The sequence below is a fragment of the Pannonibacter sp. genome (assembly GCF_051860505.1).
Taxonomy (GTDB): domain Bacteria; phylum Pseudomonadota; class Alphaproteobacteria; order Rhizobiales; family Stappiaceae; genus Pannonibacter.
Map to the genome: position 1 here is coordinate 53,358 of NZ_JBHYDX010000017.1, position 57,671 is coordinate 111,028.

The 57,671-nt window shown below is 63.9% G+C and carries 48 protein-coding genes (2 of these 48 cut by a window edge); 34 read left to right on the forward strand and 14 right to left on the reverse strand.

All coding sequences use genetic code 11. The features are described from left to right. Positions 1–159: the 3' portion of a phage tail assembly chaperone gene (locus tag ACTIFE_RS13255; protein WP_439529632.1), read on the forward strand. 57 nt of this gene lie to the left of the window's left edge; only the last 159 of its 216 coding nucleotides appear in the window; its start codon lies beyond the left edge, outside the window; the stop codon is at positions 157–159. Beyond that, positions 159–734: a phage tail tape measure protein gene (locus tag ACTIFE_RS13260; RefSeq protein ID WP_439529633.1), complete on the forward strand. Its 576-nt coding sequence runs from the start codon at positions 159–161 to the stop codon at positions 732–734. Before ACTIFE_RS13255 ends, ACTIFE_RS13260 begins: the two co-directional genes overlap by 1 nt. A gap of 22 nt (positions 735–756) precedes the next feature. On the opposite strand, the gene ACTIFE_RS13265 is transcribed toward ACTIFE_RS13260, so the two are convergent. Then, on the reverse strand, positions 757–1,011 hold the full coding sequence (locus ACTIFE_RS13265) for a YdcH family protein (RefSeq protein WP_439529634.1): 255 nt from the start codon (positions 1,009–1,011) through the stop codon (positions 757–759). Between the two features lie 96 nt (positions 1,012–1,107). On the opposite strand from ACTIFE_RS13265, the gene ACTIFE_RS13270 reads away from it, so the two are divergent. The 18 genes from ACTIFE_RS13270 (at position 1,108) to ACTIFE_RS13355 (ending at position 19,468) form a co-directional block, all read left to right on the forward strand. Next, a complete protein-coding gene (locus ACTIFE_RS13270) occupies positions 1,108–1,746 on the forward strand; it encodes a phage distal tail protein, Rcc01695 family (RefSeq protein WP_439529635.1) in 639 nt (212 codons plus the stop codon). A gap of 232 nt (positions 1,747–1,978) precedes the next feature. Then, positions 1,979–2,890, forward strand: coding sequence for a DUF2163 domain-containing protein (locus tag ACTIFE_RS13275; RefSeq protein ID WP_439529636.1), 912 nt, complete (start codon positions 1,979–1,981; stop codon positions 2,888–2,890). After that, positions 2,880–3,344, forward strand: coding sequence for an NlpC/P60 family protein (locus tag ACTIFE_RS13280; RefSeq protein WP_439529637.1), 465 nt, complete (start codon positions 2,880–2,882; stop codon positions 3,342–3,344). Before ACTIFE_RS13275 ends, ACTIFE_RS13280 begins: the two co-directional genes overlap by 11 nt. Beyond that, complete coding sequence (locus ACTIFE_RS13285; RefSeq protein WP_439529638.1) at positions 3,332–7,183, forward strand: baseplate multidomain protein megatron; 3,852 nt, start codon at positions 3,332–3,334, stop codon at positions 7,181–7,183. The genes ACTIFE_RS13280 and ACTIFE_RS13285 overlap by 13 nt, the downstream gene beginning before the upstream one ends. Then, the gene (locus tag ACTIFE_RS13290; protein WP_439529639.1) at positions 7,176–7,901 is read left to right on the forward strand and encodes a DUF2793 domain-containing protein; all 726 of its coding nucleotides are present in this window, start codon (positions 7,176–7,178) and stop codon (positions 7,899–7,901) included. The genes ACTIFE_RS13285 and ACTIFE_RS13290 overlap by 8 nt, the downstream gene beginning before the upstream one ends. A gap of 30 nt (positions 7,902–7,931) precedes the next feature. Beyond that, entirely contained in the window at positions 7,932–8,846 is a 915-nt protein-coding gene (locus ACTIFE_RS13295) for a glycoside hydrolase family protein (protein ID WP_439529640.1), read from the forward strand. Further along, a complete protein-coding gene (locus ACTIFE_RS13300; protein WP_439529641.1) occupies positions 8,843–9,055 on the forward strand; it encodes a hypothetical protein in 213 nt (70 codons plus the stop codon). Before ACTIFE_RS13295 ends, ACTIFE_RS13300 begins: the two co-directional genes overlap by 4 nt. A 97-nt stretch (positions 9,056–9,152) precedes the next feature. Continuing rightward, positions 9,153–9,551, forward strand: a complete 399-nt coding sequence (locus ACTIFE_RS13305; protein ID WP_439529642.1) for a VOC family protein — start codon at positions 9,153–9,155, stop codon at positions 9,549–9,551. Between the two features lie 6 nt (positions 9,552–9,557). Then, the gene (locus ACTIFE_RS13310) at positions 9,558–10,253 is read left to right on the forward strand and encodes a helix-turn-helix transcriptional regulator (RefSeq protein ID WP_439529643.1); all 696 of its coding nucleotides are present in this window, start codon (positions 9,558–9,560) and stop codon (positions 10,251–10,253) included. A gap of 89 nt (positions 10,254–10,342) precedes the next feature. Continuing rightward, positions 10,343–10,594: a PepSY domain-containing protein gene (locus ACTIFE_RS13315; protein WP_439529644.1), complete on the forward strand. Its 252-nt coding sequence runs from the start codon at positions 10,343–10,345 to the stop codon at positions 10,592–10,594. Positions 10,595–10,699: 105 nt separating this feature from the next. Further along, on the forward strand, positions 10,700–11,362 hold the full coding sequence (locus tag ACTIFE_RS13320) for a response regulator transcription factor (protein ID WP_439529645.1): 663 nt from the start codon (positions 10,700–10,702) through the stop codon (positions 11,360–11,362). Next, positions 11,359–12,741: an ATP-binding protein gene (locus ACTIFE_RS13325; protein ID WP_439529646.1), complete on the forward strand. Its 1,383-nt coding sequence runs from the start codon at positions 11,359–11,361 to the stop codon at positions 12,739–12,741. Before ACTIFE_RS13320 ends, ACTIFE_RS13325 begins: the two co-directional genes overlap by 4 nt. A 291-nt stretch (positions 12,742–13,032) precedes the next feature. After that, positions 13,033–13,485 carry a lipoprotein LipA gene (locus ACTIFE_RS13330; protein ID WP_439529647.1) on the forward strand — a complete coding sequence of 151 codons (453 nt, stop codon included), beginning with the start codon at positions 13,033–13,035 and terminating at the stop codon, positions 13,483–13,485. A 169-nt stretch (positions 13,486–13,654) separates the two neighbouring features. Beyond that, a complete protein-coding gene (locus ACTIFE_RS13335; protein WP_439529648.1) occupies positions 13,655–15,091 on the forward strand; it encodes a hypothetical protein in 1,437 nt (478 codons plus the stop codon). A gap of 87 nt (positions 15,092–15,178) precedes the next feature. Beyond that, a complete protein-coding gene (gene ccmI, locus ACTIFE_RS13340; RefSeq protein ID WP_439529649.1) occupies positions 15,179–16,315 on the forward strand; it encodes a c-type cytochrome biogenesis protein CcmI in 1,137 nt (378 codons plus the stop codon). A 75-nt stretch (positions 16,316–16,390) separates the two neighbouring features. Next, the gene (gene ccmE, locus ACTIFE_RS13345; RefSeq protein ID WP_439529650.1) at positions 16,391–16,840 is read left to right on the forward strand and encodes a cytochrome c maturation protein CcmE; all 450 of its coding nucleotides are present in this window, start codon (positions 16,391–16,393) and stop codon (positions 16,838–16,840) included. 124 nt (positions 16,841–16,964) lie between these two features. Then, positions 16,965–18,950, forward strand: a complete 1,986-nt coding sequence (locus ACTIFE_RS13350) for a heme lyase CcmF/NrfE family subunit (protein WP_439529651.1) — start codon at positions 16,965–16,967, stop codon at positions 18,948–18,950. 20 nt (positions 18,951–18,970) lie between these two features. Next, positions 18,971–19,468: a cytochrome c-type biogenesis protein gene (locus ACTIFE_RS13355; RefSeq protein ID WP_439529683.1), complete on the forward strand. Its 498-nt coding sequence runs from the start codon at positions 18,971–18,973 to the stop codon at positions 19,466–19,468. On the opposite strand, the gene ACTIFE_RS13360 is transcribed toward ACTIFE_RS13355, so the two are convergent. Continuing rightward, the gene (locus tag ACTIFE_RS13360) at positions 19,465–20,541 is read right to left on the reverse strand and encodes a DUF2336 domain-containing protein (protein WP_439529652.1); all 1,077 of its coding nucleotides are present in this window, start codon (positions 20,539–20,541) and stop codon (positions 19,465–19,467) included. The two genes, ACTIFE_RS13355 and ACTIFE_RS13360, sit on opposite strands and share 4 nt — an antisense overlap. A 289-nt stretch (positions 20,542–20,830) precedes the next feature. Between ACTIFE_RS13360 and ACTIFE_RS13365 the strand changes: the two genes are divergently transcribed. The 4 genes from ACTIFE_RS13365 (at position 20,831) to ACTIFE_RS13380 (ending at position 27,670) form a co-directional block, all read left to right on the forward strand. After that, positions 20,831–22,357, forward strand: a complete 1,527-nt coding sequence (locus ACTIFE_RS13365; RefSeq protein ID WP_439529653.1) for a Do family serine endopeptidase — start codon at positions 20,831–20,833, stop codon at positions 22,355–22,357. A gap of 196 nt (positions 22,358–22,553) precedes the next feature. Further along, a complete protein-coding gene (locus ACTIFE_RS13370; RefSeq protein WP_439529654.1) occupies positions 22,554–23,255 on the forward strand; it encodes a winged helix-turn-helix domain-containing protein in 702 nt (233 codons plus the stop codon). Next, entirely contained in the window at positions 23,239–24,669 is a 1,431-nt protein-coding gene (locus tag ACTIFE_RS13375) for a sensor histidine kinase (RefSeq protein WP_439529655.1), read from the forward strand. The genes ACTIFE_RS13370 and ACTIFE_RS13375 overlap by 17 nt, the downstream gene beginning before the upstream one ends. Further along, complete coding sequence (locus ACTIFE_RS13380; RefSeq protein ID WP_439529656.1) at positions 24,650–27,670, forward strand: bifunctional [glutamine synthetase] adenylyltransferase/[glutamine synthetase]-adenylyl-L-tyrosine phosphorylase; 3,021 nt, start codon at positions 24,650–24,652, stop codon at positions 27,668–27,670. Before ACTIFE_RS13375 ends, ACTIFE_RS13380 begins: the two co-directional genes overlap by 20 nt. A gap of 3 nt (positions 27,671–27,673) precedes the next feature. Here ACTIFE_RS13380 and ACTIFE_RS13385 read toward each other — a convergent pair whose 3' ends face one another. The 3 genes from ACTIFE_RS13385 to ACTIFE_RS13395 form a co-directional block, all read right to left on the reverse strand. Continuing rightward, positions 27,674–29,983: a PAS domain-containing sensor histidine kinase gene (locus ACTIFE_RS13385; RefSeq protein WP_439529657.1), complete on the reverse strand. Its 2,310-nt coding sequence runs from the start codon at positions 29,981–29,983 to the stop codon at positions 27,674–27,676. A 211-nt stretch (positions 29,984–30,194) separates the two neighbouring features. Next, complete coding sequence (pepN, locus tag ACTIFE_RS13390; protein ID WP_439529658.1) at positions 30,195–32,837, reverse strand: aminopeptidase N; 2,643 nt, start codon at positions 32,835–32,837, stop codon at positions 30,195–30,197. Positions 32,838–32,896: 59 nt separating this feature from the next. After that, complete coding sequence (locus ACTIFE_RS13395) at positions 32,897–33,964, reverse strand: hypothetical protein (RefSeq protein WP_439529659.1); 1,068 nt, start codon at positions 33,962–33,964, stop codon at positions 32,897–32,899. A 190-nt stretch (positions 33,965–34,154) separates the two neighbouring features. Here ACTIFE_RS13395 and ACTIFE_RS13400 point away from each other — a divergent pair, with 190 nt between their 5' ends. From ACTIFE_RS13400 to ACTIFE_RS13430, 7 genes are all read left to right on the forward strand, one after another. After that, a complete protein-coding gene (locus tag ACTIFE_RS13400) occupies positions 34,155–35,321 on the forward strand; it encodes a CaiB/BaiF CoA transferase family protein (protein ID WP_439529660.1) in 1,167 nt (388 codons plus the stop codon). A 125-nt stretch (positions 35,322–35,446) separates the two neighbouring features. Further along, positions 35,447–37,318: an adenylate/guanylate cyclase domain-containing protein gene (locus tag ACTIFE_RS13405; RefSeq protein ID WP_439529661.1), complete on the forward strand. Its 1,872-nt coding sequence runs from the start codon at positions 35,447–35,449 to the stop codon at positions 37,316–37,318. Positions 37,319–37,472: 154 nt separating this feature from the next. After that, complete coding sequence (locus tag ACTIFE_RS13410; RefSeq protein WP_439529662.1) at positions 37,473–39,356, forward strand: ABC transporter ATP-binding protein; 1,884 nt, start codon at positions 37,473–37,475, stop codon at positions 39,354–39,356. Continuing rightward, complete coding sequence (locus ACTIFE_RS13415; RefSeq protein WP_439529663.1) at positions 39,353–41,260, forward strand: ABC transporter substrate-binding protein; 1,908 nt, start codon at positions 39,353–39,355, stop codon at positions 41,258–41,260. The genes ACTIFE_RS13410 and ACTIFE_RS13415 overlap by 4 nt, the downstream gene beginning before the upstream one ends. Positions 41,261–41,311: 51 nt before the next feature. Continuing rightward, complete coding sequence (locus tag ACTIFE_RS13420) at positions 41,312–42,337, forward strand: ABC transporter permease (protein ID WP_439529664.1); 1,026 nt, start codon at positions 41,312–41,314, stop codon at positions 42,335–42,337. After that, complete coding sequence (locus ACTIFE_RS13425) at positions 42,334–43,506, forward strand: ABC transporter permease (RefSeq protein ID WP_439529665.1); 1,173 nt, start codon at positions 42,334–42,336, stop codon at positions 43,504–43,506. Before ACTIFE_RS13420 ends, ACTIFE_RS13425 begins: the two co-directional genes overlap by 4 nt. Positions 43,507–43,553: 47 nt before the next feature. Continuing rightward, the gene (locus ACTIFE_RS13430) at positions 43,554–44,147 is read left to right on the forward strand and encodes a class I SAM-dependent methyltransferase (RefSeq protein ID WP_439529666.1); all 594 of its coding nucleotides are present in this window, start codon (positions 43,554–43,556) and stop codon (positions 44,145–44,147) included. A gap of 67 nt (positions 44,148–44,214) precedes the next feature. Here ACTIFE_RS13430 and ACTIFE_RS13435 read toward each other — a convergent pair whose 3' ends face one another. The 5 genes from ACTIFE_RS13435 to ACTIFE_RS13455 all read right to left on the reverse strand — a co-directional run bounded on the left by ACTIFE_RS13435 (position 44,215) and on the right by ACTIFE_RS13455 (position 50,594). After that, positions 44,215–45,861 (reverse strand): ABC transporter ATP-binding protein, encoded by a 1,647-nt coding sequence (locus tag ACTIFE_RS13435; RefSeq protein ID WP_439529667.1) that lies wholly within the window; start codon positions 45,859–45,861, stop codon positions 44,215–44,217. Next, on the reverse strand, positions 45,858–46,679 hold the full coding sequence (locus ACTIFE_RS13440) for an ABC transporter permease (protein WP_439529668.1): 822 nt from the start codon (positions 46,677–46,679) through the stop codon (positions 45,858–45,860). Before ACTIFE_RS13440 ends, ACTIFE_RS13435 begins: the two co-directional genes overlap by 4 nt. Next, positions 46,676–47,623: an ABC transporter permease gene (locus ACTIFE_RS13445; protein ID WP_439529669.1), complete on the reverse strand. Its 948-nt coding sequence runs from the start codon at positions 47,621–47,623 to the stop codon at positions 46,676–46,678. The genes ACTIFE_RS13440 and ACTIFE_RS13445 overlap by 4 nt, the downstream gene beginning before the upstream one ends. Positions 47,624–47,788: 165 nt before the next feature. After that, a complete protein-coding gene (locus ACTIFE_RS13450) occupies positions 47,789–49,291 on the reverse strand; it encodes an ABC transporter substrate-binding protein (protein ID WP_439529670.1) in 1,503 nt (500 codons plus the stop codon). A 31-nt stretch (positions 49,292–49,322) separates the two neighbouring features. Next, entirely contained in the window at positions 49,323–50,594 is a 1,272-nt protein-coding gene (locus ACTIFE_RS13455) for an acetylornithine deacetylase/succinyl-diaminopimelate desuccinylase family protein (protein ID WP_439529671.1), read from the reverse strand. A 184-nt stretch (positions 50,595–50,778) separates the two neighbouring features. On the opposite strand from ACTIFE_RS13455, the gene ACTIFE_RS13460 reads away from it, so the two are divergent. Beyond that, positions 50,779–51,894 (forward strand): DUF6030 family protein, encoded by a 1,116-nt coding sequence (locus ACTIFE_RS13460; RefSeq protein WP_439529672.1) that lies wholly within the window; start codon positions 50,779–50,781, stop codon positions 51,892–51,894. Here the strand turns inward: ACTIFE_RS13460 and ACTIFE_RS13465 are convergent. Next, entirely contained in the window at positions 51,872–52,798 is a 927-nt protein-coding gene (locus ACTIFE_RS13465) for a pirin family protein (protein WP_439529673.1), read from the reverse strand. The genes ACTIFE_RS13460 and ACTIFE_RS13465 overlap by 23 nt on opposite strands. 128 nt (positions 52,799–52,926) lie before the next feature. Here ACTIFE_RS13465 and ACTIFE_RS13470 point away from each other — a divergent pair, with 128 nt between their 5' ends. Further along, on the forward strand, positions 52,927–53,436 hold the full coding sequence (locus ACTIFE_RS13470; protein ID WP_439529684.1) for an AAA family ATPase: 510 nt from the start codon (positions 52,927–52,929) through the stop codon (positions 53,434–53,436). A gap of 13 nt (positions 53,437–53,449) precedes the next feature. Here the strand turns inward: ACTIFE_RS13470 and ACTIFE_RS13475 are convergent, their stop codons facing one another. After that, positions 53,450–54,331: a LysR family transcriptional regulator gene (locus ACTIFE_RS13475; protein WP_439529674.1), complete on the reverse strand. Its 882-nt coding sequence runs from the start codon at positions 54,329–54,331 to the stop codon at positions 53,450–53,452. 193 nt (positions 54,332–54,524) lie between these two features. Here ACTIFE_RS13475 and ACTIFE_RS13480 point away from each other — a divergent pair, with 193 nt between their 5' ends. After that, a complete protein-coding gene (locus tag ACTIFE_RS13480; RefSeq protein ID WP_439529675.1) occupies positions 54,525–56,024 on the forward strand; it encodes a CoA-acylating methylmalonate-semialdehyde dehydrogenase in 1,500 nt (499 codons plus the stop codon). 143 nt (positions 56,025–56,167) lie between these two features. Here the strand turns inward: ACTIFE_RS13480 and ACTIFE_RS13485 are convergent, their stop codons facing one another. Together ACTIFE_RS13485 and ACTIFE_RS13490 are read right to left on the reverse strand one after the other, a co-directional pair. Then, positions 56,168–56,629, reverse strand: a complete 462-nt coding sequence (locus ACTIFE_RS13485) for a glyoxalase superfamily protein (RefSeq protein WP_439529685.1) — start codon at positions 56,627–56,629, stop codon at positions 56,168–56,170. Positions 56,630–56,960: 331 nt separating this feature from the next. Further along, a protein-coding gene (locus tag ACTIFE_RS13490) for a DUF4214 domain-containing protein (RefSeq protein ID WP_439529676.1) crosses the window boundary here: on the reverse strand, positions 56,961–57,671 show its 3' portion. 576 nt of this gene lie beyond the right edge of the window; only the last 711 of its 1,287 coding nucleotides appear in the window; the start codon falls outside the window, past its right edge; the stop codon is at positions 56,961–56,963.

Below are 57,671 nucleotides of genomic sequence, written 5' to 3' on the forward strand. Positions count from 1 at the left end.
CTCGCGATGAACCGGCTGGGCTGGAGCCCGGCCATGACCTGGGCCGCGACGCCGCGCGAACTGGCGCTGGCGCTGGGGCTGACCCGGCGGGCGGTGGCCTTGAGCCGCAGGGATCTGGCCCGGCTGATGACCGATTTTCCGGATGAGGGAGCGCCTTGATGGACGACGACAGCGAAACCGGTCTGACCGCAGACATGGGCCGGATGAGCGCGCAGATGCAGGACATGACCCGCTCGGCCGGCGAATTCTCGCGCCTGATGAGCACGGGCCTGAAGGCGGCGCTGGTCGACGGCAAGGCGCTGGACAGCGTGATGAAGCAGATGGTGCTGAGCCTGTCTTCCCGCGTTCTGGGACAGGCGCTGAAGCCGCTGGATACGCTCATCGGCTCGATGGCGGGGGGGCTGTTCGGGACAGACGGGCTTTCGAGCCTGATCAGCGGCGGCGTGACCGCCTTTGCCGACGGAGGCGTGGTGGCTCAGCCGACCTTCTTTGGACATTCGGGCGGCCTGGGCCTCATGGGCGAGGCCGGAGCCGAGGCAATCCTGCCGCTGGCGCGCGGAGCCGACGGGCGGCTGGGCGTGGCCATGTCAGGGGGCAGTGCAGGTTCGGGCGGTGGAAGCGGGCCGGTGGTGGTGAACGTGACAACCCGGGACGCGGAGAGTTTCCGCAGGTCAGAGGCCCAGGTGTCGGCATTGGTGGCCCGCGCCGTCGGACGGGGACGGCGCGGGCTCTAACACCGGCTTGAAGAGGAGGGGCTCAGGAGCCGGTGTTTTCCTCGGCGGCGAGCATGGCCGCGATCTGGTCTTTCAGGTGAAGGCGCTGCTTCTTGAGGGTCTCAAGAGCCTCGTCGGAAGCGGGCGCAATGTTGGTCTCGATGCGATGAATTTCGCGGTTTACCTCGTGATACTCGTCGGACAGCTTGACGAAATGCGCGCTTGACAGCTTCAGCGCATGCAGCGCGCTGGCCGCTTCCGGGAACTCTTCGTGCAATTCGTGGGGAACGTGACTCATGCGTCTTTACTCCTTGTTCGGACCGACCATGGCGGCAGCCGCGAGCCCGGTCCTTGAGACAGATCAAACCGCATGCGAGATCGATGGGGGGACGCGATGATTGCTTTTCTGGACGAGAGCTTTCCCTTGCCGATTGCCTTCGGGTCCAGGGGTGGCCCGGAACGGCGCACCGAGGTGGTGACGCTGGCCAGCGGCCGGGAGACGCGCAACGCCCGCTGGGCCGACAGCCGCCGGCGCTATGATGCGGGCTCGGGCATCCGCTCGCTCGCCGATCTGCGCGCCGTCGTCGCCCTGTTCGAGCGGGCGCGGGGGCGGATGTCCGGCTTCCGCTTTCGCGATCCCTTCGACCACAGCTCGGCCCTGACCGGTGGCGCGCCGGGAGCGCTGAACGTCACGCTGGGCACAGGCACTGGCAGCCGAACGCGGTTCGAACTGGTCAAGGTCTATGGCAGCGGACCGGCCGCATACGCACGGGTGATCGACCTGCCGGTGGCGGGCAGCCTGAAGCTGGCGGTGAATGGCACGGAACTGCCGCCGGGCGGCTTTTTCTTTGATGCGGCGACGCGCGAGGTGGTGCTGGCGACAGCGCCGGCGACCGGGGCGGTGGTGACGGCCGGGTTCCTGTTCGACGTGCCGGTGCGCTTCGACACGGACAGCCTGGACCTAAGCCTGACCCACTTCGAGGCCGGCGAGGCGCTGCAGATCCCGCTGGTGGAGATCCGGCTGGGAGGCTGAGCGGGGGCTGGGCCGTATGACGGGCGGACCAAGACGCCGTGAGCGCAACCTCGCATCCCGTTGAAATATCGAACTTTCATATCGGCGGCTCCGTTCCTCGGGTGAGGTGACGGCATGGATGCCATGATCAAGTCATGGCATGACGACCGGGGGAAAGTGGGCGCAACCCCAAGCTACGGGCATCGGCAGGCCGCAAAGCGGCAAAGCCATTGCGAAGGCAGGACCCAATCTCATGAAGACACTTGATCCGGGTCTGGCCGCCCATCTGGCGGGCCGGATAACGAGCCTTTGCGCGGTGTGGATCCTGACCCGCAGCGACGGGCAGCGGCTGGGTTTTACCGACCATGACCGCAGCCTGACGGTGGACGGGGTGGTCTGTCACCCGGCGCGCGGCATGGAGGCGAGCGCGGACACGCGCGGGCCGGGACTGGCGGCGGGCGGCGGCGAGGTGTCGGGCGCGCTCGACACGGACGGGCCGGTGCCGCTGGACGGCTTTGCGGAGGCGGACCTGGAGGCCGGACGCTGGGACGGGGCGGAGGTGGCGGTCCATCTCGTCAACTGGGCCAATCCGGCCGAGGCGGTGCTCCTGCGCCGGGCCATCATCGGCGAGGTAACACGGGCCGGCCGCAGTTTCCGCGCCGAGCTGCGCGGGCTCGGCCATCTGCTGGAGGCAAGGCGCGGCCGGGTGTTCGCCAGCCGCTGCGATGCCGATCTTGGCGATACGCGCTGCGGCGTTATGCTCACCGATCCGCGCTACCGGGCTGTGGCCACGGTGAGCGGGGCGGCGGATGCGCGCGAGCTGACGGTGACGGGCCTCACCGGCTTTGACGCTGGATGGTTTGACGGCGGACGCTTTGTCGTCCTGAGCGGGCCGCTCGCGGGCTTTGCCGGCGAGATCGCCCGGCATGCGAGGAGCGGATCTGCGGCGACGCTGTCGCTGTGGCTGACCGCGCCGCAGCCGATCGGGGTGGGCACTCAGATCGAGGTGACGGCCGGCTGCGACAAGCGCTTTGCCACCTGCCGGGCGAAATTCGCCAATGCGGTCAATTTTCGCGGCTTTCCGCACATGCCGGGGACCGACTTCGTGCTGGCCTATCCGGGGCGCAATACGGGCGAGAACGATGGAGGCGCGCTTGTCGGCTGATCCCCTCGATCGGCGCGCGGTGCTGGCGGCAGCGCGGGGCTGGATCGGAACGCCCTACCGGCATCAGGCGAGCTTGAAGGGCGCCGGTTGCGACTGCCTCGGCCTGATACGCGGGCTGTGGCGGGAATACTTTGGCGATGAGCCTGAGCCGCTGCCGCCCTATGCGCCCGACTGGGCCGAGGCGGCGGACGGACCGGATGCCGAAACGCTGCTGGCGGCGGCGCAGCGCTGGCTGGTGCCGGTGTCTCTCGACAAGCGTCAGCCCGGCGACGTGCTCCTGTTCCGCTGGCGGGACGGGGCGCCGGTCAAGCATGCCGGGATTCTGTCGACCGATGAGCAGTTGATCCACGCCTATGAGCGTGTCGGCGTCATCGAATGCCCGCTCGGTACTGCCTGGGCGCGGCGCATCACCCATGTGTTTTCCTTTCCCGGAGCCCTGCCATGGCAACCTTGATCCTTGCGGCCGCCGGACAGGCGCTGGGCGGCCTGGTCGGCGCGGGCGGTATTGGCGCAATCTTCGTCAAGGCAGCCGGGGCGGTGGCTGGAAGTCTCCTCGACCAGTCGCTGTTCGGCGGCGGGCGCACGGTCGACCGGGGTCGGCTGGCCGACCTGTCGGTGCAGGCCTCGACCGAGGGTGCGCCGATCCCCTTCGTCTATGGCCGGGCGCGGCTGGCGGGGCAGGTGATCTGGGCGACGCGCTTTGAGGAAGTGGTGAGCGAGGAAAGTGCCGGCGGCAAGGGCGGCGGGCCGAAGCTCCGCAATTACAGCTATTTCGCCAATTTTGCAGTTGCCCTGTGCGAGGGCCCGATTGCCCGGGTTGGCCGCATCTGGGCCGATGGCAAGCTGATTGACCGCAGCACGATCACACACCGGGTCTATCCGGGCAGCCGGGATCAGGGCGTTGATCCCCTCATCGCAGCGGTGCAGGGCGCGGCACCTGCCTACCGCGACACGGCGCATGTGGTGTTCGAGCGGCTGCCGCTCGAGCCCTTCGGCAACCGTCTGCCGCAGCTGACCTTCGAGGTGGTGCGGGTGGTGGATCAGCTGGAACGGCAGATCCGCGCCGTGACGCTGATCCCCGGTGCGGGCGAGTTCGTCTACGCGCCGGTGCCGGTGACGGACACGCCGCGCCCGGGCGAGACGCGCAGCGTCAACCGCCACACCAAGCTGGCCACGACGGACTGGACGGCGGCGCTGGACGAACTGCAGGACCTGTGCCCGGCGCTGGAAAGCGTGGCGCTGGTGGTGGCCTGGTTCGGCGATGATCTCAGGGCCGGCCAATGCCAGATCCGTCCCAAGGTGGAGGGACTGGGCCGGGAAACCAGCGGCATGACCTGGACCGTGGGGCCGGTGACGCGCGAGGACGCGGAGGTCGTGTCGCAGTTGGAGGACCGTCCGGCCTATGGCGGCACCCCCTGTGATGCCTCGGTGCTGGCTGCGATCCGTGACCTGAAGGCGCGCGGGCTGCGGGTGGTGCTCTATCCCTTCATCCTGATGGACATTCCGCCGGACAACAGCCTGCCCGATCCCTATGGCGGGGCGCGGCAGGCGGCCTTTCCCTGGCGCGGGCGCATCCGTCCGGGGGCGGCTCTTGCAAGCGATGTGGCCGCCTTCACCGGCACGGCTGCGCCGGGGGATTTCTCGCGGGCGGGCGATGTTATTGGCTATGCCGGCCCGGACGAATGGTCCTACCGGCGCTTTGTCCTGCATCACGCGCATCTGGCGGAGGCCGCAGGCGGAGTGGATGCCTTCCTGATCGGCTCAGAAATGCGCGGGTTGACACTCGCCCATGCGGGCGGCGGCGGCTATCCCTTCGTCGCGGCGCTGAAAAACCTTGCGACAGCGGTGCGGACCGTGCTGCGGCCGCAGACGCGGGTGTCCTATGCGGCGGACTGGTCGGAATATGGCGCGCATCAGCCGGCGGCCGGGGAGCTGCGCTTTCCGCTTGATCCGCTCTGGGCCGATCCGGCGATCAGCATGGTCGCCATCGACAATTACATGCCGCTGAGCGATGCGCGCGGCCGGGAGACGGGCGACCCGCTGGATGTGGCGGCCCTGCGCGGGGCCATTCGGGGCGGGGAGTATTTCGACTGGTACTACGCCAGCGATGCGGACCGGGCGGCCGGTGTGCGGTCGCCGATCACCGACGGGGCCTATGGCAAGCCTTTCGTCTTTCGCGCCAAGGACTTGAGGGGCTGGTGGGAGAGCCCGCATGTGGAGCGGATCAGTGGGGTGGAAACCGGGCCGGCAACGGCCTGGGTGCCACGGTCCAAGCCGATCTGGTTCACGGAACTGGGCGTGCCGGCCATCGACAAGGGCGCGAACCAGCCGAATGTCTTCGTCGATCCGAAGTCCTCGGAATCCGCGCCGCCCTACTTCTCCGGCGGCGGGCGGGACGATGCCGTGCAGCGGCGGGCGCTGGAAGCCTCGCTGAGCTTCTGGGACGACTGGCATCCGGACTGGCCGATGGGCGACAATCCGCTGTCGCCGGTCTATGGCGGGCGCATGGTGGACGGCGCCAACCTGCATGTTTGGACCTGGGACGCGCGGCCGTTTCCGGCCTTTCCGCTCTATGGCGAGGTCTGGTCGGACGGGGGCAACTGGGAGGTCGGCCACTGGCTGAACGGTCGCCTCGGCGGGGCGAGCCTCAACGCGGTGATCCGTACGATCCTGGCCGACTTCGGCGTGCCGGCCGGGCGGGTGCGGGTCGAGGGACTGGCGGAGGTCATCGACGGGCTGACGCTGGCCGGGCCGCTGACGGCGCGCGAGGCCATCGAGCCGCTGCTGGAAGCTTTCGGCGGACGGGCGCTGGACCGGGGCAGCGACCTGGTTCTGACCGGGGCGCAGACGGGGGCGGCATTTGCCCTGTCCGGCGAGGATCTGGTGGAGAGCGAGCCGGAGGCGGCCCTGCTCACCCGGGTGCGCGGGCAGGCGGGCGAGTTGCCCGCCGAGGTGCGTATTGCGGGGGAAGACATCCAGCGCGATCATCGCCGGCAGATCGTTGCCAGCCGGCGTCTGGAAGGCGGCAGCCGGCATGTCCTGACGCTGGACCCGGGCGTGGCGGCGCCGGTGGCGCTGCTGGAACGGGCAGCGGAAGCACGGCTGCACCGCAGTTGGGCGGAGCGCGAACGGGTGGAATTCCTGCTGCCGATGCACCATGTGGCGCTCGAGGTTGGCGATGTGCTGGAGCTGGCGGCAACGCCCGACCAGAGTTTCTCGCCGCCGCTGAAGATGACCATTGCGGCGATCGAGGACAGTCTTGTTCGCCGGATCGAGGCCGTGCGCAGCGAGCCGGCGACAGTCCTAGCAAGGGTGCCCACGCCTCGCGCGGACCCCTGGCGCAGCACCGATCCGGGACCGGCGCAGGCCGTGTTCCTCGACCTGCCACTGCTGGAGGAGAATGGCGCGGCCTTTGCGCCGCATTTGGCGGCGCAGGCGCGGCCCTGGCCGGGCAGTCTGGCTGTCTTGCGCCAGCGGCCGGGCGGGGCGGGCTTTGCCGAGATCGCCCGCATCGAGCGGCCGGCCACCATCGGACGGCTGGTGACGCCGCTGGAGGCCGGGCCGCTGTGGCGCTGGGACCGGCAGAACCGGCCGGAGCTGGAGCTGTTCTCCGGTCACCTGCAGAGCCTTTCGGAAACGGCTGTGCTGGCCGGGGGCAACGCACTGGCCCTGCGCAGCCGGACGGGCGGTTTCGAGTTGCTGCAGTTCCGGCAGGCGGATCTGGTCGGCGAGCGGCGCTACCGGTTGACGGACCTGTTGCGCGGACAGAAAGGCACGGAAGCCGAGGCGCTGGCGGGTGCCGATGCCGGAGCCGACGTGGTGCTCGTGGATTCTGGCCTGGTGGCGCTGCCGCTGGAGGCGGACCAGCGTGGGCAGGCGCTGTCCTACCGGCTGTTGCCACCCGGCGTGGCGCTGGACTCGGCCGCGCGCACCGACTTCACTGCCGCCGGCTTGGGCCGCGCGGCGCTGCCATTCGCCCCGGTCCATCTCACGGCACGGCGCGAGGCCGGCGGGGTGCGGTTTGGCTGGATCCGGCGCAGCCGCATCGGCGGCGACAGCTGGGACGCGGCGGAGGTGCCGGTCGGAGAGACGCGGGAAGCCTACCGGCTGCAGCTCCTTTCCGGCGCGGCGGTCCTGCATAGCGTGACCGTCGAGGCAGCCGGCTATCTCTATCCGCCGGCGCAGGAACTGGTCGATTTCGGTGCGCTGCAAACGGTGTTCACGGCCGAGGTGGCGCAACTGTCCGATCTGGCCGGTCACGGCCTTCCCCTGAAGGAGATCCTCAATGTCTGAAACTGTCCGGTTGCGCCTGCCGCTGATTGCAGCTGCGCAGGCGCAGAAGCATGTCACCCACAACGAGGCGCTGGCCCGGCTCGACACGCTGGCCCATCTGCACCTCCTGACCCGAACCGGCACCCCGCCGGGCTCGCCGCTCATCGGCGATTGCCATCTGGTGACGACACCGGCAAGCGGAGCCTTTGCCGGCAAGGCTGACCATGTCGCCGAGTGGACCGGCGCGGATTGGGTCTTCTACTCGCCGGTGATCGGACTTGTGGCCTATCTGGCCAGCGCCGGAACGCTGGTTGTCCACACGGCCGCAGGCTGGCGCGATTACGGCGGTCTGCTGTCGCCAAGCGCGGTCCTGTCGCGCTCTGCTGGCGGGGCGACGACGGGACTGGCGACGCTGGAGGCGACACTGTCCGGCCTGAGCGGGGCTTTCGTCGAGGCGGCGGGGCTCATTCCCAACCGGGCCGTCGTCTTCGGCGTGTCAACGCGCACGCTCACAAGTATCACCGGCGCTGCGTCCTACGACTGCGGGCTTGCCGCGGAGCGCAGCAAGTTCGGCGGTGCGCTGGGCAGCGCGGCCGGGTCCAGCAATGCGGGCGTCATCGGACCGACGGCCTTCTATGCGGCAACCGCCGTCCGGCTCAGCGCCAATGGCGGCAATTTCACCGGGGGCAGCGTACGTATTGCGGTGCATTGCCTTCTGCCGGGCGTTCCGGATGCGTAAGGCAGATCACCTTGAGGAAAGGGCAGAAGCATGAATGTCAGTCCACAAGGGCTTGCCTTCATCGCGCGGCATGAGGGCTTCGTCGGCCGGGCCTACCTCGATGCCGGCGGTGTACCGACCATCGGCTATGGCTTTACGGAAGGCTCGCAGTTGTTCCGCCAGTGGTGGCACCTTCAGGGGCACAGCACGCTGGCACTCGGGCAGACCATTGATCCGGTCAAGGCCCTGTCATTGCTGCGGACGATGCTGGACCGGGAGTATGGCCCGATGGTCGAGAAGGCGCTCGGAAACCTGCCGCAGCCGGCGTTCGATGCAGCGGTCTCTGCAGTCTACAACCTCGGTCCGAAGGCGCTGACGTGGCGCTGGGCCAAGGCTTTGAAAGCGGGAGACTTTGGCCGAGCCGCCGAACTTCTGGCCCGCACCGGAACAACGGCGGGCGGACGGGTTCTGCCAGGGCTCGTCAAACGCCGGGCCGATGAGGCAGGTCTGCTTCAGACCGGCGACTATGGCATGGCCGGGGGAGGTGATCTCCGGCCGGATCCGCAGGTCAAGCAGGCGCAGACCCATCTCAGGCTTCTGGGCTATCGACCGGGCCCTGTTGATGGGATCGAGGGCCCCCGCACGCGGTTGGCGACGTTGCGCTTTCAGTCTGACCATCCGCCGCTTGCCGTGGATGGATCGCTGGGGCCGGCAACGCGGACGACGATCGCACGCGTTGTTGCAGCGCGGGGTGGGCTGGCCGGATGCAGTGCCGGCGCCGCCGCCGCTGGCGGCGGCGCGGCGGCACACGGGATCCCCTTGCTGGATTGCCTGCTGATTGCCGGCGGTGTGCTGGCGCTGGCCGGCCTTGGCTTTCTGGCCTGGCACTATCGCGGCCGCATTGCTCTCGAAATCGCGCGGTGGCGCGGAGACACCGTTCAATCACAACAGGAGAAGCTGTCATGAGTGGATGGAAGACACTGCTGTTCAATGGTGGGCTGGGACTGGCGGTTCTGGTTGGCCAGGTGTTGGACCAGCTCTCGGTCGTGGACTGGGATGCCGTGCTGCCTCCGGACTGGGGGCCGGTCGTGCTCGTCATCGTTGGCGTGGTCAACGTGCTGCTTCGGCATGTGACCACGGGGCCAGCCGGATGGCGCGGTCAGGTTACCGAGTGAGCGAAAAGCGACACGTCTGAAAGGCTCCTGACAGAAGGCTGTCAGGAGGGGGGAGGTAGGGTTCAGCCGTTCCTTCCCCCTCCTGATGGAGATTGACATGAGCGCATCGACTTCTACCGCCCCCCGCAACAGCGTCGTCTGGTTCGAGATACCGGTTCCCGATCTCGACAAGGCCGTTGCCTTCTACAATGAGGTGCTGCAGGTCCAGTTGATCCGCGAGAACATGGACGGCATGGACATGGCCAGGTTCCCGGTCGCGGATGAAATGAACACGCCGTCCGGTCATCTATCCGTTGGCACTCCGGCCCCGGCAGGTCAGGGGAGCGTGATTCATCTGCTGTGCCCGGACGCACTGGAAGACAGCATGGAACGGTTGGTCAAGGCGGGTGGAAAGGTGTTGTCCGATCCGATCAGCATTCCGTTCGGACGTTTCACCTATTGTCAGGATCCGTTCGGCAATGGCATTGGGCTCTATGTCGAGACCGGCAAGAGGTAGGACCACATGCGCCGCGCGGATCGCCTGTTCCAGATCGTCCAGCACCTGCGCGGCGGGCGTCTGGTGCGTGCGGCGCAACTGGCCGAATGGCTGGAAGTGTCCGAACGCACCATTTATCGCGATATCGCGGACCTGCAGGCGTCGGGCGTCCCCGTGGAGGGGGCGGCCGGCGTCGGCTATGTCATGCGCTCCGGCTATGACCTGCCGCCGCTGATGTTCACGCGCGAGGAAATCGTGGCACTGGTTGCCGGCGCAAGGCTGGTCAGCGCCTGGGGCGGCGCTGGCATGGCGCGCGCGGCAGCGGAGGCGTTGGTCAAGATCGAGGCGGTGTTGCCGGAGCGGATGGCCTCCCGGACGGGAGGGATCGAGATCCATGCGGTCGCTCCGGAAATGACGGACGAGGTCCGGGCGCATCTCGATGCCATCGAAGGCGCAGTTGACGGGCGCGAGCGGCTGGAACTTACCTATCACGACGGCGAGGGAGCCGCGAGCCGTCGCATGGTCCGGCCACTCGGGCTTTGGTTCTGGGGCAAGGTCTGGACCCTCGTTGCCTGGTGCGAGTTGCGGCAGGACTTTCGCATGTTCCGCATAGACCGGATTGCAGGTCTTGAAGCAACCGGGGAGACATTCCGCCTGGAACGCGGCCGGACACTTGCTGATTTCTATCGGATGATCGAGCACCGCGGCCCATCCGGCCGCTGAGGAATGCTAGGACTGTTCATGTCCCATTCAGGCGCCAGGGCCTAAGTCTGTCGGCAAGTTCAAACACGCCAGTCCGGGACCTGACCACGATGCGCCTTTTCCTCGTTTTCGGCCTTGTTATTGCCAGCTGCTTTTCAGCCAGCGCGGCCTGCCTGTCTCAGTCGCAGGCACAGCAGGTGGTTGCAAGTGGCAACGCCCAGTCGCTGGGCAGTGTTGCGGCAAGCGTCCAGGGGGAGATTGTCCGGGCGCAGCTGTGCGAGGAGGGCGGGCGCTATGTCTACCAGCTCTCCGTGCTGAAAAATGGCCAGGTCACGACGGTGGTTGTCGACGCCAGCCGCTGAATTTTGCCATGATCGCGCGCGAGACAATAAAGTGAGTCGATTTGCCGAAGCTTGCTCGGCGAAAACGGAGCCACAGGACTTGCTCTGGCCAACCTGGATTTTTTCATGCGCATTCTGATTGTCGAGGACGACAAGGACCTGAACCGCCAGCTGAACGACGCTCTGACCCAGGCGGGCTATGTCGTCGACCGGACCTATGACGGTGAAGAGGGGCATTTCCTCGGCGACACCGAGCCTTATGACGCGGTCGTGCTGGACCTTGGCTTGCCGAAGCTGGACGGGCTGTCGGTGCTGGAGAAATGGCGGCGCGACGGTCGTGCCATGCCTGTGCTGATCCTGACCGCGCGTGACCGCTGGTCCGACAAGGTGGCGGGCATTGATGCCGGTGCGGATGACTATGTCGCCAAGCCCTTCCACATGGAAGAGGTGTTGGCCCGGGTACGCGCGCTGGTGCGCCGGGCAGCGGGTCATGCCTCCAACGAAATCGAATGTGGTGATCTGCGCCTGGATCTGCGCGCGGGGCGGGTGACGGTCGCGGGGCTGCAGGTGAAGCTGACATCGCATGAGTACCGCCTGCTTGCCTATCTGATGCATCACCGGGGCAAGGTCATCTCGCGCACCGAACTGGTCGAGCACCTGTATGATCAGGATTTCGACCGGGATTCCAACACCGTCGAGGTGTTTGTCGGGCGTTTGCGGAAGAAGCTGGGCGGCGACTATATCGAGACGGTGCGCGGCCTCGGCTACCGGATCGGGGAGCCAACGTGACCGCTGCAAACAAGCCAGCTCGCCGTCGGTCGCTGGCAACGCGGCTGATGCTGGTCGCCTCGCTCTGGTCGGTCGCGGCGCTGGCGGTTGCCGGCTTTATCCTGGTGGAGTTGTTCCGCGATACGGTGGAACGCGGTCTCGACAGTCAGCTGGAAGTTTACCAGAAGGCCATCATCGGGGCGATGGCGCCAAGCGATGGCGAGACCATCAACCGACCCGAAAACCTCGGCGAACCACGATTTTCCCTGCCGCTGTCTGGCTGGTACTGGACCATTGCGGACTGGCCGGAGTGGAAACTGGTTTACGCCTCCGGAAGCCTGGTTGGCGATCCGCTGCTGGTGCCGCCGCTGCCCTTTGGCCAGCGCACGGGCGGTGGCTTTGCGACCGGACCGGGCGGCGAGGAACTGCGGGTGTCGCAAAGGATCATCAGTTTTGATGGCAAGTCCTATCTGATTGCCGTCGGAGGCAAGACCGAGGGTCTGCGCAAGGATCTGGCCGCCTTCACCGAGCAGGTGGTGCTGACCCTTTCGGTATTTGGCATTGGCCTGATTGCGGCAATCTTCGTGCAGGTCCGGTTCGGCTTGCTGCCGATCCGCCGAATGCAACAGTCGCTCGCCGCTGTCCGGGACGGCGAGGCGGAGCAGATCGACGAAAACGTGCCGCGCGAGCTGGCCCCGCTGGCTATCGAACTGAACGCCCTGATCCGCTCCAACGCCGAGATCGTGGAACGGGCACGTACCCATGTCGGCAATCTGGCCCATGCCCTGAAGACGCCGCTCAGCGTCATTTCGAACGAGGCGAATGCCAATGGTGGTGATGCCTTCGCCCAGAAAGTGGCCGAACAGGCGCAACTGATGCGCACCCAGGTGGATCACCATCTGGAACGCGCCCGCCAGGCCGCGCAGCGGCGGGTCATCGGAGTGGCGACACCGGTGGAGCCAACGCTGGCGCGGCTGATGCGGGCGATGTCCCGCATCCACGGCGACCGGGGGCTGGCCTTCAGCGCCGAGCTGGATCCTGTCGTCCGGTTCAGGGGCGAGCAGCAGGATCTGGAGGAACTGGCTGGAAACCTGATCGACAACGCCTGCAAATGGGCAAGGACTCGGGTGGACCTGAAGGTTACCCTAATCGCGTCGGCCCCCGATGAGCGGGCCCTGCTGGAAATCATCGTCGAAGATGACGGGCCGGGCCTCACCGAAGAGCAGCGGCGCGAGGCGGTCAAGCGTGGCAGGCGGCTGGACGAGAGCGTGCCGGGTACGGGTCTCGGCCTTTCGATCGTGGCTGATCTCGCCGCCCTTTATGGCGGTCGGTTCGAGCTTGCGGCAGCGGGTATTGGCGGTCTGCGGGCCAAGCTGGTGTTACCGGCGGCTGCGGGATAAGGGCGAGGCGAGCGTGTGAATTGTGACAGGGATCACGACAGTGCCCATTGCATTGCGGTATCGTCACATCAAGTGATTGGCCAAGCCGTTGCTGTTGCTTGAGGAAAGCGCGACAAGAAGAGGTGCCGTTTTGGAAATTGCCCGCAGACGGGCAACGAAACGGCCCAGTTCGGCCATAAAGTGAGACTAAATTTACCAAGGTGATGAAGCATGGTTCTCTGGTCGGCGCCACGGCGTCAATAGCAAGAGCCTGTGTGTCGGACCGGTATGCGCGCGGCGATGGAGTGCCAGATGCGGTGGATGGGAATGACGATGGTGCTGGCTGTTTCAGTCGGGCTGTCCGCATGCGGTTCGGTGGGTGACACCGGCGGCAGCGGGGCCGGGCTCTGGGGCACCGCGTTCGGCCAGTCCGAGAAATCCCTGGCCGAAGCTGAAGCCAATGCCGCCATCAACCAGTTGCTGGACGGCACACCGCAGCTCGGGCTGGAGTCCAGTGATCGCAAGGTTGCCGCCGAAGCCCAGAAGCAGGCACTGGCAACACCAGGCTCTGGTGGCACCGTGCGATGGGATAACCCCCGCACCGGCCGCGCCGGAGAGGTGCGCCTCGGGCCCCGCTACCAGGTGAACAAGACCGAATGCCGCGCGCTCACCCATTCGGTGACCTCGAAGGACATGCCGGTTCCGGTGGTCGCACGCTCGACCACCTGCGCTGATGACAAGGGGATCTGGCGTCCGATCAGCTGATTGAGACGGCTGCAGGTCCACATGACAGCAGGGCGCGCCGGGTCGGTGCGCCTTTTTTGTCGCCGGAATTCGTTAAAATGTGACGGACCGGCGCAAGTGTCTGGAAAGAATTGCTTAAGTTCCTGAATGTTAGACAGGAACATACCTGCCACGGCAGACCCAAGCAAAGATGACAGACCCAGCGCTCCTGACCGACAAGATCCAGTCCTACCTGATGGCCCTGTCGCCCAGGGCAGTCGGCACGCTGGTCCGAGGTCTCGAGCGGGCACGACAGTCCGGCAAGGGTGATCCGCATGTGGAGTTGATCCTGGCAGCGTCTGCAGCCCTGCTGCGCGGCGAGGCGCTCCACCGGAGCGAGCCACGTGACGAGCGGCCACTGCCGGCCGCGACCCGCCGCGGGCATCTGGAACGCCTGTTCTTCTCCCCCCTCGATACATTTCTGGTCAACGAGCATCTGCCGCGCAAGCAGGAAGGGCGCGTCTACCGGCCTTATCTGAACGAAATCTGGCACTGGCTTGAGCGTGATCTCCTGCCAGGAGAGATCCGTCAGGCAAGACAGGACCTCGAGGCATCGGGCTCTGACGACGAGAAAGCCCATGAGCGTGTTGCAGCGCTGCGCAAGTTGGCCGCACAGGCCCTTGCAGAAACCATGGCGCGGGCCAGCGATTCGGATCGCGAACGGCGGCGCCTCAGCATGGTGCTGGGCGGGGACCGTGCCTTTGCCGACCTGCAGGACGTCACCAAGCTGTTTCTTGCCGAACCCTGGCTGACACGGTTTATCGACCGCATGCCGACAAGCCTGACCGAACGCCGGTTGAAGCAGGACTCCGATGTCCTGACCCTTGTCGAGGCCCATGCCCGCAAGCATCCTGACTATATTCCGATGCTGGCCGCCACTGTCCTGGACCGGGCGGATGCGCCCTGGAGCCTGGGCACCTTTGCGACCCGTCTTGCCGGCACGAAGAAGGCGCGCGATCTCAGCCGCAGTCCGTTTGCTCCCTTCATGGATGTTGTGATCTCGGAAGCCGAGCGCTTGAGCATCCTGGCGCGCAGCCAGCGGGACAACCCGGATCCGGTGGCGTTTTCGGAAGCTGTGTCCGGCTATGCCAGCCTGATGCGCGGTCTGGAGTTCGACATGGACCTGAGCGGGGCCGATGCCTGGCGAGGACGACTTGCCGAGACGCGCCGCGAGATGTCGCAGATCGTGACCAGCGAGTTGCAGACCGCCAGCGGAGCGGTCCGCCGGGCCCTTGCGGTGCCGAAGGTCGACCGGGACGGGCACTGGAAAGCCGATGGCCATGCCCTGGATGATGCGGTGCGGACCTTGAGAGTGCTCGCCATGGCGCGGGGGACCGCAGAAACGCTTGCCATCAACGATGTCAGCAAGCGGACCCGGCAGACGGTCGAGCAGACGCTGGAGATCATCACTCGGTCGCTGCTGTCCGAGTTTGCCAAGCAGAAGGGCGCAGCCCGTGCAGCGCATCTGTCTGCAATTGATGCGGCTATCCTTCTGTCCGAGGTCTATTTCGGGCCGGACTACGCCGGACAACTCCGCCGCAGCCGCCAGGCTGCCCTTGCTGCAATAGAGGCAGCCAGTGCGGCCTGACCGGGCAACCTTGTAATTTCACACGCGACCCAAGGTCACACACTTGGCAGTGGTCAGGGTGGGGTCTCCCACCTTATATGTCATCCCATGACACTCTGGATCCTGTTCGCCCTAATGACCGGCCTTGCGGCCCTGTCTATTCTCGTGCCGCTGCGCCGTGGCGGCGACGCGCTGACGGCCGCCTCTGCAAACCGGACAGCCGACGAGGCTGTCTACAAGGCCCAACTCGAGGAAGTCGATCGCGACCTTCAGCGGGGCCTTGTAGATGCGGTGCAAGCAGACGCAGCCCGGACCGAAATTGCGCGCCGCCTTTTGGCCGCCCACCGGCAGAACAAGGGCGAGACGCAAAAGGCGGGAACCGGTGCGGCCCGGCTCGTGCAACTGCTGGCTTCGCTGCTGCTGCCAGCCGCAGCACTGGGGCTTTATCTCTGGCTCGGATCGCCGCACCAGCCTGACCAGCCGCTGGAGGCCCGGCTGCAGTCCGATCCTGAAGGCCAGCCGGTCGATGTGCTGGTTGCGCGGGTCGAACGGCATCTTGCCGCCAATCCACAAGATGGTCAGGGCTGGGACGTTCTGGCCCCGGTCTACATGAGCCTTGGCAGACCCCAGGATGCGGCGCAGGCCTATGCCAACGCTATCCGCCTCAACGGCGCGAGTGAAGCGCGCGAATCGAGTTACGGCGAGGCACTCGTCGTTGCCGCCGAAGGGCTTGTGACAGCGGAGGCACGCGCGGCATTCGACCGGGCCGTGAAACTGGACCCTTCGGCGCCCAAGCCCCGGTTCTTCCTCGCCCTGGCTCTCGGGCAAGACGGTAAGCGCGAGGAAGCCATTGCAGCCTGGAAGGGCTTGCTGCAAGGCGCCGACCCGCGCGCAATATGGGTGCCTGCCGCCGAACAGGAACTGGCACAACTCGAAGGCAGGCTGCCTTCGAACCTGCAGCCGCCTCGTGGTCCGGCGGCTGCGGATGTCGAGGCGGCGGCAGCTTTGAGTGATGGCGAACGGACCGACATGATCCGGTCCATGGTTGACGGGCTGAAGACGCGGCTTGAGGCGGAGGGCGGCTCGGCGGAAGACTGGCTTCGGCTGATCCGGGCGCAGTCGGTAATGGGAGACAAGGACGCTGCAAGGGCAAGCGTCGCCCGGGCGCGGGAGGCGTTGCAGGGTGACGCTGCTGCGCTTGAAGCTCTGAACCGGGCCGAGGCTGACAATGGTCTTGGCTCATAGGCCGGACCTGAGAGAACGACAAAGACGGTGGCCAATGCCGGCCGCCAGTCACGCAAGAGGGATGCGGGACGCGACATGACACGAAAGCAACGACGGTTGACGCTGATCGGGGCCGCTGCCGTGGTACTGGCCTCGGCTGCAGGCCTGATCCTTTATGCGCTCAATGACCAGATCGTCTTTTTCCAGACGCCGACCGATGTGGTCGCCAAGCAGATCCCGTCCGGCCAGCGCATTCGCCTCGGCGGCCTTGTGGAAGAGGGGTCTATCGAGCGTTCCGATGATGCGAGGGTCAGCTTCCGGGTGACGGATACGGCGAATACGGTGCCCGTCACCTATGTCGGTATTCTGCCCGACCTGTTCCGCGAAGGGCAGGGTGTGGTGACCGAAGGCATTGTCGGCCCCGACGGGATCTTTCGAGCGGACAACGTGCTTGCCAAGCATGACGAGAACTATGTGCCCAAGGAAGTCGCCGATGCGCTGAAGGCGCAAGGCGTCTGGAAGGGCGACGAAGCCACAGCGCAGTGAGTCTGGACGTCTTGCTGCTCTGAGGACAGCGAAGCGGCCTGAACTGCATTCCTGTTGCGCCTTGCGGCCGTGGCTTCAGAGGGGCACAGGCGTTAACCGGACAACACCACCGGACGAGGGACCGATGATCGTAGAGACAGGACATTTCGCGCTGGCGCTGGCCTTCGTGCTGGCGCTGATCCAGTCCGTGGTGCCGGTCTGGGGCGCAGTCACGGACGACAGGCGGCTGATGCAGACGGCCGCACCTGTTGCCAATGTCATGTTCGCGCTGGTGACCCTGTCTTTCGCCGCCTTGACCTGGGCTTATCTTGCCTCCGACTTCTCGGTGGTCAATGTGTGGGAGAACTCACATTCGGCCAAGCCGTTGATCTTCAAGATCTCGGGTGTCTGGGGCAACCACGAAGGGTCGATGCTGCTGTGGGTTCTGATCCTGGTGATGTTCGGCAGCCTGGTGGCGCTGTTCAGCGGCAACGTTCCCGCGCAACTGAGGGCAACTGTTCTGGGTGTACAGGCCTGGATCACGGCTGCCTTTCTCCTTTTCGTGCTGGCGACGTCCAATCCTTTCGAGCGGATCGCGAATGCACCGATCGAGGGCAATGACCTCAATCCGCTGCTGCAGGACATTGGCCTGGCGATCCATCCTCCACTGCTGTATCTCGGTTATGTTGGCTTCTCGATTACGTTCTCTTTCGCTGTCGCGGCACTGATCCTCGGCCGGATTGACGCTGCCTGGGCGCGCTGGGTGCGTCCCTGGGCCCTGCTGGCCTGGGTGTTCCTGACCCTCGGCATTTCGATGGGTTCCTATTGGGCCTATTATGAACTTGGCTGGGGCGGCTGGTGGTTCTGGGATCCGGTCGAGAATGCCTCGTTCATGCCCTGGCTGGCCGGGACCGCCCTGCTGCACTCCGCCATCGTGATGGAGAAGCGCGAGGCGCTGAAAGTCTGGACTGTTCTCCTGGCCATCTTCACCTTCTCGCTGTCGTTGCTCGGCACTTTCCTGGTGCGCTCGGGCGTCCTGACCAGCGTTCATGCCTTCGCGGTCGATCCGGAGCGCGGGCTGTTCATTCTCGTCATCCTCTGCATCTTCATCGGCGGTTCCTTCACGCTCTACGCCTGGCGGGCCCCCATGTTGAAACAGGGGGGGCTGTTCGCGCCAATCAGCCGCGAAGGAGCGCTGGTCCTCAACAACCTGTTCCTGACGGCCGCAACGGTGTCCGTGCTTGTCGGCACTCTTTATCCGTTGGCACTCGAAGCCGTGACCGGCGAGAAGATCTCGGTCGGCGCGCCGTTCTTCAACCTGACCTTCGGACCGTTGATGATCCCGCTGTTGCTGGCCGTGCCCTTCGGGCCGTTGCTGGCCTGGAAGCGTGGCGATCTTCTTGCAGCAACACAACGGCTCTATGCCGCCTTTGGCCTGGCCCTCGTCGCAGCCCTTGCCGTGTTTTGGCTCTGGGGCATGAAACAGGTTCTGGCGCCGATTGGCGTCGGGCTGGCGGTTTGGATCATGGCTGGTTCGATTGCCGAACTGGTGACACGCACAAGGATCAGCGAAATCGGACTGTCGCGCGGGCTATCCCGTCTTGCTGGTCTGCCGCGCTCGGCCTTTGGAACAACCTTCGGTCATTTCGGCATCGGGGTGACACTTCTGGGCATCGTGATGTCGTCCGCCTTCCAGACCGAACTCGTGCGCACCGTGCGTCCCGGCGATACGTTTGACGTCGGTGCGTATCAACTCGTGTTCTCCGGCATTGCGCCGCGCCAGGGGCCGAATTTTACTGAGCAGGTCGGGCATTTCTCCGTACGCCAGGGTGGCGCGGAAATCGCTGCCATGGATCCGTCAAAACGGATCTATCAGGCGCGAGGCATGCCGACCACAGAAGCGGCGATCCTGACCTTCGGCTTTTCGCAGCTCTATGTATCGCTTGGGGAGACACGCGATGACGGTGCGGTCGACATTCGTGCCTACTTCAAGCCCATGATCACGCTGATCTGGCTGGGTACGCTGGTCATGTCCATTGGTGGGCTCATTTCGATCACCGACCGGCGGCTGCGTGTCGGTGCCCCCAAGCCGGCACGCGGAAAGGCAGCAGGCCTTTCGCCGGCTGAATGAAGGACCATGGCATGACTTCAATGGCACGTTACGGTTTTCTGCTGGTGCTCCTCGCCGCGCTGATGCTGCCGGTCGCCCCGGTTCAAGCCTTGGCACCGGATGAGGTGCTGCAGGACGCCGGGCTGGAGACGCGCGCGCGGGCACTGTCCTCGGAACTGCGCTGCATGGTCTGCCAGAACCAGTCCATTGACGACAGCGACGCGCCGCTGGCGAAGGATCTTCGAGTTCTGGTGAGGGAAAGGCTGGTTGCCGGCGATACGGATGCGCAGGTGATTGACTACCTGGTCTCGCGCTACGGCGAATACGTGCTGCTGAAGCCGCGGATGGCCTGGCATACCCTTGCGCTCTGGATCGCCGGTCCTCTGGCGCTGGTGGCCGGGCTCGCAACGGCCTTTGTTGCCTTGCGGCGTCGTCGCGATAGCGGTGCAGACATGATTGTGGGGACGCCGGGTCTCAGCGAGGCGGAGAGAAGTGAACTCAGCCGGATCCTGAACGAGGACACGGGTGGAAAAGGTTAGGCTGCCGCCGCCATGGTCGTCAGACGTACCTTGATGAAGCGCATCGTGCGCTGCGCGTCAATGACGGTAAGGATCCGAAACTGATCGATCCAGTTGTCCGCCGCGGCCGGGTTGGACTTCATTTGCCGCGCCCTTGCCTTGCAAAGTGCGCCGAAGGCGGTCTCGCCGATGTCGAGGGCCCGGCACAGGACGGCGATCGCCTCGATGTCCTGGCGGACCATGACATTGCGGACGAATTTTTCGTCGACGGTGCTCAACTGGGCGAGCAGGTAAGACAGATCATAGAGATCGTTGGCCAGGCTGTACTCGATGACGACCTGGTCAATGGCGCGATGCCCGTCCCGAATGTCTTTCAGCGCTACTTTGGTGTTGAGCCTTGCCTTGCGGCGCTCGATCTTGGAATCGTCGACCAGGAGGCTGGCTTCGCGGAACAGATCGCGTGCGACACGCTCATTGTTCTCGAAAATGTGGCGCAGCTTCGCCTGCCGATCCTCTGGCAGCATCGCCAGAAGCTTCTCGAAGTTGGCTTTATTGAGGTCGTGGCGCTCGGTCAGGGACTCGCGCAAGGTCGTGTCCGCCTCCGCAAGCTTCACCAGGAGCCGCCCGCCCCAGTCGGAGAGTTCGGCGCTTGTGTTTGCAGCGACAGATCTTCGGACCGGTTGTTCGCCGCGTTCGAGCAGGACGTCCGTCACGCGCGCCTGAAGGGCATCGCGTTTGGAGATCGCCAACAGGTGATCCTGTCCCTTGGTCTTGGCCAGGGTATAGAGATCGTCATCGGTCAGGACCGGCGAGTTTTCGAGGATCGGGGCGGCGACGACAGCAGTGTCATTGGCGAGCTTGAGCACCAGTTCACGCGGCGTGGTCTCGATGGATCCGATCTGCTGTGACAGGACACGCCGCCCGTCATCATCGACGACATCGAGCAGGTTGATCAGGACATCGTTGAACAGGGCAAGTTCTTCGTTGGTGTAACGCTCGGCACCGTCAACAAAGAGGGTCGCGACGTGCCCCATCAGTTCACGTCGTTTGTCGCTGCTGCTTTCGCGCGCCAGGTCGACCAATGATGCCAGCATGTCCGCCCCAAGTATCAAGTTTGAAACTGTCCCTAAGGGAGGAAGGTAACTGTGAAGCCTTTACAGAGGGATAAGGGGCCCAAGTAAACCGGCGCATATCTCGGAAAAAATGAGGCCAGACTTGTAACGTGTTGCGATGTCGTTCCCCAAAGTAACATTACAAAGGATTAATCCGCCCGACAGGCGGCTGTAAGGCGACGCTCTCCATATTGGCGAGGAAGGACGAGGGATATGTCCCCGCGTGTTCCCGTCCGGTTCTGTTTCGCTCCAGACCTCCAAGGAGAGCCTTATGAACAATACCGCCATTGTCGCCCGCAACTTCCCTGGCTCACGCCGCTCGCGTCTGCTTGCCGGTGCCATGGTGCTTGGACTGGCCGGTGTTCTCAGTGCCCAGACCATCCTGCCTGGGCAGCCTGCGTTTGCCGAAGCTGTTCGGGTGCAGAGTGCGGCCCCGGCCGACTTCTCGCAGGTTGTCACCGCCGTCCAGCCGGCCGTCGTCAGCGTCCGCGTCAAGCAGGCGCCCGAGCCGCAGATGATGAACTTTGGCAACCGTGGCCAGCAGGGTTTCGGCATCCCCGGCCTTGACGGGCTGCCTGATGGGCATCCCTTGCAGCGGTTTTTCGAGCGCAAGGGGGAAGGCCAGCGTGGCCAACCGCGCGGCGAGCCGAAGGCCTATGGCATGTCGCAGGGCTCAGGCTTCTTCATCAGCGATGACGGCTATGTCGTCACCAATCACCATGTGATCGACAAGGGAACCGAGTTCACCGTCATCGACAACGAAGGCAATGAACTGGAAGCCCGCCTGATCGGCGCCGATCCGCGGACAGACCTTGCGTTGTTGAAAGTCGAGGGCGACGAGCCGTTCACATATGTCCGCTTTGCCGACGACGCCCCGGCTGTGGGCGAGTGGGTTGTTGCCATCGGTAACCCCTTCGGCCTTGGCGGTACGGTGACGGCAGGCATCGTGTCGGCACGCGGCCGCGACATTGGCGCTGGACCTTATGACGACTTTATCCAGATCGACGCGCCCGTGAACCGGGGCAACTCTGGTGGCCCCGCCTTCAACATGAAAGGCGAAGTGATCGGCGTGAACGCTGCGATCTTCTCGCCGTCCGGCGGCAACGTCGGTATCGCCTTCGCCATTCCGGCGTCGACGGCAACTGATGTGGTCGGTGACCTCAAGGACCGGGGCGCCGTGGTGCGAGGCTGGCTTGGCGTCCAGATCCAGCCCGTGACGGGAGACATTGCTGACAGTCTTGGTCTTGCCAAAGCGGAAGGTGCCATCGTCTCCGATCCCCAGAATGGCAGCCCTGCAGACAAGGCGGGGATCAAGGCGGGTGACACGATCCTCAAGGTCGACGGCAAGCCGATCAAGGGCCCGCGTGACCTGTCGCGGATGATTGCTGCCTATGCTCCGGATACCAAGGTGAAGCTCACCGTTTGGCGTGATGGTGTAGAGGAGGACGTGACCGTTACGCTTGGTACACTCAATGACCCGGACGCCGTTGCGCAGGTCACGCCATCGGTGTCTGGCAGCACCCAGCTTGCCGATCTCGGCATCGAGGTCACCGGTGCAAAGCGGGCCGGCCTGGACGTGGACGGTGTAGTTGTGACGGCCATCGATCCCGATGGTCCGGCGGCCGAGAAGGGTCTGCGGGAAGACGACATCATCGCCGAAGTCGCGGGCCAGAAGGTCACCTCAGCCAGGGACGTGGAGAAGGCAATTGCCAAGGCGGAAAAGGATGGCCGCAAGGCCGTGCTGATGCGCGTCTTCAGCGATGACGCTTCGCGCTTCGTCGCAGTCCCGCTGGCCTGACCCCAGACCGGAGCCTGACCGCCCGCCGCGCTTGACGTGTCCGCTGCCTCGGCGTCGAAGCGTGGCCGGCAGGACCCTCCACCCGGGCAGTCCGCCCCGCACCTTTGCCCGGTGGAGCCAGGAGGGTCCGCAGTTCCCCGAAAGGGAACTGCGGACCCTATTCCATCTCCCGCCCCAACTCAGGTACAAGTAACCCATGATGCGGATTCTGATCATCGAAGACGACAAGCAGGCCTCGGCTTATCTGGCCAAGGGGCTGAAGGAAGTCGGTCACATGGCCGATCAGGCCAGTGACGGCGAGGAGGGCCTGGAAATGGCCTCCGCGGGCTCCTATGACGTTCTTGTCGTCGACCGGATGCTGCCGAAGCGGGACGGGTTGTCCGTCGTGCAGTCCCTGCGCAAGGCCGGCAACCAAACGCCGGTCCTGATCCTTTCGGCGCTCGGTCAGGTGGACGACCGTGTCACCGGATTGCGGGCTGGTGGAGATGATTATCTGCCCAAGCCCTTTGCATTCACCGAGTTGCTCGCGCGCATCGAAGCACTAGGCCGTCGCCCCAAAGCCGGCGGCGAGGTCGAGACAGTGTACCGGGTCGCTGATCTGGAACTCGACCGTCTGGCGCACCGCTGCACCCGGGCCGGCAAGGACATCCCGCTGCAGCCCCGCGAATTCCGCCTGCTGGAATACCTGATGCAGCACGCCGGTCAGGTGGTGACCCGGACCATGTTGCTGGAGAATGTCTGGGAGTATCATTTCGATCCGCAGACCAATGTCATCGACGTGCATATCTCGCGGCTGCGCTCGAAGATCGACAAGGACTTCGACACCCCCCTCCTGCACACCGTACGCGGTGCCGGCTACACGATCCGCAATGGTGCCGGCCGTGACAGCGCTGGCTAGGCTTCTCCGGACGACGGCGTTCAAGCTTTCGCTGCTCTATCTTGCCGTCTTTACCGGGCTGTCCGGATTCCTGTTTGTTTCTATCTCGCGCAACACCGATACGCTGATGACCGAGCAGGTGGTGCAGACGGTCGATGCCGAAATCGAGGGCCTTGCCGACCAATATGCCCGCGGTGGGGCGAGGGCACTGGTTACCGCCATCGACAGCCGCGCCAGGCGGCCGGATGCAAGCCTCTATCTGTTCGTCGACTTCGCCGGCAATGTCCTGGCCGGCAACATCTCGCGCCTGCCGACCACCGTTCTGGAAGAGGCGGATGGCGGGGTTCGACGGGTGAAATACGCCCGTGGCGACGGCGAGACAGAGCGTGAAGCGGTGGTGCGCACCTTCGAGGTGCCCGGCGGCTTCCGGCTGCTGGTCGGACGCGATCTTGGAGAGCAGACGCGGTTTCGAGATATTCTGGGCGGGGCGCTGCGGGTCTGGCTGATCGTGGTGGTGGTGCTCGCGCTGGTGACCTGGGCCTTTGTCAGCCGCAGGGTGCTGAAGCGCATCGATGCCATTGCCGCCTCAAGTCGCCAGATCATGGATGGCAACCTGTCGCAGCGGCTGCCGCTTGCCGGCAATGGCGATGAATTCGACCGGCTTGCCATCAGTCTCAACGCCATGCTGGAGCGCATCGAGCAACTGATGCAGAACCTGCGTGATGTGACCGACAACATTGCCCATGATCTGAAGACGCCGCTGACACGGCTGCGGACACGGCTGGAGACGACCTTGAGCGAGGCGCGCGGAGAAGCGGACCTGCGCGAGTCGATGGAAGCCACCATCGAAGACAGCGAAGGGCTCATCCGGATCTTTGATGCGCTGCTGCGAATTGCTCGTGTAGAGGCGATGTCGCCGGATGGCGGCCTGCAGCCGGTGGATGTGGCGGCGATTGCCGAGGAACTGGCTGATCTTTACGCACCGGTGCTGGAGGATGAGGGCGGCAGTTTGAAGCTGGACCTGCGTCCGGTTCAAACCGCGTTGGGGAACCGGGAACTGATCGCACAGGCCCTGGTGAACCTGATCGAGAATGCCTTGAAATATGCCCGGTCCGAGAATGGACAGCCCCTGGCAATCACCGTAATGGTCAGGCAGGAAAAGGACCGGATTCTGCTGTCCGTGGCCGACAATGGCCCCGGCATTGGCGTGAAGGACCGTGACCGGGTTCTTGATCGCTTTGTTCGCCTGGAACAGAGCCGGACGGAGCCTGGCTACGGTCTCGGCCTCAGTCTGGTGCGGGCCATTGCAAGGCTGCATGGCGGTGCACTGGCGCTGGAGGATGCTGGGCCAGGGCTCAAGGCGCAAATCGACCTGATGGTTGCGCCGGCGGCAAAAGCGGGAGGCGAGGAAATCGATGGCACGGACAGGAGCTGAAGCGGGGGTGGGCCTTTCGCTGCACCAGCGGATTGTGATCGTGCCGCTGGCGATTGATCCGAACCGGGGTCGTGGCTTCCTTGACGACCTTGTCAGCCGGGCAAATGCCGACACCGGAGCCAACACCGGAGCCAACACCGGGGCAGAGAGCCAGCTTCTTCTTGATCTGCTGGACGGGGATGACAGGCTCAAGCAGTTCCTCGGTGCTGTGATGGCCAACTCGGCCTATCTGCGTGACCTGTGCCTGCTGGATCCTGCACGGCTCGGGCGGATCCTGATCACGGATCCCGATGCCCGGATCGTCGCGATGATCGAGGCGGCGCGCGATGCCCGCGCCGACAGCGAAGCCGATCTCATGCGCGTTCTGCGCAAGCTGAAGCAGGAACTTGCCCTCTCGCTTGGCCTCGCCGATATCGCTGGCGCAATTGACCTTGATGTGGTGACGCGGGCGCTTGCCGAATTTGCCGATGCTGCGTTGACGGCGGCGATCCGTTTCTGCCTGCGCGATCTGGCAGCACGGGGACGCTTCGAGATTGCCGATCCGGACCAGCCGGAAGTGAATTCCGGCCTGATCGTCCTGGCGATGGGCAAGCACGGCGCGTTCGAGCTGAACTATTCTTCCGATATCGACCTTATCGTGCTCTTCGATCCGGCAATCACCCCGATGCGTGGCAGGGCCGAGGCTCCGGTCGAGTTCGTGCGGCTGACCAAGCGCTTTGTGAAAATCATGCAAGAACGGACCGGCGACGGTTATGTGTTCCGCACCGACTTGCGCCTGCGGCCTGACCCCGGCGCAACGCCGGTCGCCGTTTCAGTCCCCGGCGCGCTCACCTATTATGAGGCGCTGGGCCAGAACTGGGAGCGGGCAGCGCTGATCAAGGCCCGTCCCTGCGCCGGTGACCTCAAGGCCGGTGATGCCTTCCTGCACGAGATCGTCCCCTTCATCTGGCGCAAATACCTCGATTTTGCAGCGATTGCCGACGTGCATTCGATCAAGCGCCAGATCCACATGCACAAAGGGCACGGCAAGATCGCTGTGGCCGGGCACAATGTGAAACTCGGGCGCGGCGGCATCCGCGAGGTCGAGTTTTTCGTCCAGACGCAGCAGTTGATTGCCGGCGGACGGAACCCCGAATTACGGGGCCGCCGGACGCTGGAGATGCTGGAGAGACTCGTGGCTTCCGGCTGGATCGAGGAGGAGGCGCGGGCTGATCTGACGGCCGCCTATCGCTTTTTGCGCGGTGTCGAGCACCGCATCCAGATGCTGAACGACGAACAGACCCATCTTCTGCCGCAGGACGACGAGGGGCTGTTGCGCGTCGCCTATCTCTGTGGCTTTGAAACGCGCGCTGCCTTCGAAGCGAAATTGCTCGTGCATCTGCAGAATGTCCAGCGTCACTACGCCGACCTGTTCGAGGACGAGCCTGAGTTGGCGTCTGAACTCGGCAATCTCGTCTTCACAGGAGACGATGACGATCCGGATACGCTGCAGACCCTGTCGGGCCTCGGGTATCGGCAGCCATCCGATGCGGCCAAGGTGATCAAGGCCTGGCATTTCGGCCGCTATCCGGCGATGCGGTCAACAAAGGCGCGCGAGCGTCTGACGGAACTGCATCCGGTGCTGATCTCTGCGCTCGCCAAGACAGACAATGCGGATGCGGCGCTGCGAGCCTTCGATGCGTTTCTGGCGCGGTTGCCAGCCGGGGTGCAGCTGTTTTCGCTGCTGCGCTCAAATCCGCATCTCCTGCATATGCTGGCAACGGTCATGGGCTCGGCTCCGCGTCTCGCGGAGACGGTGGCGCGACGCGTGCATGTTCTGGATGCGGTACTCGATCCGGCGTTCTATGGCTCGATGCCGAGCCGCGAGGAGTTCCGCAACGGGCTCGATCTGACCCTCGCGCAGGCGCGCTATTACGAAGAAGCCCTCGACCGGGCGCGGATCTTTGCGCAGGAGCAGCAGTTTCTCATCGGTCTGCGGCTACTCTCGGACACCTTGAGCGGCGATCAGGTTGGCTATGCGCTCGCACGTCTCGCAGAGGTCGTGGTCGACCGGATCCTGACCCGGGTGGACGCGCATGTGGCGGAGAGCCACGGCCATGTTCCCGGCGGCAACCATGCCGTGATTGCCATGGGCAAGCTGGGCGGCGAGGAGATGACGGCAACGTCCGATCTCGATCTCATTTTGCTGTATGATGTGCCGGAAGATGCATCCCAGTCCGATGGTGTGCGGCCGCTGGCCATCAGCCAGTATTATATCCGCCTGACCCAGCGTCTCGTGACGGCGCTGTCGGCCCAGACTGCCGAAGGCTCGCTGTACGAGGTTGACTTCCGCCTGCGTCCGTCCGGCAACGCAGGGCCGCTGGCAACCAGCCTCACGGCCTTCGAGACCTACCAGAAATCCGAGGCCTGGACCTGGGAGCACATGGCGCTGACCCGTGGTCGGGTCATTGCTGCTTCTTCTTCCGCCTTCGCGGACAGGGTAACGGCTTTCCTGCATGACACGCTGCGCCAGCCTCGGGATCGGGGGAAGGTCGCTGCGGATGTCGCCGCAATGCGGGCCCGGATCGAGAAGGAAAAGGGCACGAAAGACATCTGGGACCTGAAGCAGGTCGCCGGCGGGCTGGTGGATATCGAATTCATTGCCCAATTCCTGCAACTGGTTGATGGGCCGAGCCATCCGCAGATCCTGGCGCAGAACACAGGCGAAGTCCTGGCGCGGGCCCTTGATGCCGGTGTCATCGATGCCGATGTTGCTGGCAGGTTGTCGACAGCGCTGCGGCTATACCACCGCCTGACGCAAGTGATGCGGATGACACTTGCGGGCTCCTTCAAGGTGGCCGAGGCCCCGCGAGGGGTTGTCGACCTGCTGCTCACCGCGAGCGCTGCCCCGGATCTGCGCCGTCTCGAACTGGAACTGAGTGAAACGCAACAGATGGTGCGGCAGCTGTTTGAACGGCTTGTCGGGCCGGTGGCGCTGCCAGAAAGCCCTGACACACTCTGAAGATCAGGCGGCGTGGGCTTCCTGGGCGAGGGGCAGGGTGAAGGTTACGGTTGTCCCCTGTCCCGGAACCGAGGCAAGGGTCAGCGCTCCGCCCTGGAGTTCGACCAGCGAGCGGGCGATGGCCAATCCGAGACCTGAGCCTTTGTGCGTCTTGGTGAACTGGTTCTCGACCTGGACGAAGGGCTGGGCCAGACGCTCGATATCGGCCTTGCGAATTCCGATGCCTGTGTCCTTGATCTCGAACCGGGCCATGCCGCCGCGCTGTGTGACCGTGAGCCTGACCTGACCGCTGTCCGGCGTGAACTTGACGCCGTTTGACAGGAGGTTGAGCAGAACCTGCTTGAGGGCGCGTCGGTCTGCGGCAATGACCAGGCCCTGCGGCATGGTGCAGGTCACGTCGATGGACTTTTCCTGGGCCGGGGCGCGAATGATGCGGATGGCTTCATCGATGACGGTGCCGGCATCAAGGGCTGCAACATTCATGTCCATGCGGCCTGCTTCGATCTTCGACATGTCGAGGATGTCGTTGATCACGTTCAGCAGGTAGGTGCCGCTGTCATAGATGTCGCGGCAATATTCGGCATAGCGCTCCGAGCCGATCGGGCCGAACATCGATTTGTCCATGATATCGGAGAAACCGATGATCGCGTTCAACGGTGTGCGCAGTTCATGCGAGATGTTGGCAAGGAATTCAGACTTGGCACGGTTGGCGTTTTCCGCGTTTGTCTTTTCCTCGGAGTATTTCTCGGCCAGTTCCACGAGCTGCTGAGCCTGCATCTCGAGGGTCTGGCGGGATTTACGCAGGTCCGAGATGGTGGCGATCAGACGGCGCTCGCTCTCCATCAGGCGTTCTTCCTGGCGCTTCAGGGCGGTGATGTCGGTGCCGACCGAAACGAAGCCGCCGTCCTTGGTCCGGCGTTCCGAGATCTGCAGCCAGCGGTCATCATCCAGTTGCGCCTCGTAGCTTGCATTGCTGCCTGCGATGGGGGCAGGGCCGCGGGCGGGGATGGTGGTGATGTGCGAGTTCCGCGCGGCAGCCATCACCTTGGTGTAGGGCGTACCGGGGCGCACGGCGCTGTCGGGAAGATTGTGCAGTGACTGGTAATTGGAGTTGCAGATGACAAGTTCATTGTCCGAATTCCAGAGAACAAAGGCCTCGGAAATCGTTTCGATAGCATCCCGCAGCCGCAGGTCCGCTGTCCGGCTCTGCTCGGCCAATTCATGCTGTTCAGTGACGTCGATGCAGATGCCGATCAGATGCGGTTCGCTGCGGCCCGGTTCTGTCTGGACTTCCCCGCGCGCCCGAAGCCACACCCATGACCCGTTGGCGTGACGCATCCGGAACATCCGGTCGACGGTCGTCTCGCCGGAGGTCAGGAGGCTTTCGGCAAGGGCGTAAAGGTCAATGTCATCGGCATGTGTCAGTTCTGAAATCTCTGAAAAGCCGAGGATGTCATCCTTTGGCTCACGCCCGAGCATGTCGTAGAGCGAGGCGGACCAGAACACGCGCCCCCTTGCGAGGTCCCAGTCGAACAGGCCGCAACGGCCATGGGCAAGCGCCGTATCGATGCGGGCCCGTGTAGCCGCATAGATCTCATCCGCCTGCTCGGCGCGGGTGGCTTGCGAGAAGAAGCCGTAGACCAGCACCAGCAGTACGGTGGCGGTGCCGACGAACAGCGTCACATTTGCTGAAACATCGCCGCGCCATTCGGCGAAGATGTCCTTCTCCGGCTGCATCACAGCGACCATGCCAAGACGGCCGCTGAGATGATGCACGGTGGCCAGTGCTGGATTGCCACTGTCCTTGTTGATGGTCAGCACCCCCGCGCGGGCGCCGAAAACCGTCAACGGCTGCGAAGGGCCAAAGACATCAGCGATCATCTGGCCTTCAAACTCGGTCTGCAGCGGAGCGCTGGCAACGATCAAGCCGGTCGGGTCGGTGACGAGAATGACGCGGCCTTCTCCTGTTGCGCCGGCCGGTAAGGCGTCGGCCAGGACCCGTTGCAGGGCGGAGCGATAGCCCACATCCGGCAATTGGCTTTCCTCCGAGCCGACGCGCGCGGAGAGAACGGAGGCGATGAGGGAGATTTCGTCGCGGGCCTGCAGTTCGACGTCCTGGTAGTCGAACGACAGTTCAAGCACGCGGTAGACGGCGAGGCTGGCGATAAAGACCAGGCACAGGACCGGGATCAGGCGGCGGAACAGGGGTTCGGTGCGCAGCAGGCGCTGGTAGGTCGGCTGTGCCAGCAGGCGAATATGCCCGGTCAGCGTGCCGCTTTTCTTTCCAGCTGTAATCTGGGCAAGGCGTCGCATGGACGCGCTGCCGGCAAATGCCCGCGCCATCGGTAGAGCCCCGATTGTCTTGAAAAAACGTCGATCCGGTAAGCAGTTACGTCCGAATCAATTGCATTTGAATCCACGAACCGGCTTTTGTCCAGTGGCTGACGGGAAATTTTTGGTTAACGCCTCAACTCAAATTGGAGGTGATGCGTTAACCTTTTGCTAAGTGCTTGAAATCGGACTCTTAAGCCAGGCAGCGTTCGACAATGTCTCGCGTGTCCTTTGACAGGATGGCAGAACCCGCGATGCGGGTCAGGACCCCTTCGGCGAGCCCGGCACGCACCGGCTCGAGGGCCTGCCAAGACCGGAAGGCGGAAACGAGCCTTGCGGCAAGCTGCGGATTGCGCTGGTCGAGCCGTTCGACAACATCGCCAAGGAACACGAACCCCGCCCCGTCCGCCCGCGTGAACTGGGACTGATTGCCGGTTGAAAAGGCGCCGATCAGGGCGCGCACCCGGTTTGGATTGGAGAAGTCGAAAGCGGGATGCCGGGTCAGGGCGTCGATCTGGGTCAGGGCTGTGTCTGCCGGGTTGGTTGCCTGCACCGTAAACCACTTGTCCATTGCGAGCGGATGTCCGCCGTGGCGCTTTTCGAAGGCGGCAAGCGCATCCGAAGCGCCAGCCAGTTGCTCGTGGACAAGGACGGTTAGCGCGGCCAGACGGTCGGTCATGTTGTCCGCCTCGCGGGCATGCCGCGCGACAATCTCCTCCCGGTCGTCCCGGTCCGAGACAGCAAGGTAACCGAGGCACAGGCCTTTCAGGGCACGCTCGCCGGCATCGGCTGCGGATGGAGTGAACGGGCGCTGTCCGAGCGTTTCGGCGTGGGCGACGAACGCCTCGACATGCGCGCTGCCGATTGCCGAGCGCAGCATCCTGCGTGCCGCGAGTATCGTAACAGGTTCAACGTCCTTGCCGATTTCCCGCGCCAGATCGGCCTCGCCGGGCAGATTAAGCACCTGCGCCCTGAACGCCGGATCGAGGGTAGAATTGCTCAAGACCTCGCCGAAGGCGGTGACGAGGGCGGTATCGACCGTCACCGCCTGACCTTGGCGCAGGCCGGCATAGAGCCGCATCAGTTCGCGCGTGGCAAGATCCTGCGCTGCCTGCCAGCGGTTGAAGGGATCGCTGTCATGCCGCAGCTGAAACAGCAGGTCTGCGGGCGACTGCGACGCGCTCAGGGTCACAGGCGCGGAAAAGCCACGCAACAGGGACAGGACCGGCCGGCCGGAAACGTCGGCAAACGTGAAAGTTTGACTGCGCTCGGAAAGGAGCAGGACATCGCCGTTGGCTTGATCCGTTTCCTGCGGACGCAGGTCCAGATCCTCCCCATTACCGCCGAGGAAACCGAAGCGCAGCGGGATCAGCATCGGCTGCTTGCTGTCCTGGCCTGGGGTCGGCGCCAGGCTCTGGGTCAGGGTCAGCGAGGCCGCGCCGCTCCCTGCGTCATGGACAAGGTTCACCTCGACGCGCGGCGTGCCCGACTGCTCGTACCACAAGGAGAACTGGGTCAGATCGCGGCCACTCACGTCTGCAAAGCAGGCGAGAAACTGCTCGATGGTCGCCGCATCGCCGTCATGGCGCCGGATATAAAGATCCATGCCTTTGCGAAAATCTGTTTCGCCGAGCAAGGTCTTCAGCATGCGGACGACTTCGGCCCCTTTCTCGTAGACCGTGGCCGTGTAGAAATTGTTGATCTCGCGATAGGCGCGCGGGCGCACCGGATGCGCCAGCGGACCGGCATCTTCGGGAAACTGATGTGATTTCAGAAGGCGCACATCGGCGATGCGCTTCACCGGGCGCGAGCGCATGTCGGAGCTGAACTCCTGGTCGCGGAAGACGGTGAGGCCTTCTTTCAGGCAGAGCTGGAACCAGTCGCGGCAAGTGATGCGGTTGCCGGTCCAGTTGTGGAAATACTCATGCGCGATCACGGCCTCGACATGGGCATAGTCCTGGTCTGTCGCCGTTTCCGGATCAGCCAGAACATACTTGTCGTTGAAGATGTTGAGGCCCTTGTTCTCCATCGCGCCCATGTTGAAGTCGGACACGGCGACGATGTTGAACACGTCGAGGTCATATTCGAGACCAAACACCTGTTCGTCCCATGTCATCGAGCGCTTGAGCGAACCCATCGCCCAGCCACACATGTCTTCCTTGCCCGGCTCGACATAGATGCCAAGCTCGACGTTTCGGCCTGAGGCGGTGGTGAAACGGTCCTTTACGCAAGCGAGAGTGCCGGCGACGAGGGCGAAGAGATATGCGGGCTTGGGATGCGGGTCATGCCAGACGGCAAAGTGGCGGCTGGTGCCCGGCAGGCGACCGCTGTCCTTCAGGTTGCCATTGCCAAGCAGGACAGGAGCCTCGTCCAGCTCTGCCTCGATCCGGGTCGTGTAGACAGAAAGGACATCCGGCCGGTCGAGGAAATAGGTGATCCGCCGAAACCCTTCCGCCTCGCACTGCGTGCAATAGGTGCCTGACGAACGGTAGAGCCCCATCAGCGTGCTGTTGGCATCCGGGTTGAGCTGGGTTTGGATCTCCAGCCGGAACGGCTCTGATGGCGGACGCAGCAGCGACAAGGCTGACGGCGTTGCCGAGAATTCGTCCGCCGACAGAGCATGTCCGTCGAGCTGCAGGCGTTCCAGTTGCAGTCCATCGCCGTCCAGCGTGAGAGGTGTACCGGCGAGGGTGCCTGGAGCACGGCGGATCGACAGTACCGCCTTGACGCGCGTGGAAGCCGGATGCAGCCAGACGTCGAGATCGACCGTATCGATGCAGTAGGCGGGTGGCCGGTAGTCTTCGAGCCGGACAACGGTCTGGTCATGCGTCGACATGGGGGTACTCCTGCGGCAGGCGTCGGTATGCTGCGGTTTAGCCAGACCGGCCTCGCCCGTCACGCGGCCTTTTCGATGATCAGGCCGAAGCAGGTGGAGGCAAATCCGTCGATGGACAATTTCATGTGCGGCGCGCCATCGGTCCAGCACTGGGTGAGGATCGCCGGCCAGTCGTTCACGTAAGGCGGAATGTCGATGAACTGGTCCATCGGCGCTTTGCCAATGTCAAAATTCAAAGGGCGCACCTTGTGACCCTTTGCGCTCAGATGCGCGGCCAGTTCCTCGAAGTGCTTGCGCTGGTAGAGAACGGTGACCCAGTTGTCCAGGGTCTCGCCGTCGTTCATGAAGTTGAACTCGGTGGTATGGACAGCGATCCCGCCCGCCCGCAGCGGCTTCAGGGAATTCTCGATGAAGTCAAGCCCGTGCCTGAGGCTGCCCAGGTGCTCCAGTGCACAGATCGACCAGGTGAAGTCGAAGTCGGCAAGGTCATCCGGAATGGTGTTCATGTCGACATAGCGCAGGCTGATATGCCGGTCGAATGCCTCCCGGGAGACCAGTTCTGCGCGGAAGGCCTTCTCGATACTCGCCGCATATTCGTTGGTCTTTGACCACACCTTGGCCGCTTCATTGTCCGGCGGAAGATCGGTCACCAGCACATCGACAGCTTCGCTTGCCAGCAGCGAGGGGATTGGTTCCTCGCCGCAGCCAAATCCAAGGCCGCGCTTGCCGGGCTGGATCATGCCATGCTCGTGCAGGGCCTGCAGGACATAGACGAATTCCCAGAGTTTGCGATGGAAGAAGATCGGGATCTGCAGCCGCCCGGCCCAATAGGCTGCCCAGTCCGATTCAAGGTCCAACTGGGTCGATGCCTTGCTCTCCAGTCCGACATGATGGACGGTCAGGCCGGTTCGCACCGGCAGGTCAGCGGCCAGCTTGCGGGCGAGGGCGTAGCCCATGTTCTTGATATTGTAGTGCAGGAACTCGATGTCTTTTGTCTTGGCCCACATCGGATTGATGTTGGGCTGTCCGGTATCTCGCGTGAGACGGATCCGGTTGTCGAACAGGTACTCGGTTGTCCGTTCGACAAAGGCGCGGATGTCCTCGGTCAGGGTTGGCTTCTTGAACATGGCGAGGCAATCCGAAATGGAAAAGAGAACAGGATGGGACGGGGTATAGCCCTAGCAGGGCGGGTTGTTCGCGGGCAAGCCTGAACGTGCAGGCTGCAGCTGTCGGTTTTGATTGCGCAGCTGCATCCGGAGAGCTATCGCAACGGCTGTCCAAGCTGGCAACCTGACGTGAATCGCGAAGGAGCAGTCCGTGCGTGCACCCCTTGAAGGCATCAAGGTGCTTGAACTTGCCCGTATCCTTGCGGGCCCCTGGGCGGGTCAGACCCTGGCGGATCTCGGCGCCGAGGTGATCAAGGTCGAAAGTCCGCAGGGCGACGACACGCGGACCTGGGGGCCTCCGTTTGTCGAGCCGTCAGATGGGGGCAAGCCGGATGCAGCCTATTTTCATGCCTGCAACCGCGGCAAGCGGTCAATCGCCGTCGACTTCACGACAGCCGAGGGCCAGGACCTTGTTCGCCGTCTCGCCGCTGATGCCGATATCCTGATCGAGAATTTCAAGGTCGGCGGTCTGGCGAAATATAGCCTCGATTACGACAACCTGAAGGCGATCAATCCGAAGCTGATCTATTGCTCGATTACCGGCTTTGGCCAGGATGGGCCTTACGCGCACCGTGCGGGCTATGACTTCATGATCCAGGGGCTTGGTGGCTACATGGATCTGACCGGCGCCGCCGATGGCGAGCCGCAGAAGGTTGGCGTCGCGGTGGCGGATATTTTCACAGGCGTCTACAGCGTCATCGGCATTCTGGCGGCTCTTCGCCGCCGCGACATGACCGGGGAGGGCGAGCACATCGACATGGCCCTTCTCGATGCGCAGGTCGGTGTCCTGGCAAACCAGGCCGAGAATTACTTCATCTCCGGCAAGGCGCCGCGTCGCATGGGAAATGCGCATCCCAACATCGTACCCTACCAGGTTTTCGCAACATCCGACGGTCATCTGATCATTGCCTGCGGCAATGACGGCCAGTTCCAGCGCCTGTGCGGCGTGTTGGGATGCCCGGAACTGGCAAACGACCCTGCTTTCGCTACCAACAGCGCGCGGGTAGCCGCACGCGAGGCGCTCGTCCCGAAACTCGCTGCTCTGACGTTGACCATGACCCGGGACGACCTTTTGGCCCGGCTGGAATGTGTGGGCGTACCGGCTGGTCCAATCAACACCATTGCGGATGTGTTCGAGGATCCCCAAGTCCGCCACAGGGAGATGAAGATTGCCCTGCCGGCTGACAGGGTTGCGAAAGGTGAGGTGCCTTCCGTGCGGACACCGATCCGCTTTCGCAATGCCGGGTTGGTGCTTGAGCGCGCCGCGCCGCGGCTCGACGAGGATGGTGACGAGATCCGTTCAGGACTTGGGCTTTAGAATGCCGCAACGACAGCCTGTTACAAGCAGTATGGTTGCTTTGCCGGCCAAATCGGGACATCCCTCATTGACCTGACCGATTTGCGGTCCGGTTGCCAGGACTGCAAGAGAGGACAAGCAAGAGGATGGCGGCACGCCTGCGTTTTCCATGGCTCCGGCAGGTTCCCCTGACGCGGATTGTCAGCCTCGGCTTCGGCCTCTTGGTTGGCGTTGCTGTATCGCTGGTCCTGTTCATGATGGTCCAGGCGAACATCCAGAACACGTTTTCGCTGCTGAATGACAAGGCAATCCTGATTATCCAGAGCATGGAGCGGCAGGTGCGCGGCTATCTCGACCAGATGGAAGAGGCTGTTGTTGCGCTGAAGGTCTTGTTCGATGAAGGGCAGATTGACCTTGGCAACAAGGACAGCGTGCTTGCCGACCTCTCGGCTGCGCTGGCCGCGAATTCCCGCATTACCGTGCTTCTGATAACTGACGCCGGTGGTGAGACCTATGGCGTCTACAAGGCGCCGAACGGCAAGCTCTGGCCTTTCAAGCGGGCATCTGAGGTGCCAGGCGGTATTCAGCATGCCATGCCCGAGACAATGCCCAGTTCGCGGCCGGTTTGGGGCCCGCTGGTCAGCAATGAGTCCGGCGTCTTCGCCAACGTCACCGTGCCGATCTTGCGGCGTGGGGATCCGGTTGCCTATCTGACGGCTGCAACCTCGATGACGAGCCTTGGCGACGCCGTTCGCGCCCTCGACGAGGGGCCTGACGCGACCACATTCATCATCACCGGCGAGGGCGAACTGATTGTCCATTCGGACCAGCATCTCTTGCTCACAGGTGGATCCCCGGACAGGCAGGTGCCTTCGTCTGTTGCTGAGTTCGGCGATCCGGTACTGTCAGGCATCCCGACCGGCGCACATTTTTCGACGTTCCAGAAGGCGGCTGATCTCGGCATCGAGGTGCTGGGCATTGAGGCGAGTGGTGAGGAATTCATCCTGATGCGTGTGCCGATCACGGGCTACAGTGCGACGCCCTGGATCATCGGCCAGTATTTTCGCGGCACATCCGTTTCGCGGGAAATCCGGCGTCTGTCGGGCTCTGCGGTGGTCGGATTTGGCGCCATGGTGGTTGCCGTCTTGCTGGCGATCTGGCTGGGCCGACGGGTGTCCCGGCCTTTGCGCGACATTGCCGAACAGGCCGAGCATGTCGGACGTCTGGCGCTGGATGATGTGACACCGCTGCCGCGCAGCCGGGTGAAGGAAGTTGACCAAGTGGCGCTGGCCTTCAATGCCATGGTCATTGGTCTCAAGGCGATGAACACCTATGTGCCGCGATCCCTGTTCCGCAAGCTGATGCGCCTCGGCATCGACCGTGCCGCCATGGCGCGGGAGGCGGAACTCACCATGCTGTTCAGCGACATCGTTGGGTTCACGGCCGTTTCGGAACACATGTCGGCTGCAGAGACGGCCGAACTCCTCAACGAGCATTTTGCGCTTCTGGTGGAGGCCGTCGAGAGCGAGGGCGGCACGGTCGACAAGTTCATCGGCGATGGCATGCTCGCCTTCTGGGGGGCGCCGGACGCCCGCGCCGACCACGCTGTCGCGGCGGTGCGGACATCACAACGGATCAGTCATGCCGTGAAAGCCTGGAACCAGCAGCAGATCGCTGCCGGACGCCCGGCGATGCATCTGCGGATCGGACTGCATTCCGGGGCAGTCGTGGTGGGCAATGTCGGTGCGCTGGACCGCTGGAACTATACCATCGTCGGCGATGCGGTGAATGTCTGCGAGCGGCTGCAGTCGCTCGGCCGCGAGGTTGCGCCATTGGATGAGGTGGTGATCCTGGCCAGCGAGGACACCATCAACCGCCTGCCACCCGGCTGCGCCTGCGCCCCGGTCGGGACGCACCGTTTGCGCGGCCGCACAGGAGATGTCGAGGTTTGGAAGCTCGATGCGGACGGCGACCCTGACCTGTTGCGGGCCGTCGGCGGCCAAGTCGCTGCGGAATAGGCATTTTCTCCCCCCTGAACCAGTGTGATAGCGATCACACAACCGCCATTTAACCTGTCCGGCATCGGGCCGGTCTGGTATTGGTTGTTGTAAGGTGGCCTCTGGTCACGCTATTGCCTGTTTCACCAACAGTCTCTTGGGGGAGGGACGAAGAGTGAATGTTTTATCGATCAATGGTCTGACAGTCGATTTTCACACGGATGAAGGCGTTACCCGCGCCGTCGATAACGTGTCTTTTGTCGTTCCCCAGAACCGGACCGTCGCCTTGGTGGGCGAGTCTGGATCCGGCAAGACCGTGGTATCGCAGACCATCATGGGGCTTCTGCCCTCTGCCGCGCGTATTGCTGCCGGCGAGGTGGTCCTGTCTGACCCGACTCGTGTCGAAGCCCCTGTCGATATCGCCCAACTGGACCGCAAGGGCCAGCGCATGCGTCACCTGCGCGGCAACAAGGTGGCAATCATTTTCCAGGAACCGATGACCTCGCTGTCGCCATTGCACACCATCGGCGACCAGATTGGCGAGGCCGCGCGCCTGCATCGTGGCGTCGGTCCGGGCGAGGCGCGTGAGCTGACCCGCGAGATGCTGCGCCTGGTGCAGTTTCCCGACCCTGCGCGTGCCCTCGACAATTTCGCCTTTGAACTCTCCGGTGGCTTGCGTCAGCGCGCGATGATTGCCATGGCGTTGATTTGCCGCCCGGCCCTCCTGATCGCAGACGAGCCGACGACGGCGCTCGATGTCACGATCCAGGCAGAGATCCTGAAGCTTATCAAGGATGTACAGTCCGAGCTTGAGATGTCAGTCCTGATGATCACTCATGACTTCGGTGTCGTTGCCAACATGGCGGACGAAGTTGTGGTGATCTACCACGGCCGCATCATGGAAAAGGGCACGGCTCGGGCGCTGTTTGAAAATCCGCAGCACGACTATCTGAAGGCGCTGCTGAGTGCCGTGCCGCGGTTTGCCATGGACAAGTCGGAGCGGCTGGTTCCGATCCGGCCGATTGCTGTCGATACGGCAAATATCCGCCGCCCGGCCGCCGAGGCTCCGGCGCTGGCGCCTGGCGAGCCTCTTGTTGAGGTCCGCGACGTCTCAAAGCGGTTTTCCATCCGCAAGGGCAGCCTGTTTGGCGGCAAGGCCCGCAGTATGACAGCGCTGGACCGCGTCAATCTGACCATCCGCAAGGGGGAGTGTCTTGGGCTCGTTGGGGAGTCCGGTTCCGGCAAGACGACCCTGGCCAAGGCGATCCTGCGCGCCATCCCGATTTGCGGTGGCAGCATCCACTACAACGGCGGCAAGATCGGCTGTGACATTGCAAAGCTGCAGGGCACGGACCTGATGGACTTCCGCCGCAAGGCGCAGTTCATTTTCCAGGATCCGTTTTCCTCGCTCAATCCGCGCATGACCGTGAACGAGATTCTCGCGGAGCCCTTGCTCATCCACAATATCGGCACACCGGCAGAGCGTGCCGAACGGGTGCGCGAGCTGATGCGCCTGGTTGGGCTTGATGCGCGCTACCTGCGTCGCTATCCGCATTCCTTCTCCGGCGGCCAGCGGCAGCGCATTGGTATTGCCCGGGCATTGGCGCTCAATCCGGAGTTCATCCTTTGCGACGAGCCGACGTCGGCGCTGGATGTGTCGGTGCAGGCGCAGATCCTCAACCTGCTGCAGGACCTGAAGCGCGATCTCGGACTGACCTATCTCTTCGTCAGCCATAATCTGGCCGTCGTGGACTACATCGCCGACCGTGTTGCCGTGATGTGCCGAGGGCGACTGGTTGAACTGGGTGAAACGCGTGCGGTCATCGCCAATCCGTTGCATCCCTATACGAAGGCCCTGCTGGCCGCCGTTCCGGAGCCGGATCTGGACGCCCCGCTTGATTTCAGTGCGCTCGGAGCGCAGCGCGCCTCGGACCCCTCGTCCTGGCCGGAGCCCTTCCGTCTTGGCGAGGGCATAGAGCCGGCGCTTGTCGAACTTGAACCCAATCATTTTGTCTGTGCGCCCGGCCTCGCCGGTGCCGAACGGGAGACTGCTGCATGAAACTCAGGATGGCTTTGGGCCTTCCGGCACTGGTCTTCGCCGGACTGTTCGGCGCCCAGGCACTCGCGTTGGACCTCAAGGAGACGCCCGGCCTTGAGGCGCTCGGCTTCACTGGACTGCCGCCGGTGGCGGAGCGGGTGCCGGCAGATCCGCTCATCGTTGACCTTGAGGCACAAGGCCGCAAGGTCGGCAACGTCGGCGGCACGATCAACACCTTGATCGGCCGCGCCCGTGATGTGCGCCTGATCAACGTCTGGGGCTATGCCCGCCTCGTTGGCTACAACAGCAAGCTGGAGCTGGTCCCTGACCTTCTCAAGAATGTGACGGTTGAAGAGGGCCGGATCTTCACACTTTCGCTGCGCAAGGGACACAAGTGGTCTGACGGCGCGCCTTTCACCGCCGAGGACTTCCGCTATTTCTTCGAGGATGTGGTTTCTGACCCGGATCTGACCCCTTCTGGCCTGCCGCCCTTCCTGTTGGCCGGGGGCAAGGGCCCGATGTTCGACGTCATCGATGAGACCACCGTGCGCTACAGCTGGGAGCAGCCGAACCCGCTGTTCCTGGCGGAACTGGCCCTGTCGCGGCCGCCGTTCATCTACCGGCCGGCGCATTACCTGAAGCAGTTCCACGCCAAATACGGGGACGCGGCTGTCATCGCCAAGGGCGTCGAGGCGCAGAAGGTGCGCGGCTGGGCGCCGCTGCACAACAAGCTCGACGACATGTACAACGCGATGAACCCGGATCTGCCGTCGCTGCAGCCCTGGATCCGGCGCACGGCCGACAGCGACCAGCGCTTTGTCCTGGTGCGCAATCCGTTCTATCACCGCATTGATCCTCAGGGTCAGCAACTGCCCTATGTCGACCGGGTGGTCATGACCGTCGCGGACGGCAAGCTGATCCCCGCCAAGACCCAGGCTGGAGAAGCCGAGCTTCAGGCCCGCAACCTGTCCTTTTCCGACATTACGGTGCTGAAGCAGGGCGAGGCCCAGCACGGCTACCGCACGCTGTTGTGGCCCAATTCCAAGGGCTCGGAAATCTCGCTGCTGCCGAACCTGACCGTGAAGGATCCGGTCTGGCGCGAACTGCTGCGCGACACCCGCTTCCGCCACGCCCTGTCGCTCGGCATCGACCGCGACATGATCAACAACGTCCTCTACTTCGGGCTCGGCCAGGCCGGCAATGACACGGTGCTCAGCATGAGCCCGCTGTTCAAGGAAGAGTACAAGACCGAGTGGGCCGGGTTCGACGTCGAGCAGGCCAATGCGCTTCTGGATGAGATCGGTCTGACCACCCGCCGTGGCGATGGCATCCGCCTGCTGCCGGACGGGCGCCCGCTGGAGATCATCGTCGAGACCAATGGCGAGAGCCAGACCGAAGTCGACGCGCTGGAACTGGTGGCCGAAACCTGGAAGGAGATCGGCGTCAAGCTGTTCTCCAAGCCAAGTCAGCGGGATGTCATCCGCGACCGGGCCATGGCCGGCGAACTGGTGATGTCCGTCAGCACCGGCTTCGAGAATGGCATCCCGACCGCCGACATGCCGCCCACGGATTATGTCCCGGCGCGCGGCGATCAACTGACCTGGCCGACCTGGGGGGATTACCTGGAGACCGCCGGCAAGGGTGGTGAGAAACCCGACTGGGCTCCAGCTGCGCGTCTGAGCGAGCTCTACCAGGGCTGGTTTACCGCCGCTGATACGTCCGCGCGTGAGAGCATCTGGCAGGAGATCCTGCAGATCCATGCCGACGAGACGATCCACATCGGTCTCGTGTCCGAAGTGCCGCAGCCTGTCGTGGTCAAGGGTCTCGAGAACGTGCCGGACGAAGCCATCTACGGCTGGGACCCGGGTGCGCAATTCGGTATTCATCGCATGGATGAGTTCTGGCTTTCCAGCGCCGCAAAGTAACTAGGCCAGGGTGGCGGGCTTGCCCGTCACCTCTGACCCTTGGGGGACGCAATGCTTATTTACATCCTGCGCCGGATCCTGACGATGATCCCGACGCTGCTTGTGATCAGCTTTCTCATTTTCTTCATTATCGAGCTGCCGACGGGAGACTACATCTCCAACCAGATCGCCGTGCTGCGCTCGACCGGCGAGGCGTCCTCCATCGCCAAGCTGGAGTTTTTGCGCGCCGAATTCGCGCTCGACCGGCCATTCTTCGAGCGGTTCCTGATCTGGATCGGGCTATGGCCCGGGCCGCATGGGTTTGACGGGCTGATCCAGGGCAACTGGGGCTGGTCGTTCGAGTTCGACAAGCCGGTGCAGGCGGTGGTCGGCCCGACCTTGCCGCTGACGATTGTGCTCAATGCGGCGACCATCCTCTTCGTCTATATCGTCTCGTTCCCGATCGGCATCTATTCGGCCACGCGGCAATATTCCTGGGGCGACTACGGCTTCACGTTCCTCGGGTATATCGGTCTTGCCACACCCAACTTCCTGCTTGGCCTGATCCTGCTCTATTTCTTCAACAAGTGGTTCGGGTTGTCGGTGGGCGGTCTGATGGCATCGCAGTACATCGATCAGCCCTGGAGCGTCGACAAGGTGATGTCCGTGCTCGCCCATCTCATCGTGCCGACAATCGTCATCGGAACGTCCGGAACGGCGGCGATGATCCGGCGCTTGCGGGCCAATCTTCTTGACGAATTGCACAAGCAATATGTCACGACGGCGCGGGCCAAGGGCCTGTCCGAAGGGCGACTGCTGATGAAATATCCGCTGCGCATGGCGCTCAACCCGTTCATTTCGGACATCGGCAACCTGATCCCGTCGATGGTGTCCGGCTCGGTGATCGTGTCGGTGGTGCTTAACCTGCCAACTGTCGGTCCGGTTCTTCTCAATGCCCTGCAGGCGCAGGATCAGTTTCTGGCGGGCTTCATCCTGCTGTTCGTCGCGGTTCTGACGCTGGTCGGAATGCTGATCTCCGACATCCTGCTGGCGATCCTGGATCCGCGGATCCGTCTCGGCGGGAGGGCTGCGACATGACCAATCCGCAGCATCCCGGCGAAACGCCGGAACATTACGTCGATCCGACGCCGTTCAATCCGCACGTGACCCGCGAGTTGACGGCCGACCAGGAGCGCTATTTCCAGGCTTCGCAATGGAAGATCATGTGGTGGAAGTTCCGCCGCCATCGTGTTGCCGTTTGGTCTGCAGTGGTTCTGATCTTGTTCTATCTCTGTGTTCCCTTCGCAGAGGTGATTGCGCCCTATGAGGCCAACAGTCGCGATTCCAAGTTCCTCTTTGCCCCGCCCCAGGGCGTGCATCTGTTCCATGAGGGTTCGCTGCACACGCCGTTCGTCTATCCGATGAAGGCGAAGATCGACATGAACACGCTGCAGTGGACCTATCAGCAGGATCGCAGCAAGCCGATGCCGCTGCGGTTCTTCTGCTCCGGGGACAAATACGAGTTCTGGGGACTGTTCAAGGCCGATTTCCACCTGGTCTGCCCGCCCAAGGGGGGCTCGTTCTACCTCCTCGGCACAGACCGGCTTGGACGTGACCAGTTCTCGGGCCTGATCTACGGGGCCCGGCTATCCCTCACTGTCGGCCTGGTCGGTGTTGCCATTTCGATCCTGCTCGGCCTGTTCTTCGGCGGCATTGCGGGTTATTTCGGCGGGATCGTCGACAGCCTGATCCAACGGCTGATCGAGATCATGCGCTCGCTGCCTGAACTGCCGCTCTGGATGGCGCTCTCGGCGGCCTTGCCGGTCACGTGGAACCCGGTCTGGATCTATTTCGGCATCACCGTCATCCTCGGACTGCTCGACTGGCCGGGTCTTGCCCGTGCCGTGCGATCCAAGCTCCTGTCGCTGCGGGAGGAAGAATACGCGCAGGCTGCCATGCTGATGGGGGCAAAGCCGTCCCGCGTCATATCCAAGCATCTGTTGCCGGGCTTCACCAGCCACATCATCGCCTCTGCCACCTTGTCGATCCCGGGCATGATCCTTGGTGAGACGGCCCTGTCCTTCCTCAATCTCGGCCTGCGGCGTCCGTCGGTGTCGTGGGGCGTGATGTTGAACGAGGCGCAGAACATCTCGGTGGTGACTGTCTACCCGTGGCTGATGGCCCCGGTCCTCCCCATCATCATTGTCGTGCTGGCGTTCAATTTCCTTGGCGACGGTTTGCGCGATGCGGCCGATCCCTATAAGTGAGACCGCAGAACCAGTTGCATTGGGCCCGTCGGGCCATGGAGAAAGTCATGTCGAAGAACGCAAGCACCGCCGAGGGATGGGACGAGGAATACGCAGCCGGCCGCTGGGCCTTCCTGCGCGATCTCCCCGAAAGTGGTCGCTATGGCATCATCGGCATGTGGCTGATGCTGAACCGCGCCTTTGACAAGGTGCTCGACATCGGCTGCGGCGAGGGTCTGCTCTATGAGCGTCTCGCCCCGCTCGGCCTCAAGCATTACGTCGGCGTCGACCTCGCCCCCAAGGCGCTGGACATCGCCGATGTCGACCCGTCCATCGCCTCGCTACGCGCGGGCGACATGCATACCTTCGAGCCGGCTGCGGACGAACAGTTCAATGCCATTGTCTTCAACGAGGTGCTGCACTTCGCCGAGGATCCGGGTGCCGTTGTCGCCCGCTACATCCCCTGGCTGGCCGAGGATGGCGTCATCGCCCTGTCGATGTACTCGCCGAAGCGCCCGGAGTCTGGTGCCAACAAGCTGATCGCCCGCCTGTGGGACGCCACCGACGACACCAGCCGCTGGGTCGTCCTTGATGACTACCGCCTTGTCTCCGACAAGAAGGGCGTCACCTGGCGCATGCGCTTGGTCAAGCCGGTTCGTTGAAGTCGGTCCGCATCGCCCGCCACTGGTCTGCCATGAGCCTGACCAGCGGTGTGGGATGCTGTCGGCATCAGGCTTCTGTCTCCTCCCGCTCCATCCGCGCGTCCAGCACCGCTTCAAGCTTCGGCGCAGAGGCAACCAGCAGGCGCGTGTAGGGGTGTTGCGGGTGATCGAACACGCTCGCCGTTTCGCCATGTTCGACAACCTCGCCCGCATTCATCACCAGCACCCGGTCAGTGATGGCCCGAACGACGCTGAGATCATGCGAGATGAAGAGATAGCTCAGCCCCAACTGGTCCTGCAGGCTGGCAAAAAGATCGAGGATCTGCGCCCGGATGGACACATCCAGTGCCGAGACAGGCTCATCGGCGACAATGAGCCGGGGCCGTGTCACCAGAGCCCGGGCGATGGCGATTCTCTGGCGCTGGCCGCCGGAGAATTCATGCGGGTATTTCTCTCCGTCCCTGGGGGTCAGGCCGACCGAGACCAGAGCTTCGCTGACCCGCTGACGCTTCTCAATTGAACTCAGTTCCGGCAGCAGATGCAGCGGCTCGGCCACTGCTCTGGCGACCGTCTGGCGCGGATCGAAACTGCCATAAGGGTCCTGGAACACCACCTGCACCTTGCGGCGCAAATCGCGGAGTTCCTGCCCGCGCAAGCCATGCGGATCCGCGCCGTCGAGGCTGATGGATCCGCTGCTGGGTGCCTGGAGCCCGAGGATCGTCCGCGCCAATGTCGACTTGCCGCAGCCGGATTCCCCCACGAGCCCGACGCTTTCCCCCGCGCCCACCGCAAAGCTGACGTCCGACACGGCGCGGAGCGTGCCGCGCTTTCCCGTCAAGTGCGCAAGGAAGCCCTGTCCGGAGAGCGGATAATCGACGCTGAGCCGCCGGACTTCGAGCAAGGGCTCGGGCGGCTGCGGCCGTGCCCGTTGTGCAAGCCGTTGCGGGACATGCGCCGAGGCAACCAGCAAGGCCCGTGCATAGGGGGTTTTGAAGTTGCTGAACAACTCCGTTGTCGGGCCGCTCTCCACCTCGGCGCCGTCCTTGAGGATCATCACCCGGTCGGCCATATCGGCAACGACGGCGAGATCATGACTGATCAGCAGCAGCGACAGGCCATCCTGGCGCACGATGTCCTTCAGAAGCGCGAGGATCTGCGACTGGATGGTCACGTCCAGTGCGGTCGTCGGCTCATCGGCGATGAGGAGCTTGGGCCGGCAGGCAATCGCCATGGCGATGACGACACGCTGTCGCTGTCCGCCGGAAAGTTCGTGCGGGAAACGCTGCGGCGATACCCTGTCATTGGCAAGGCCGACACGTTCGAGAAGATGCATCGCCTCCCGTTCGGCCGTCCCCCGGCTTTCCTTGCCATGGACGATCAGGCATTCGGCAACTTGCGCACCGATGGTCTTCACCGGATTGAGCGCGGTCATCGGCTCCTGGAACACCATCGAGATGGCATTGCCGCGAATGCCACACATTTCGGCTTCGCTCAGGGGCAGAAGATCGCGGCCCTCGAGGCGGATTGCGCCGGACAGCCTAGCCCCGTGCGGCAGGAGGCGCAGGATCGACAGCGCCGTCAGGGACTTGCCCGATCCGCTCTCCCCGACCAGCCCCAGCACTTCCCCGGCCCCAATCGTCAGCGACAGGTCCTTCAGGATCGGCGTTGCGCCAATCGACAGGGTGATCCGGTCGAGGTCCAGGAGCGCCGTCATGCCAGCCTCCGGCGCAGCTTCGGGTCGGTCATGTCGCGCAGCCCGTCCCCAAGCAGGTTCAGTCCGATCACGGTCACGACAATCGCAAGGCCCGGATAGAGCGCCAGCTGCGGCGCAAAGGCCATCATGGTCTGCGCCTCGTTCAGCATCCGCCCCCAGCTGGTCAGCGGCGGCTGCGCGCCCAGTCCCACATAGGACAAGCCCGCCTCTGCCAGGATGCCGAGCGAGAACTGGATCGTGGCCTGGACGATCAGCAGGCTGGCGATGTTGGGCAGCACATGTTCGAGCGTCACGCGCACCTCGCCCTTGCCGGCGACCCGCGCCGCCATCAGATACTCGCGCGAGGACAAGGCCAGCGCTGCGCCACGGGCAACCCGCGCAAAGACGGGGATGTTGAAGATACCGATGGCCAGGATCGCATTGAATGCGCCGGGTCCCATAAGCGCCGTGATCAGAACCGCTGACAGAAGGGCAGGGAAGGCGAAGACGAGGTCATTGAACCGCATCACGGCTTCATCGACTATCCCGCCTCGCCGCGCCGCCAGCAACCCGAGCGGCAGGCCGATCCCGATCCCGATCCCGACCGCCACCAGCGCCACGGCGATGGAGGTCCGCGCCCCGACCATTAGCATCGACAGGAGATCACGCCCGAAGGCATCGGTGCCGAGGAGATAGGTGGCGCTTGACCCCTGCAGCCGGGCCGAAACGGTCAGCGTGTCAATCGGATGCGGCGTCCAGACCAGCGACAGGCCGGCCGCCAGAAGCACCACCAGCGTGATCGCTGCACCGATGAAGAAGGAAGCCGGCGCCCGTTTCATGACCGTCTCCTCAGCCTGGGATCGACCAGCGCATAGGCGATATCAACGACGAATGTCACCAGGATCACCAGTCCGACCAGCAGCACGACAACGCTTTTCACAACGATCAGGTCGCGCTGGGTAATCGCCTGGAAGATCAGCCGGCCGATGCCTGGCAGGTAGAAGACATTCTCGATGATGATCGTGCCGGTGATGAGAAAGGCAAACTGCAGGCCGAGGATGGTCAGCACCGGGATCAGCGCATTGCGCAGCGCATGGCCCCAGAGCGCGGCCTGCTGGCTGAGCCCCTTGGCCCGGGCGGTGCGGATGTAATCCTCGCTGAGCGTGTCGATCAGCGCCGAGCGCATCACCCGCGTCAGGATGGCAGCTTGTGGCAAGGCCAGGGCGATGGCTGGCAGGATGAGGGCGGTCAGAGCAGGGCCGATCCCGGCCTGCCAGCCGGGAAAGCCGCCGGAGGGCACCAGCCGCAGCGTGACGGCAAAGACGAAGACAAGCAGCATTGCGAACCAGAAGTTCGGAATGGCGATGCCGACCTGCGTCAGGGCCATCAAGCCGGTGTCTGCCGGCTGTCCGCGCCGGCTGGCGGCCCATACGCCGGCAGGCAGGGCAAGCGCGACGGCCAGCGCCAGGGCCAGCACGGCGAGCGGCAGCGTGACCGGCAGCCGGGCGGCCACCAGATCAGCCACCGGCACCGAATAGGTATAGCTGATCCCGAGGTCCCCGGTCGCAAGCCCGCCGAGCCAGGCGAAGAAGCGTTCGATGACCGGCCGGTTCAGCCCCATCTGCTCCCGCAGGGCCTGGACCGTGTCCTCGCGGGCCTCCAGCCCGAGCATCAGCCGGGCCGGATCTCCGGGCAGCACCTCGAGCACGACAAACACAACCAGTGCGGCCAGCAGCAGCGTCAGTCCCAGGCTGAGAAACCGGCGGATCAGGAAGCCGAGCATGGCCCCTCCCTCCACCGTCTCGCCCGAACGCAAGTCCGGTTGTTCATGCCTCTCCCCACAATTCCCGCATCCTTGATCCCGCCCCGGACCTGAATGCCTGTCCCGCGATCAGCGCCGCGCCGGCCTGCAACGGCCTGGCAAGGCGCTGATCGTTTTCAAGAGGTCTCAATCTTCCCAGTAAACCCCCGTCAGGTCATTCGCCTGAACGGGTGCGTGTTCCCACAGGCCCTTCAGCTTGGCATCCCAAACGCCTGTCTTGGCGAGCTGGAACAGATATCCGTTGACGGCATCCTTGGCGATGATCTCCTGCGCCTCGCCATACAGCGCGTTGCGCGCTTCAGGATCACTGGTCGCATCCAGTTTTGCCATCAGTGCCTTCAGGTCTGGGTTCTGGTAGTTGAAGTAGTAGTCATCCCGGGCATAGATATTGATGTCATTCGCTTCCGTGTGCGAGACGATGGTCAGGTCATAGTCCTTGCCCTTGAACACCTGCTCCAGCCACTGCGCCCATTCGAGCGGGATCAGCTCCAGTTCGATGCCGATCTTCTTGAGGTCGGAGGCAAGGATCTCGCCGCCGCGACGGGCATAGACCGGAGGCGGCAGTTTCAGGGTCGCTTTGAAGCCATCGGCAAGTCCAGCCTCGGCCATCAGTGCCTTGGCCTTCTCAAGGTCATAAGGGTAGGTGCCGGTCAGGTCCTTGTAGGCCGGATGATGCGGCGCAAAATGCGAGCCGATGGGTGTGCCGTAGCCGAACATGGCTCCGTCGATCAGCGCCTTGCGATCAATCGCATGCGCGATGGCCTGGCGCACCTTGAGGTTTGAGAAGGGCTCACGGGCATTGTTGGTCGACAGGATGGTCTCGCCTTCCGTCGTCCCGACCACCACGGAAAAGCGCGGGTCGGCGGCGAATTGCGGCAGGTTTTCCGGCGCGTTGAAGATCGGGAAGCCGTCCACGTCACCCGCCATCATCGAGGAGAACGCAGCCGCGTTGTCGGCGATGATCTTGAAGGTGGCGGTTTCCAGCTTGACCGGCGTGCCCCAGTAGTCAGCGCTGCGGGTCAGCTCGACCTTGTCGCCCTGCACCCACTGGCCAAAGCGGAAGGGGCCGGTGCCGACCGGCTTGGCCTTGTTGTCCGCCGCGCTTTCCGGGGCGACAATTACCGCATCGCCGGTGCCAAGGAAGGTCAGGAAATCCCCGACCGGCTGCTTCAGCGTGACCTTCACTTCGGTCGGGCTGACCACCTCGACGGTTTCGATCTGTTCGAATTTGGCCTTCTGCGCATTGGCGCTGTCAGCAGCTTTGCCGCGTTCAAGCGAGAACTTCACGTCTTCGGCATTGAAATCCGTGCCGTCATGGAATTTCACGCCATCGCGAAGCCTGAATGTATAGGTCTTGCCGTCGTCCGAGATTGTCCAGCTTTCCGCCAGAACCGGCTTCACCGTGCCGTCCCGGTCGACTTGGGTCAATCCTTCGAACAGGTTGATGAAAACCACTTCGTCGATGGCTGCGGCCGCGCCGGCGGTCGGGTCCAGATGCGGCGGCTCCAGCCGCACGCCAAGTGTCACGCTGGTCTTGGCCGCTTCCACCGGAGCAGCGCCCAGCAGCGCCACCACGGACAGGCTGGCGAGCGCCAGCGCACGCAGACTTGTTCCTCTGGAATGCCTCATGTCACTCTCCCCTCTTTGGCCGGTCCGGCGTTCAGCCGTGTCCCGACAGCAATGCATGCGCGGCCTGTGCCATCACCTTGGCGCTGTCCACCATGTCTTCGATCACCACGAACTCGTCAGGCCGGTGCGCCAGATCCAGGATGCCTGGCCCATAGGCGATACAGTCATGCAGATGCCCGATGCGGGCAATATGCTTCTGGTCGTAACTGCCGGGCGAAATCACATAATCGGCAGGCCGGTCGAGCACCATTTCGATGGCCTCGGCAACCGCCCGCACCACCGGTGCCTGGCGGTCGGTCATTGTCGGAATGACTTCGAGGATGTCTTTCAGTGAATATTTGAAGCCCCGGCGGGTGGCGCTCAGCTTGTCGAGGATCGACACGACCTCGCCCTTGACCTCGTCCAGATGTTCCTCGATCAGGAAGCGCCGGTCGATGATCATGCGGCAGCTGTCGGGCACGCAGGGGGACGGCAGACCGTCGAAGCCTTCCGGTTGTCCGCCGTGGATCGAGTTGATGTTGAGCGTTGAGGAACGCGCGCCCTCTGGTACCACCGGCATCGATGTGTGCTTGGCGGCCAGCATCGGGTAGAGGTCATGCTCGAAGGCGTCCATCACCGCCCCCATGTGGCGCACGGCACAATCGCCGAGGAAGGGCATCGATCCATGCGCGATGGAGCCATGCGTCTCGATTTCCGCCCACCAGACGCCGCGGTGCCCGAGGCAGATCCGGTCCTTGTTGAGCGGCTCGGGGATGATCACGTGGTCGACGCGTGGCTTTGAAAACAACCCCATCCGCGCCAGATGCGCGACCCCGCCAAGGCCACCGGATTCCTCGTCCACGGTGCCGGAAATTTCCAGTACGCCGTTGAAATCCGGCCAGATTTCCAGCAGCGCTTCGACAGCGATGATCGATGCGGCAAGACCGCCCTTCATGTCGCAGGTGCCACGGCCATAGACCTTGCCGTCGCGGACCAGTCCGCCGAACGGTTCCACCGTCCAGCCATGTCCGGCTTCGACCACGTCGATATGGGAGTTGAAATGCACGCAAGGGCCGGGCCTTGCACCGGCGCGCCGGGCGATCACATTCGTGCGCGGATGGCGGTCGCTGTCGCCGGGCGTGTTCTCGGCGCGGATATAGGCGATCTCGAAGCCACGCCGGCGCAGTCTCTCGCCGACCAGTTGCGCGCAGGGCGTGTAATCTTCGCCGGGAGGGTTAATCGTGGGGATGCGCACCAGATCCTGCGTCAGTGCGACCAGCTCGGCCCGTTTGCTCTCGACGCGCGCATGCAATGCTGCCAGCATTCCCCACTCCGGACCCTGCACCCTCGCAACTTTAACAGGAGTGTATCGGTTGCAAGGCGGAAGGGAAGCGCAAATCGTTGCCCGTCGCAATTCCGCCGGCCTTGCGTGTCACCACGCGCGTGGGTTAGTCCGGGCAGGCCTTGTGGCCCGGGCCCGGGGATCCTCGTTCGGCAGTTGTGAGTCCATGAAAGAGGCGCAGAAAATCCGGCGACGCTATCGCCCGCTTGACCGGTTTCGCGCGTCCATGCGCGCCGACAAGCGCAAGCTGATCTGGGGGGATGCCGCTCCGCCCGAGCCGGAACCTGCACCCCGCCGCAAGCACAGCTGGGATGTTCGCCGGCTGGTCTTGTTGGGTGTGCCGCCTCTGATCCTTCTGGGAACGGCTGTTGTTGCCTTGGGTGTCTACACCGACTGGCGCTTTGCATTCGCACCGGCTCAGCTTCATGCCCCGCTGGCACTGCCTGACGATCCTCTGGCGCCGCTTCCCGGTGATGTGCAGGCCCTGTTGGTTGCGCCGGAGCCGGAACTGCCGGCTGCGCTCAAGCTGAGTTTTGTCGGGTTGCCAACGGAGCTTTGCATTGAGCTGGCGCTGCTGGGGCTTCCCAATACGGGATGGAGTGCCGCGCCGTTTCAGTCCGACCGGTGGCAATGCAGTTCCGAACTTGTTCCGGTCGGTGCCGAGGATGGCAATTCGGAACCCACGACACTGTTTTTCCTCATGCGCGGCACGGTGGACCGGGTGGACTATCTGCGGCTGAAACTCAATGCCGCCAACCCCGCAACGGCCTCGGAAGGTCGTGCGCTGGCACGCCAGGTTCTGGATTCCCTGTCGCGGCGCTACGCCTGGGAATTTCCAGCGCCCGTGCTGCGCGCCATCTCAAACATGCGCAGCATTGACGTCACAGAGCGCGGCGTACGCTTCAGGGTGTCCCCAGAGGATCCAAACCTCACTGGGGATCCGGCAGCACGCGACAGGCTGAATGTGATCATCGAGTTCTCGCCGCCGGATCACATCCGCCCGGCGCGGTTCGAAGGCGCCAGCCCGCGTCCGCAGGTCCTCCCGGGCGAGCCGGGTCCCGCTCCGGAGGGCAACGGTCAGCCGGCGGCTTTCGGTCCGATCGAGTTTCGTCCACTTGTCGCCTTCCCGCCCGAGGGGGAGGACCGGACAGCACAGGAGGACGCCGGCCTTCCGCCGCTGGAGACCGCCTATCCGCCCCTTGTCGGCATCACGCCGGATGGCTCCGAGCCGCCCGCACCGACGGACGGCTCGGCGCTGGTCACTCCGCCGGCAGCGGAATGAACTCGCTTTCGTCACCGGGGACAATGTCGAAGCGGCCCCGGCGCCAATCTTCCTTGGCCTGCTCGATCCGCTCCTTTGACGAGGACACGAAGTTCCACCAGATGTAGCGCCGGCCATCCATCGGCGCGCCGCCCAGCAGCATGAAGCGGGCCGGACCTTTTGGGCTTGCCCGGATCTCGAGCCGGTCGCCCGGTTTGAACACCAGAAGCTGAGCCGGGCCAAAGGTTTGACCGGCGATCTCGATCTCGCCGCCTACCGTGTAAAGCCCGCGCTCTTCGTGGCTGGCGTCGAGCGGGATGCGGCTACCTGCTTCCAGCGAGACATCGGCATAGAACAGTTCGCTCGCCGTCCTGGCCGGCGAGGTCTCGCCATAGAGCGAGCCTGCGATCAGGCGAACCGTTGCTCCCTGATCGTTCAGCAATGGCAGCCGGTCGGTTCCATAGTGGGCGAAGTCCGGATTGGTTTCCTCCAGATGGGAAGGCAGGGCAACCCAGCTCTGGATGCCGAACAACGGGCGGGTTGCCAGCTTTCGCTCCGGTCGTTCGCGTTCCGAATGAACAATGCCGCGTCCGGCTGACATCCAGTTCAGCTCGCCCGGCGTGATCAACTGGTCGGAGCCGAGGCTGTCGCGGTGGTAGATCTCGCCGTCAAACAGATATGTGACCGTGGCAAGGCCGATGTGCGGATGCGGCCGGACATCGACGCCGCCGCCGACCAGCAGTTCTGCCGGGCCCATCTGGTCGAAGAAGATGAAAGGCCCGACCATGCGCCGCCGCGACGAGGGCAGGGCGCGGCGCACTTCAAATCCGCCGAGATCCGAGGTGCGTGGCATGATGATGGTGTCAATCGGGTCGCAGCTCGCGGCATCCCCCGGAACCGGGTCGGGCGCATTCAACCAGCTCATCGTCTCTCTCCTCACTCAGCGTCCATAGCCTGTCAGATTTCTCTCCCAAGGTGGCGTTCCTGGAGCGAACTGTCTATTGAACAGTCTGTTTCCCATTGCGTTTCCAGAGAGTACCGATGCAGCGCGTCATGATTGTTGGTGGCCCGGGCTCGGGCAAGAGCACGCTGGCCCGGCAATTGGGCGAGCGGACCGGATTGCCGGTGTTCCATATGGACCAGATCCATTGGCAGCCAGGTTGGGTGGAGCGCAGCAAGGAGGACAAGGACCGCCTGAGCAGCGAGGTCCACCGGCAGGAGCGCTGGATCTTTGAGGGCGGTCATTCCCGCACTTATGCGGAGCGGATCGCCCGGGCGGACACCTTCATCTGGCTGGATATGCCGGTGGGTCTGCGGACCTTTCGGGTTCTGCGGCGCAGCTGGAACTATCGGGGGCAAAGCAGGCCGGATTTGCCGGACGGCTGCCCCGAACAGTTCAATGGCCGGACGATCGAGTTCCTGAAATTCATCTGGGATACCCGCAATTCCTCGCGGGCGAAGCTTCTGGAAGTGTGGCAATCGCCGCCGGCGCACCTGACCCTTCACCGCTTTACCCGTCTGGACGAGGTCCGGCGGTTTGTCGATGGTGTCACAAAAGATTAACTCAGACAGCGGGTTACAGGAACATTGCCCTGTCGCGTGCAACGAGGTCGCGCAGGAAATCCTGCACCGCCGCCACATGGCGCAGCGGACGCGAGCTTTCATGCGTCACCATCCAGTAGGCCCGCGTCAGCCGGATCTGCGGCAGGACGGGGACAAGGTCTGGATCCTTGCGCGCAATGAAGGCATGCAGGATGCCGATGCCAGCGCCGGACCGCACCGCTTCGGTCTGGCCGAGCGCCGAGGCGATCTCGAACCGCGCGGACCAGTCGCGGACGACTTCCGCGCCATAATTCAGCGAGGGCGAATAGAGCAGGTCCTCGACATAGCCGACCAGATCATGGTCCCGCAGCTCCGAGGTCTGGCCGGGGATCCCGCGCCTTTCAACGTAAGCCCTTGAAGCATATAGGCCGAGCGCATAGTCGACGAGCTTGGCTGCCACGAGGCGCCCGGTGTCGGGCCGGTCGATGGTCACCGCGATGTCGGCCTCGCGCCGCGACAGCGAGAAGGAGCGCGGCACCGGCACCAACTGGATCGTCAGGCCGGGATGGCGGGCGGTCAGTTCGCCGAGGCGTGGGGCGAGGAAGGCAACGCCGAAGCCGTCGGGCGCGCCGATACGCACCGTGCCGGAGACATCGATCTGCGTGTCGGTGAGGTCCGAGCAGGCGGCCAGCGCCTCCGCTTCCATCCGTTCGGCCGACTGCATAAAGCGTTCACCGGCGACCGTCAGGCTGCAGCCGGTGGTGCCGCGCTCGACCAGCGGGGTCTTCAGCGCCTCTTCCAGCGCGGTCAGGCGGCGGGCGACCGTGGCGTGGTTGAGCCCGAGACGGCGCGCCGCGCCCAGAATCTGGCCACTGCGGGCGATGGCGAGAAACACCCGAATGTCATCCCAATCCACGACAAACTCCGGTCATTGCAGGACATTTTGCGACATTGCGCGAGATCGCACACCGTATTCGGTTTGCACTATAATCCATGCACAACGGATGCGGAAACTGCGCCGTTGTCTTTGCAAAAAGAAAGGCGCAAGACAAGGGTCAGGCGAAGAGCGGGACCGCCCAAGGACCTGCCACGCGCACAGGAGGAAGCCCATGCAGAAGATCGGACATTTCATCGGCGGCAGGCACGTCGAAGGCACATCGGGCCGTTTTGCCGACATCTACAATCCGGCCACCGGTGAAGTTCAGGCGCAGGTCGCGCTGGCCACCAAGGCCGAGATGAGTGCCGCCATCGCAAACGCCGCCGCCGCCCAGCCGGCCTGGGCCGCGCAGAACCCGCAGAAGCGGGGCCGCGTCCTGATGAAGTTCGTCGACCTCCTGCACCGCGACATGGACAAGCTGGCCGAAGCCCTGTCCCGCGAGCACGGCAAGACCATTCCGGACGCCAAGGGCGACATTGTCCGCGGTCTGGAAGTCGCCGAGTTCTGCATCGGTGCGCCGCACATGATGAAGGGCGAGTTCACCGAAGGCGCCGGTCCGGGCATCGACATGTATTCGATGCGCCAGCCGCTCGGCGTGGTGGCTGGCATCACCCCGTTCAACTTCCCGGCGATGATCCCGATGTGGAAGTTCTGCCCGGCCATCGCCGCCGGCAATGCCTTCATCCTGAAGCCGTCCGAGCGCGACCCGTCCGTGCCGATGATGCTGGCCGAGCTGATGCTGGAAGCCGGTCTTCCGGCAGGTATTCTCAATGTCGTCAACGGCGACAAGGATGCGGTGGACGCCATCCTCGATGACGAGACCATCCAGGCCGTCGGCTTCGTCGGCTCGACCGCCATTGCCCACTATGTCTATTCGCGCGGTTGCGCAGCTGGCAAGCGCGTGCAGTGTTTCGGCGGCGCCAAGAACCACATGATCATCATGCCGGATGCCGACATGGACCAGGCCGTCGACGCCCTGATCGGCGCAGGCTACGGTGCGGCCGGCGAACGCTGCATGGCGATCTCGGTCGCTGTCCCGGTCGGCGAGGACACCGCCAACCGCCTGATCGAGAAGCTGGCCCCGCGCGTCGAGAGCCTGAAGATCGGACCTTACACCGCCGGCAATGACGTCGACTTCGGTCCGCTCGTCACCAGGGACGCCTACACCCGCGTCAAGGGCCTGGTCGACAAGGGCGTCGAGCAGGGCGCCAAGCTCGTGGTCGATGGCCGTAACTTCAAGATGCAGGGCTATGAAAACGGCTACTTCATCGGCGGCTGCCTGTTCGACAACGTCACCAAGGAGATGGACATCTACAAGACTGAAATCTTCGGTCCGGTCCTCTCGGTGGTGCGTGCCAAGACCTACGAGGAAGCCATCGACCTGCCGATGAGCCACGAGTATGGCAACGGCGCGGCGATCTTCACCCGCGATGGCGACGCTGCCCGCGACTTTGCCGCCCGCATCAACATCGGCATGGTCGGCATCAACGTTCCGATCCCGGTTCCGCTCGCCTACCACACCTTCGGCGGCTGGAAGAAGTCCGGCTTCGGCGACCTGAATCAGCACGGCCCGGACGCCTTCAAGTTCTACACCCGCACCAAGACGGTCACCTCGCGCTGGCCGTCGGGCATCAAGAACGGCGCCGAATTCGTCATCCCGACGATGCGCTGAGGCGGTCTTCCAAGATGTGCAAAGGGCGGCCACTGGCCGCCCTTTGTTGTTCTGGGCCTCCCGTCGGGGATCGCTGTCCATGCGGTGTCACCCCGGATCTCCGCTTCGCTCGCGTCCGGAATGACAGCCTTGGGGGTGGCCGATCAGTCCGCCGTCCCGATCACCAGATGCGGCTGGCCGTTCGAGGTGCGCTGGGGCGAGGTGCCGGTCTCGTCCACCGTTGCGCGGATGCGGCGGCGGAAGGCGGAGAAGCTGTCGAAGGTGACCACGTCGACCGGTTCGTCGAAATGGATCTCCAGCTTGTAGCGTCCCGAATTGCCGAGGCTCGAAACGGCAAGGACCTCGCCGGTGAAGGGCTGGCCGAGATAGTGCCCGCCGACCCTGGCCCCGACCTGCAGGAAGGCGCGATTGGTCGCCGGCCGCACTGCGGCTTGCGGCATGGCCGGAGTCCTCGCGGCAAGTGTGTTCCAGTCGCGCGCGCCATGGGCTTCGGCGATGAGTTCGAGGGCGCGCGAATGGGAAATGGGCGTACCCTGGCTGGCCATGGCGCTGCGCAACCGCTTTGCCTGGGCCTTGTAGTCCCCGGTGGTTCCCGGGCCTGTCATGTCAGTCATCTTGATTGCCTTCATCAGCATCAGCATGCGTGAAAGCCACGGGTGCTCGCGTTGCCATGTGCGCATGCGCTGGTCAGGCATATGCTGTCACGAGGACTTCACCACGGGTTTCCCCTGCGAGCGGCCGGCGCCTCGAACCGGGCCTAGATGTGGGCTGTGCGCCGGGGGATGTCAAGGGTGAGGGAAGCCGGCGTATTGCCGGTTATGCGTTGGGTCTATGGTCCGAGCGTCGCCCCCCACCCCCAAACCCCTCCCCACGAGGGGGAGGGGGCTGAGAGGCTGTGCGGGGGAAGGGGCTGAAAGGGCCGCCGTGTGGCGCTCCTCAGGCGACGAGCCAGATGCCGTCTTCGATGGCCTGGCCGACGAGGGCCTTGTTCTCTCCGCTCTCGGAGAAGCCGAAGAGGACTTCCTTGCGGCTGGTGCCGCCATCCATGCGGGAGAGCCAGCCGGCAAGGCCAGCTGTGTCCGGGGCACGGTTGAGGACGTTTTGGTACAGAAGTGTGATGAACTGCGTATTGCTGACATTCTCGCCATAGGTGTTGCGGAACTCCTGGCTGGCGATAAAGGCATTGGCCATGTCGAAGATCGACAGGCCCTGGTCCATCAGCTTGACGTTATGGGCAAGACCCGCGTCGTCGGGTGTCCGCTTGAAGGCGGCCTGATACAGCCGGTAGGTCTGGCCGGCAGCGCCATCGAGGTCGAGGGCGATGGTGCCGTCGTTGAGCGTGATCCGCTCGATGTCCTGCAGCGTGTCGGTGCCTTCGATCTTTGTGGTGATCGTGAAGATGCCACCGCCCTTGTTGTCGACGACGACATTGCCCCGGTTGCTGGCATAAAGTGCCGTGTCAAAGCCGCTGCCGCCGTTGAGCCAGTCGTTGCCGCCGGCACCATTCAGCGTGTCATTCCCACCGAGGCCGAACTGGTAGTCATCTTTGTCGGTTCCAATGAAGGACTCATTTCCGTCCGAACCTCGCTGAACGGCACCATTGTTGCCATAGCCGGTGCTGGCCGCGCCCATGATCTTGCCGACGCC

Excerpts from the sequence above, each read along its gene's own strand:
- ACTIFE_RS13260 (WP_439529633.1), top strand. The coding sequence starts at position 159 with ATGGACGACGACAGCGAAACCGGTCTGACCGCAGACATGGGCCGGATG.
- ACTIFE_RS13265 (WP_439529634.1), bottom strand. The coding sequence starts at position 1,011 with ATGAGTCACGTTCCCCACGAATTGCACGAAGAGTTCCCGGAAGCGGCC.
- ACTIFE_RS13270 (WP_439529635.1), top strand. The coding sequence starts at position 1,108 with ATGATTGCTTTTCTGGACGAGAGCTTTCCCTTGCCGATTGCCTTCGGG.
- ACTIFE_RS13275 (WP_439529636.1), top strand. The coding sequence starts at position 1,979 with ATGAAGACACTTGATCCGGGTCTGGCCGCCCATCTGGCGGGCCGGATA.
- ACTIFE_RS13285 (WP_439529638.1), top strand. The coding sequence starts at position 3,332 with ATGGCAACCTTGATCCTTGCGGCCGCCGGACAGGCGCTGGGCGGCCTG.
- ACTIFE_RS13290 (WP_439529639.1), top strand. The coding sequence starts at position 7,176 with ATGTCTGAAACTGTCCGGTTGCGCCTGCCGCTGATTGCAGCTGCGCAG.
- ACTIFE_RS13295 (WP_439529640.1), top strand. The coding sequence starts at position 7,932 with ATGAATGTCAGTCCACAAGGGCTTGCCTTCATCGCGCGGCATGAGGGC.
- ACTIFE_RS13300 (WP_439529641.1), top strand. The coding sequence starts at position 8,843 with ATGAGTGGATGGAAGACACTGCTGTTCAATGGTGGGCTGGGACTGGCG.
- ACTIFE_RS13305 (WP_439529642.1), top strand. The coding sequence starts at position 9,153 with ATGAGCGCATCGACTTCTACCGCCCCCCGCAACAGCGTCGTCTGGTTC.
- ACTIFE_RS13310 (WP_439529643.1), top strand. The coding sequence starts at position 9,558 with ATGCGCCGCGCGGATCGCCTGTTCCAGATCGTCCAGCACCTGCGCGGC.
- ACTIFE_RS13315 (WP_439529644.1), top strand. The coding sequence starts at position 10,343 with ATGCGCCTTTTCCTCGTTTTCGGCCTTGTTATTGCCAGCTGCTTTTCA.
- ACTIFE_RS13320 (WP_439529645.1), top strand. The coding sequence starts at position 10,700 with ATGCGCATTCTGATTGTCGAGGACGACAAGGACCTGAACCGCCAGCTG.
- ACTIFE_RS13330 (WP_439529647.1), top strand. The coding sequence starts at position 13,033 with ATGCGGTGGATGGGAATGACGATGGTGCTGGCTGTTTCAGTCGGGCTG.
- ACTIFE_RS13335 (WP_439529648.1), top strand. The coding sequence starts at position 13,655 with ATGACAGACCCAGCGCTCCTGACCGACAAGATCCAGTCCTACCTGATG.
- ccmI (WP_439529649.1), top strand. The coding sequence starts at position 15,179 with ATGACACTCTGGATCCTGTTCGCCCTAATGACCGGCCTTGCGGCCCTG.
- ccmE (WP_439529650.1), top strand. The coding sequence starts at position 16,391 with ATGACACGAAAGCAACGACGGTTGACGCTGATCGGGGCCGCTGCCGTG.
- ACTIFE_RS13350 (WP_439529651.1), top strand. The coding sequence starts at position 16,965 with ATGATCGTAGAGACAGGACATTTCGCGCTGGCGCTGGCCTTCGTGCTG.
- ACTIFE_RS13355 (WP_439529683.1), top strand. The coding sequence starts at position 18,971 with ATGGCACGTTACGGTTTTCTGCTGGTGCTCCTCGCCGCGCTGATGCTG.
- ACTIFE_RS13360 (WP_439529652.1), bottom strand. The coding sequence starts at position 20,541 with ATGCTGGCATCATTGGTCGACCTGGCGCGCGAAAGCAGCAGCGACAAA.
- ACTIFE_RS13365 (WP_439529653.1), top strand. The coding sequence starts at position 20,831 with ATGAACAATACCGCCATTGTCGCCCGCAACTTCCCTGGCTCACGCCGC.
- ACTIFE_RS13370 (WP_439529654.1), top strand. The coding sequence starts at position 22,554 with ATGATGCGGATTCTGATCATCGAAGACGACAAGCAGGCCTCGGCTTAT.
- ACTIFE_RS13380 (WP_439529656.1), top strand. The coding sequence starts at position 24,650 with ATGGCACGGACAGGAGCTGAAGCGGGGGTGGGCCTTTCGCTGCACCAG.
- ACTIFE_RS13385 (WP_439529657.1), bottom strand. The coding sequence starts at position 29,983 with ATGCGACGCCTTGCCCAGATTACAGCTGGAAAGAAAAGCGGCACGCTG.
- pepN (WP_439529658.1), bottom strand. The coding sequence starts at position 32,837 with ATGTCGACGCATGACCAGACCGTTGTCCGGCTCGAAGACTACCGGCCA.
- ACTIFE_RS13395 (WP_439529659.1), bottom strand. The coding sequence starts at position 33,964 with ATGTTCAAGAAGCCAACCCTGACCGAGGACATCCGCGCCTTTGTCGAA.
- ACTIFE_RS13405 (WP_439529661.1), top strand. The coding sequence starts at position 35,447 with ATGGCGGCACGCCTGCGTTTTCCATGGCTCCGGCAGGTTCCCCTGACG.
- ACTIFE_RS13415 (WP_439529663.1), top strand. The coding sequence starts at position 39,353 with ATGAAACTCAGGATGGCTTTGGGCCTTCCGGCACTGGTCTTCGCCGGA.
- ACTIFE_RS13420 (WP_439529664.1), top strand. The coding sequence starts at position 41,312 with ATGCTTATTTACATCCTGCGCCGGATCCTGACGATGATCCCGACGCTG.
- ACTIFE_RS13425 (WP_439529665.1), top strand. The coding sequence starts at position 42,334 with ATGACCAATCCGCAGCATCCCGGCGAAACGCCGGAACATTACGTCGAT.
- ACTIFE_RS13430 (WP_439529666.1), top strand. The coding sequence starts at position 43,554 with ATGTCGAAGAACGCAAGCACCGCCGAGGGATGGGACGAGGAATACGCA.
- ACTIFE_RS13435 (WP_439529667.1), bottom strand. The coding sequence starts at position 45,861 with ATGACGGCGCTCCTGGACCTCGACCGGATCACCCTGTCGATTGGCGCA.
- ACTIFE_RS13440 (WP_439529668.1), bottom strand. The coding sequence starts at position 46,679 with ATGAAACGGGCGCCGGCTTCCTTCTTCATCGGTGCAGCGATCACGCTG.
- ACTIFE_RS13445 (WP_439529669.1), bottom strand. The coding sequence starts at position 47,623 with ATGCTCGGCTTCCTGATCCGCCGGTTTCTCAGCCTGGGACTGACGCTG.
- ACTIFE_RS13450 (WP_439529670.1), bottom strand. The coding sequence starts at position 49,291 with ATGAGGCATTCCAGAGGAACAAGTCTGCGTGCGCTGGCGCTCGCCAGC.
- ACTIFE_RS13455 (WP_439529671.1), bottom strand. The coding sequence starts at position 50,594 with ATGCTGGCAGCATTGCATGCGCGCGTCGAGAGCAAACGGGCCGAGCTG.
- ACTIFE_RS13460 (WP_439529672.1), top strand. The coding sequence starts at position 50,779 with ATGAAAGAGGCGCAGAAAATCCGGCGACGCTATCGCCCGCTTGACCGG.
- ACTIFE_RS13465 (WP_439529673.1), bottom strand. The coding sequence starts at position 52,798 with ATGAGCTGGTTGAATGCGCCCGACCCGGTTCCGGGGGATGCCGCGAGC.
- ACTIFE_RS13470 (WP_439529684.1), top strand. The coding sequence starts at position 52,927 with ATGATTGTTGGTGGCCCGGGCTCGGGCAAGAGCACGCTGGCCCGGCAA.
- ACTIFE_RS13480 (WP_439529675.1), top strand. The coding sequence starts at position 54,525 with ATGCAGAAGATCGGACATTTCATCGGCGGCAGGCACGTCGAAGGCACA.
- ACTIFE_RS13485 (WP_439529685.1), bottom strand. The coding sequence starts at position 56,629 with ATGACAGGCCCGGGAACCACCGGGGACTACAAGGCCCAGGCAAAGCGG.